43 protein-coding genes and 1 riboswitch (1 of these 44 cut by a window edge) are annotated in these 57671 nt (G+C 63.3%); of the genes, 27 read left to right on the top strand and 16 right to left on the bottom strand.

The features are described from left to right. Positions 1-67 precede the first annotated feature (67 nt). Complete coding sequence (locus tag C266_RS15740; RefSeq protein ID WP_010807071.1) at positions 68-469, bottom strand: 4-oxalocrotonate tautomerase; 402 nt, start codon at positions 467-469, stop codon at positions 68-70. Between the two features lie 133 nt (positions 470-602). Between C266_RS15740 and C266_RS15735 the strand changes: the two genes are divergently transcribed. After that, on the top strand, positions 603-1490 hold the full coding sequence (locus C266_RS15735; RefSeq protein WP_036663303.1) for a LysR family transcriptional regulator: 888 nt from the start codon (positions 603-605) through the stop codon (positions 1488-1490). Positions 1491-1517: 27 nt separating this feature from the next. On the opposite strand, the gene C266_RS15730 is transcribed toward C266_RS15735, so the two are convergent. Beyond that, positions 1518-2387, bottom strand: a complete 870-nt coding sequence (locus tag C266_RS15730) for an MBL fold metallo-hydrolase (protein WP_010807069.1) — start codon at positions 2385-2387, stop codon at positions 1518-1520. A 111-nt stretch (positions 2388-2498) separates the two neighbouring features. On the opposite strand from C266_RS15730, the gene C266_RS15725 reads away from it, so the two are divergent. The 3 genes from C266_RS15725 (at position 2499) to C266_RS15715 (ending at position 3797) form a co-directional block, all read left to right on the top strand. Further along, positions 2499-2861 carry a helix-turn-helix transcriptional regulator gene (locus tag C266_RS15725; protein ID WP_081636312.1) on the top strand — a complete coding sequence of 121 codons (363 nt, stop codon included), beginning with the start codon at positions 2499-2501 and terminating at the stop codon, positions 2859-2861. 70 nt (positions 2862-2931) lie between these two features. Then, positions 2932-3378 (top strand): YeeE/YedE family protein, encoded by a 447-nt coding sequence (locus C266_RS15720; RefSeq protein WP_010807067.1) that lies wholly within the window; start codon positions 2932-2934, stop codon positions 3376-3378. Next, on the top strand, positions 3375-3797 hold the full coding sequence (locus tag C266_RS15715; RefSeq protein WP_010807066.1) for a DUF6691 family protein: 423 nt from the start codon (positions 3375-3377) through the stop codon (positions 3795-3797). The genes C266_RS15720 and C266_RS15715 overlap by 4 nt, the downstream gene beginning before the upstream one ends. Positions 3798-3864: 67 nt before the next feature. On the opposite strand, the gene C266_RS15710 is transcribed toward C266_RS15715, so the two are convergent. Both C266_RS15710 and C266_RS15705 read right to left on the bottom strand, forming a co-directional pair. After that, positions 3865-5199 carry an MFS transporter gene (locus C266_RS15710; RefSeq protein ID WP_051126364.1) on the bottom strand — a complete coding sequence of 445 codons (1335 nt, stop codon included), beginning with the start codon at positions 5197-5199 and terminating at the stop codon, positions 3865-3867. Positions 5200-5323: 124 nt separating this feature from the next. Then, positions 5324-5932, bottom strand: coding sequence for a GNAT family N-acetyltransferase (locus tag C266_RS15705; RefSeq protein WP_010807064.1), 609 nt, complete (start codon positions 5930-5932; stop codon positions 5324-5326). On the opposite strand from C266_RS15705, the gene C266_RS27495 reads away from it, so the two are divergent. Further along, positions 5916-6152 (top strand): hypothetical protein, encoded by a 237-nt coding sequence (locus C266_RS27495; protein ID WP_144265841.1) that lies wholly within the window; start codon positions 5916-5918, stop codon positions 6150-6152. The two genes, C266_RS15705 and C266_RS27495, sit on opposite strands and share 17 nt — an antisense overlap. A gap of 677 nt (positions 6153-6829) precedes the next feature. Beyond that, positions 6830-7120, top strand: a complete 291-nt coding sequence (locus tag C266_RS15700; protein ID WP_010807063.1) for an H-NS family nucleoid-associated regulatory protein — start codon at positions 6830-6832, stop codon at positions 7118-7120. 330 nt (positions 7121-7450) lie between these two features. On the opposite strand, the gene C266_RS15695 is transcribed toward C266_RS15700, so the two are convergent. Next, on the bottom strand, positions 7451-8725 hold the full coding sequence (locus C266_RS15695) for an ATP-binding protein (protein ID WP_010807062.1): 1275 nt from the start codon (positions 8723-8725) through the stop codon (positions 7451-7453). A gap of 120 nt (positions 8726-8845) precedes the next feature. Next, positions 8846-9565 (bottom strand): response regulator, encoded by a 720-nt coding sequence (locus C266_RS15690; RefSeq protein WP_036663232.1) that lies wholly within the window; start codon positions 9563-9565, stop codon positions 8846-8848. 549 nt (positions 9566-10114) lie between these two features. On the opposite strand from C266_RS15690, the gene C266_RS15685 reads away from it, so the two are divergent. From C266_RS15685 to C266_RS15650, 8 genes are all read left to right on the top strand, one after another. Further along, the gene (locus tag C266_RS15685; protein WP_010807060.1) at positions 10115-11458 is read left to right on the top strand and encodes an MdtA/MuxA family multidrug efflux RND transporter periplasmic adaptor subunit; all 1344 of its coding nucleotides are present in this window, start codon (positions 10115-10117) and stop codon (positions 11456-11458) included. 80 nt (positions 11459-11538) lie between these two features. Further along, entirely contained in the window at positions 11539-14718 is a 3180-nt protein-coding gene (locus tag C266_RS15680) for an MdtB/MuxB family multidrug efflux RND transporter permease subunit (RefSeq protein ID WP_010807059.1), read from the top strand. Beyond that, positions 14715-17879 carry a multidrug efflux RND transporter permease subunit gene (locus C266_RS15675; protein WP_010807058.1) on the top strand — a complete coding sequence of 1055 codons (3165 nt, stop codon included), beginning with the start codon at positions 14715-14717 and terminating at the stop codon, positions 17877-17879. Before C266_RS15680 ends, C266_RS15675 begins: the two co-directional genes overlap by 4 nt. Positions 17880-17994: 115 nt before the next feature. Continuing rightward, positions 17995-19593 (top strand): efflux transporter outer membrane subunit, encoded by a 1599-nt coding sequence (locus C266_RS15670; protein WP_246831196.1) that lies wholly within the window; start codon positions 17995-17997, stop codon positions 19591-19593. Positions 19594-19954: 361 nt separating this feature from the next. After that, on the top strand, positions 19955-21385 hold the full coding sequence (locus C266_RS15665; protein ID WP_010807056.1) for an MBOAT family protein: 1431 nt from the start codon (positions 19955-19957) through the stop codon (positions 21383-21385). Between the two features lie 6 nt (positions 21386-21391). Beyond that, positions 21392-22588, top strand: coding sequence for an alginate O-acetyltransferase (locus C266_RS15660; RefSeq protein WP_010807055.1), 1197 nt, complete (start codon positions 21392-21394; stop codon positions 22586-22588). A gap of 437 nt (positions 22589-23025) precedes the next feature. After that, positions 23026-23583 (top strand): NADPH-dependent FMN reductase, encoded by a 558-nt coding sequence (locus C266_RS15655; protein ID WP_010807054.1) that lies wholly within the window; start codon positions 23026-23028, stop codon positions 23581-23583. Positions 23584-23967: 384 nt separating this feature from the next. After that, entirely contained in the window at positions 23968-24606 is a 639-nt protein-coding gene (locus C266_RS15650) for a response regulator (protein WP_010807053.1), read from the top strand. A gap of 30 nt (positions 24607-24636) precedes the next feature. On the opposite strand, the gene C266_RS15645 is transcribed toward C266_RS15650, so the two are convergent. Beyond that, positions 24637-26859: an FUSC family protein gene (locus C266_RS15645; protein WP_010807052.1), complete on the bottom strand. Its 2223-nt coding sequence runs from the start codon at positions 26857-26859 to the stop codon at positions 24637-24639. Between the two features lie 255 nt (positions 26860-27114). Between C266_RS15645 and recC the strand changes: the two genes are divergently transcribed. From recC to recD, 3 genes are read left to right on the top strand one after another with little or no spacing between them, the layout of a single operon-like run. Beyond that, a complete protein-coding gene (recC, locus tag C266_RS15640) occupies positions 27115-30540 on the top strand; it encodes an exodeoxyribonuclease V subunit gamma (RefSeq protein WP_010807051.1) in 3426 nt (1141 codons plus the stop codon). Beyond that, positions 30537-34373, top strand: coding sequence for an exodeoxyribonuclease V subunit beta (gene recB / locus C266_RS15635; RefSeq protein WP_010807050.1), 3837 nt, complete (start codon positions 30537-30539; stop codon positions 34371-34373). Before recC ends, recB begins: the two co-directional genes overlap by 4 nt. Beyond that, positions 34370-36520: an exodeoxyribonuclease V subunit alpha gene (gene recD / locus C266_RS15630; protein ID WP_010807049.1), complete on the top strand. Its 2151-nt coding sequence runs from the start codon at positions 34370-34372 to the stop codon at positions 36518-36520. The genes recB and recD overlap by 4 nt, the downstream gene beginning before the upstream one ends. Here the strand turns inward: recD and C266_RS15625 are convergent. Then, a complete protein-coding gene (locus C266_RS15625) occupies positions 36492-37829 on the bottom strand; it encodes a hemolysin family protein (RefSeq protein ID WP_010807048.1) in 1338 nt (445 codons plus the stop codon). The two genes, recD and C266_RS15625, sit on opposite strands and share 29 nt — an antisense overlap. Before the next feature lie 439 nt (positions 37830-38268). On the opposite strand from C266_RS15625, the gene C266_RS15620 reads away from it, so the two are divergent. Beyond that, positions 38269-39381, top strand: a complete 1113-nt coding sequence (locus tag C266_RS15620; protein WP_144265840.1) for a hypothetical protein — start codon at positions 38269-38271, stop codon at positions 39379-39381. Positions 39382-39533: 152 nt separating this feature from the next. On the opposite strand, the gene thiC is transcribed toward C266_RS15620, so the two are convergent. Together thiC and C266_RS15610 are read right to left on the bottom strand one after the other, a co-directional pair. Further along, on the bottom strand, positions 39534-41450 hold the full coding sequence (gene thiC / locus C266_RS15615; protein ID WP_010807046.1) for a phosphomethylpyrimidine synthase ThiC: 1917 nt from the start codon (positions 41448-41450) through the stop codon (positions 39534-39536). Positions 41451-41523: 73 nt separating this feature from the next. Continuing rightward, positions 41524-41622, bottom strand: a riboswitch (TPP riboswitch). A 125-nt stretch (positions 41623-41747) separates the two neighbouring features. Further along, entirely contained in the window at positions 41748-43304 is a 1557-nt protein-coding gene (locus tag C266_RS15610) for a PLP-dependent aminotransferase family protein (protein WP_010807045.1), read from the bottom strand. Between the two features lie 236 nt (positions 43305-43540). Here C266_RS15610 and C266_RS15605 point away from each other — a divergent pair, with 236 nt between their 5' ends. Further along, positions 43541-43996, top strand: a complete 456-nt coding sequence (locus C266_RS15605) for a carboxymuconolactone decarboxylase family protein (RefSeq protein ID WP_010807044.1) — start codon at positions 43541-43543, stop codon at positions 43994-43996. A gap of 70 nt (positions 43997-44066) precedes the next feature. On the opposite strand, the gene C266_RS15600 is transcribed toward C266_RS15605, so the two are convergent. Next, a complete protein-coding gene (locus C266_RS15600) occupies positions 44067-45737 on the bottom strand; it encodes a hypothetical protein (protein WP_010807043.1) in 1671 nt (556 codons plus the stop codon). Positions 45738-45971: 234 nt separating this feature from the next. Here C266_RS15600 and blaOXA point away from each other — a divergent pair, with 234 nt between their 5' ends. Continuing rightward, the gene (gene blaOXA, locus C266_RS15595; RefSeq protein WP_010807042.1) at positions 45972-46823 is read left to right on the top strand and encodes an OXA-62 family carbapenem-hydrolyzing class D beta-lactamase; all 852 of its coding nucleotides are present in this window, start codon (positions 45972-45974) and stop codon (positions 46821-46823) included. A 58-nt stretch (positions 46824-46881) separates the two neighbouring features. On the opposite strand, the gene wrbA is transcribed toward blaOXA, so the two are convergent. The 3 genes from wrbA to C266_RS15580 form a co-directional block, all read right to left on the bottom strand. Beyond that, positions 46882-47514 (bottom strand): NAD(P)H:quinone oxidoreductase, encoded by a 633-nt coding sequence (gene wrbA, locus C266_RS15590; RefSeq protein ID WP_010807041.1) that lies wholly within the window; start codon positions 47512-47514, stop codon positions 46882-46884. A 210-nt stretch (positions 47515-47724) separates the two neighbouring features. After that, positions 47725-48018 carry a hypothetical protein gene (locus C266_RS15585; RefSeq protein WP_010807040.1) on the bottom strand — a complete coding sequence of 98 codons (294 nt, stop codon included), beginning with the start codon at positions 48016-48018 and terminating at the stop codon, positions 47725-47727. 234 nt (positions 48019-48252) lie between these two features. Next, on the bottom strand, positions 48253-49194 hold the full coding sequence (locus tag C266_RS15580) for a LysR family transcriptional regulator (RefSeq protein WP_010807039.1): 942 nt from the start codon (positions 49192-49194) through the stop codon (positions 48253-48255). Positions 49195-49404: 210 nt separating this feature from the next. Between C266_RS15580 and C266_RS15575 the strand changes: the two genes are divergently transcribed. Together C266_RS15575 and C266_RS15570 are read left to right on the top strand one after the other, a co-directional pair. Further along, positions 49405-50478, top strand: coding sequence for a bile acid:sodium symporter family protein (locus tag C266_RS15575; protein ID WP_010807038.1), 1074 nt, complete (start codon positions 49405-49407; stop codon positions 50476-50478). 268 nt (positions 50479-50746) lie between these two features. Further along, entirely contained in the window at positions 50747-52246 is a 1500-nt protein-coding gene (locus C266_RS15570; RefSeq protein WP_010807037.1) for a DEAD/DEAH box helicase, read from the top strand. Positions 52247-52512: 266 nt separating this feature from the next. Here C266_RS15570 and C266_RS15565 read toward each other — a convergent pair whose 3' ends face one another. Beyond that, entirely contained in the window at positions 52513-53424 is a 912-nt protein-coding gene (locus tag C266_RS15565; RefSeq protein WP_010807036.1) for a LysR family transcriptional regulator, read from the bottom strand. Between the two features lie 106 nt (positions 53425-53530). On the opposite strand from C266_RS15565, the gene C266_RS15560 reads away from it, so the two are divergent. The 5 genes from C266_RS15560 (at position 53531) to C266_RS15545 (ending at position 57112) form a co-directional block, all read left to right on the top strand. Beyond that, complete coding sequence (locus tag C266_RS15560) at positions 53531-54193, top strand: DsbA family oxidoreductase (RefSeq protein ID WP_010807035.1); 663 nt, start codon at positions 53531-53533, stop codon at positions 54191-54193. Between the two features lie 25 nt (positions 54194-54218). Next, positions 54219-55409 carry an FAD binding domain-containing protein gene (locus C266_RS15555; protein ID WP_010807034.1) on the top strand — a complete coding sequence of 397 codons (1191 nt, stop codon included), beginning with the start codon at positions 54219-54221 and terminating at the stop codon, positions 55407-55409. Positions 55410-55745: 336 nt separating this feature from the next. Then, positions 55746-56063, top strand: coding sequence for a GNAT family N-acetyltransferase (locus C266_RS15550; RefSeq protein ID WP_010807033.1), 318 nt, complete (start codon positions 55746-55748; stop codon positions 56061-56063). A gap of 85 nt (positions 56064-56148) precedes the next feature. Continuing rightward, positions 56149-56457, top strand: coding sequence for a UBP-type zinc finger domain-containing protein (locus C266_RS26935; RefSeq protein WP_010807032.1), 309 nt, complete (start codon positions 56149-56151; stop codon positions 56455-56457). A gap of 19 nt (positions 56458-56476) precedes the next feature. Further along, the gene (locus C266_RS15545; RefSeq protein WP_010807031.1) at positions 56477-57112 is read left to right on the top strand and encodes an antibiotic biosynthesis monooxygenase; all 636 of its coding nucleotides are present in this window, start codon (positions 56477-56479) and stop codon (positions 57110-57112) included. Positions 57113-57244: 132 nt separating this feature from the next. Here the strand turns inward: C266_RS15545 and gluQRS are convergent, their stop codons facing one another. Next, on the bottom strand, positions 57245-57671 hold the final stretch of the coding sequence (gene gluQRS / locus C266_RS15540) for a tRNA glutamyl-Q(34) synthetase GluQRS (RefSeq protein WP_036663227.1). Its footprint extends 512 nt past the window's final position; the window shows 427 of its 939 coding nt (coding positions 513-939); its start codon lies off the right edge, out of view; its stop codon occupies positions 57245-57247.

Genomic DNA, 57671 nt, shown 5'->3' with positions numbered 1-57671 from the left:
GAACAGGACGTTCGCGCCCGCTGGCACGCGCTCGGGATGGCTTGCCGCACGGCGCGAACGCCACGCGTCACGCCTTTGACGCGTGCTGATGACGGTATTCCTGCGTGCGTCCGCCATAACCGTAAGCCGCAGCGCGAGCGTCGATGACATGAATGTACGAGCACGCGTGCACGTTGCCGAGCAGCCCTGACAGGGCTTCGAAGACTTGCGCGATGAACTGTGCCTTCTCCGCTTTCGTGTTCGTCTCGTCCGTCACGCTGATATCCAGATGGAAGGCGTTTTTCCCTTGCTCCGAGAGGGGCGCACCCCCGATGAACCAGCGCGCGTGCGCAATGTAGTCGACGGTCACGGCAATCACTTCCGGCACCTTGTGCAGCGTGTCGACCGTGAGTTGCGACACCGCACGCACGGCCTCGCGGGTGAGCGTGTCGTCAGGGGTTCCGGAGAGTTGCAGAACGATGTGCGGCATGGTGTGGTTCCCAAACGTTGAATCGTTGAATCGTTGAGTGATGTGGACAACGACTTCAGTCTAGGGAGATGATTGACATCGGAAAAGCGGGAATTTACGATTCCATCCATCGTTTTTTTCAATGGGTGAGGTCATGGCTCCCGGATTCGATTTCGATCAGTTGCGCACCTTCGTTGCCGTGGCCGAGGCGGGCAGTCTCTCGGCGGCTGCACCACGCGTGTTCCTGTCGCAGTCGTCGGTGAGCGAACAGATTCGCAAACTCGAGGAGCGTGTCGGCGTGACATTGTTCACGCGCGGCAAGCAAGGGGTCGCGACGACGCCCGCCGGCGAGCGTCTTCTGATCCATGCGCGGCAGTTGATCGCCCAGTCCGAACGCGCCTGGCATGACGTGCGCGGGTTCTCGCTCGCCGGCGAGTTGCGGTTGGCAATCACGGATTACTTCCGCCCCGGTGATGTAGCGCGCATGCTGCGGCACCTCAGCGTGGCGTATCCGGCGTTGCGCATTCACGTGACGATTCTGAAAAGCGGCGTGATCGAGTCGGGGTACGACAGCGGCGACTTCGACATTGGCTTGTCGATGCGGGTGCTTGGCAAGTCCCTCGGCCGCGACGCGGTCGCGGGCACCCGGACGCTGGGCAGAGAGCCGCTCGACTGGGTGGCGTCGCCCGATTTCGTGCTGGAGCACGGGGGGCCGCTACCGTTGCTGGTGCTGCCCGACACCTGTGCGTTGCATCGCTTCACTACGCAATGGCTCGACGAGCATCGCGTGCCATACACGATTGCGCACGTGGCGTCGGGGGTGGCGGGGTTGCAGTTGGCATTGAGCGCGGGGCTCGGGGTGGCATGTCTGAACGCGTCGGCGGCGGGGCCGTCACTCGTGCGCATCGAGACGCCGATGCCCGGACGGCGCTTGCCTTCGTTGCCGGATGCGGAGTTTCATCTGCTGCCCGCGCGCCGTGGCGAACCCGAGTGGGTCACGCAGGCGCGCGACGCGCTGGCCGAGCAACTGACCGTCCGGTAAAGCCCGCCAGTAACGCATTAGCGCGGATTACAGCGCATTCAGCGGGATTTTCAGATAGCGCGTGCCGTTGGCCTCCGGCGCCGGCATGTCGCCTGCGCGAATATTGACCTGCACGGCAGGCAGGATCAGCGTGGGCATGTCGAGTGTCCTGTCGCGCGCTTCGCGCATGGCGACGAAGGCAGTTTCATCGATGCCGTCGTGCACGTGGATGTTCGCCCTGCGCTGTTCGCCGACCGTTGTCTGCCAGTTCGCGGCACGCCCGGAAGGCGGGTAGTCGTGGCACATGAACAGACGTGTCGATTCGGGCAGGGCCAGCAGACGGCGGATCGAGCGGAACAGCGTGTGCGCGTTGCCACCGGGGAAGTCGCAGCGCGCGGTGCCCACGTCGGGCATAAAGAGCGTGTCGCCCACGAAGACGGCATCGCCCACACGATAGGCCATGTCAGCCGGCGTATGGCCCGGCACGAACATCGCCTCGGCCTGCAATGTGCCGATGGCGAACGTCTCGCCATCGTCGAACAGATGATCGAACTGCGAGCCATCGGGCGGTACGTCGGTGCCCAGATGAAACAGCTTCTTGAAGACGTGCTGAACGTCGCGGATGTGCGCGCCGATGGCAATGCGTCCGCCGACGTGTTCCTTGAGCCAGCGTGCCGCGGACAGATGATCGGCGTGCGCATGCGTCTCGAGAATCCAGTCGACCGTGAGCTTTTGCGCAGCAATGAATTCGAGAACGCGTTCGGCCGACCCCGTGTGCGTACGGCCCGCCTTGGGATCGTAGTCGAGCACCGGATCGATGATCGCCGCGTGACCGCCCGGCGCATCGAACACGACGTACGTCACTGTGGCGGTAGCCGTGTCGAAGAAGGCTTCGATGTGTGCTGGCGTAGCTGACATGACCGGCTCCTGCAAAAATTTATCGATTTATATATTATAAACTAGTAAAGTGTACGCAATTGACGTGACATGTCGTCGCGCTGCGACTTTCCGATTTGTATTGATCCTGCCATGCCCCGAGTGACTGCGCTATCCCCTGTCGACCGGGCGACCGTCTCCGCAGACGTCGCGCCGCTCGATATTGCGCGCCTGCGAAGTGCCGCGCACGACGCCTCTACGCTGCTGCGTGCGCTCGCTAACGAAGACCGTCTGCTGATCCTGTGTCAGCTCACGCAAGGAGAGATGTCCGTTGGCGAACTGGAAGCGCAACTCGACATCCGGCAGCCGACGCTTTCGCAGCAACTTGCCGTGCTGCGCAGCGAGGCGCTGGTGAGCACGCGCCGCGACGGCAAACGTATCTACTATTCGGTCGCGGATGGCGCCGTGCTTGCCGTGCTGGCTTGTCTTTACGATCAGTTTTGTCCGAAAGCCTGATTGCCGCCGATCACCTCGCTTTTTGCTGCCACATCGCTCATTGCCTAATGTTCAAGGGGAGGCTCCACCCATGACTATCGATACGCTTCATTTCACTCCGTGGACCGCATTGGCCGGTGGGGTGCTCATTGGACTGGCTGCCGTCTGGTTGATGCTGGCGGCCGGACGCATCGCGGGCATCTCCGGCATCGTCGGCGGTCTGTTGTGGCCGCGTGCCGGCGATGTGGGCTGGCGCGTCGTATTCATCGCCGGAATGATGGCGGCGCCTTGGGTGTATCGCACCGTTGCCGTCGTACCCGAAGCGCAGATCGATGCCAGCACCGCGATGCTCATCGCAGCAGGTTTGCTGGTCGGATTCGGCACCCGGCTCGGGTCGGGCTGCACAAGTGGTCATGGCGTTTGCGGTCTTTCGCGATTGTCGTGGCGCTCGCTAGTCGCCACGCTGTGCTTCATGGCGACCGGTTTCGTGACGGTATTCGTCGTGCGGCATGTCCTGAACCTGGGAGGTGCCGCATGAAAAAGCTGATCTTCGCATTCGTCGGCGGCCTCGCATTCGGGCTTGGGCTGATACTCGCGGGCATGGCGAATCCGGCAAAGGTGTTGGGCTTTCTCGACCTGGCCGGCAAATGGGATCCATCGCTGGCGTTCGTGATGGGCGGGGCCATTGCCGTGGGCCTCGTCGGGTTCCGCTTGGCGCATTCACGGGCGCTCGCCTGGACGGGCGAGCCACGTGTGTGGCCCGCCTTGCGCGGCATCGACAAACGGCTGGTGCTCGGCGCGTTGCTGTTTGGCGTGGGTTGGGGGATTGCAGGCATTTGCCCGGGCCCTGCGCTGGTGCTGCTTGGCGCGGGGTATGGCAAGGGGTTGTTGTTCGTTGTCGCGATGATCGCCGGTATGGTGCTGCACACGATGTTCTCTCGCGTGAGCACGAAGTAAGGCGCGAAATGAAGCGAGAAACGAAGCGTGAAAGCGCGTGAAACGACGCGTGAAGCAGCGCCTCGGTTCAGTGTTTTCTCGCGAGTTCCGTGCCCGCATCGGCGGGCAGTTGGCGGGTGACGGGGATCGATAGCCACGAGAACAGCCCGATCACGAGGAATGCCGGGAGGAAGTCGCCGGCTGTCAGGTGTTCGTGGCCGGCGAGCCGGCTGCTCGCCTGTAGCACCATCCCCGAAATCGTCACCCCCAACCCGAGCGATAACTGCTGCACCACGCTTGCGAGGCTCGTCGCGCGGCTCGCGTCGGCACTCGCAATGTCGGCGTACACGATCGAGTTCAGGCAGGTGAATTGCAGCGACGGGAAGAAACCGCCGAACGCCACCACGCCCAGCATCACGAGCACCGGCGTGTCGTGCGTGAACAGCCCGTAGGACGAGAGCGCCAATCCGGCCAGCGCCGCGTTGACGATCAGCACCCGGCGGAAGCCGAATTTCGCCAGCACCCGCTGCGCAATCGCCTTCATGAAAATCGCACCGAACGCCGACGCGCAGGTAATCATGCCCGATTCGAATGGGTCCATATGCAGCCCTTCCTGCAAGGCCAGCGGTAGCAGAAACGGCACGGCCCCCAAGCCGATACGGAAGAGCGAGCCACCGGCGACACTGGCGTGGAACGTCGGAATGCGCAGCAGACGAAAGTCGAGCAGCGGCGCTTCCACACGATTCGCGTGCCGCCAGTAGGCGTAGACGAACAGCGCGCCCAGCACGCACATGGCAATCACGACGCTATCGGCGACCTGATGTTCGCCGATCATGGCCAGCCCCAGCATGAGCAGGCCGCTACCGAGTGCGGAGAGGATGAAACCGAGTGTGTCGAGGCGTCCGGCGTCGCCGCCGCGCTCGTTGTCAATGTATTTGCCCGCGAGGTAGATGCCGAGCAGGCTGACCGGAATGTTGATGAAGAAGATCCATCGCCAGTGCAGATAGGCCGTGATGGCACCACCGAGCGGCGGGCCGATCACCGGCCCCAGCAGGGCGGGCATCGTCAGATAGCCGATGGCCTTGACCAGATCATGCTTGGGCACCGCGCGGAAGATCACGAGACGGCCGACCGGCACCATCATCGCGCCGCCGACGCCTTGCAGAAAGCGAGCGAACACGAACGTCGGCAACGAAAACGATAGCGCACACAGGATCGATCCGGCCATGAAGATGCCGATCGCGGTACGAAAGACGTTACGCGCGCCGAAGCGGTCGGACACCCAGCCGCAAATCGGAATGAAGATGCCGAGCCCGACCACGTAGGCGGTGAGCGCCATCTTCAGTGAAATCGGGTCCTGATGGAGATCGCGTGCCATGGCGGGCAGCGAAGTTGTGATCACCGTGGCGTCGATGTTCTCCATGAACAGGGCGCAAGCGATGATGAGCGGGATGATGACGGCGCGCGACACGATGGGGGAGACGGCTGGCGCAAAGACTCGGATTCTCCCACGATTGAAGCGTACGCTTCAATCGCGAAGGCGACGCTTACCGCTTGCCGGCCGCCAATTCGTGAGCGTCGAGCCGATACAGTACGTGGCGGCGCAGCCGGTGACCCGGCGGAATCAAGGGGTGCAGAAAGTCTTCGTCGGGGCAGTGCCGCATACCGATGCGCTGCATCACCGCTCTCGATCGGACGTTGGCGGGTACGGTGAACGAGACCAACCCGTCGAGGCCCAGTGTGCCAAAGGCGAACTGCGCCGCGGCGCTCGCCGCTTCCGTTGCATATCCCTTCGACCACCACGCCGACGCCAGCCGCCAGCCGATTTCCACGGCGGGCACGAAAGGGGCATCGAAGCCGACGCGCATCAGACCGACGAAACCGGCGAACGGCGTCACGCCTGGAATCTCCAGCGCCCATGGGCCATAGCCATGCATCTCGATGTGTTGCGCCAGCCGGTGGGCGATGGCGTCGCTCTGGGCCCGATCGAGCGTTGTCGGAAAGTGGCGCATGACTTCCCGATCGGCGTTGAGTGCGGCAAAAAGCGGCAGATCTTCCGTGCGCCACTGACGCAAGATCGTACGCTCGGTGGTGAGCGTCGGCGCGGGCGTGCCGAAAGGGGAGTGCGAGTCCACGGCAATGGTCGAAGTCGTCATGCGTTCAAAATCCCTGTTGAATCAGTGCGAATTCCGTTGGCAATTGCCGATCGAGATAAATCAGGATTTGCTTAATTGCATTCGTGAAAATGCGGTTTTCCCGGCGGTAAGCCTTGCCGAATGGGGCTCTGCGGGCAATCGCATGCAGACGGATTGTCCAATCTCACGAGGCCTATCTTACGAAAACTCTTTCGATTCGGGAAATGACATCGGCGCATGAGACTGACGTATACGTCAATAAATCGAAAGGCGCGCCGGTTTGTCCCGATTTATCGGTGTCTCGACGCTCGGAGGGCCATCGGGGCATATTGCCGCCGATATCGCGAAAAGGTGTATTGCGAGCAACCATGGGCATGGCATCCGCAGACACCAATGGGACGTCGGACGAAAGCTGCCTAATTCCTATGAAAAATTCTCATCCCCGGGATATCCGCAAATCGCGGCGTCGGACGCGAATAGTCCGAATGAGCACAGTGCTTCGGATAACGGAATGATCGGATTGCGCTTAAATATTTAGGATCGTATATCTTGTGGCGATCAAATGATCGAAATGCCGATGTCGTGGATCTGAGAGCGCTTGGCCGGCGAATGCCCGCCAAATCATGCAGGATAGCGCGTGGACCCATGAGGCCGCGTGGAGTACTGATCACTATCTGACGAATTTGTTCCCTATTGCGACGTAATTGACACCGCTTATCGAGAAATATCGGCAACGCGGGGGTGGTAGTAATCCTGGATTCATGCCCCGATCCCGTGCATTTTCTGAACCGCCGATCAGACAATTCAATGAAATTTTCGCGTTCGCAGGCTCACTTGATGGAAATGCCGTTTTCAAATTATTAAAACTCGTGCTATTTTAAGTGGCGATCCATTTTTAACAACGTAAGGACACGCCAGATGGCAAGCTATAAGGAACTCGTCGCGCAACGCGAAAAGATCGAAAAGCAAATCGAAGAGGCCCGGACCCGCGAGGTGGCTCAGGTCATCGCCGAAGTCAAACAGAAGATCCAGGAATACGAACTGACTGCTAAGGATCTGGGTCTTGCCACGATGGATGGCCGCCGCCGCGCCGTTCGTGCACAGATTGCGCCGAAGTATATGAATCCGGCCACCGGCGAAACGTGGTCGGGCCGTGGCCGTGCGCCGAAGTGGGTCGGAAAGAACAAAGAGAAATTCCTGATCAAGTAATTCGCCGGTAAACGCCGGACTGGCATTGCCGGTCACATGCCAGGGAGGTCGGGGAGCCGATAGTCGCGATGACACCTTAATGTCATCGCGTCTTGCCATCTCCATCGTGTCCCTGAGAGCAGTAAAGCAGCAGCCCAGTAGTCGCATTACCCCCCAACCTTGGATCGCCTGGCTGTGGCTTGATGTGATGCATTGCCTGAAAAGTCAAAACCCGCCGTTCGTTTATCGACGGCGGGTTTTTTCATTGCGCGGGAATCGGCGCGTAGGACGTGCGGCAAGTGAAGCAGTCAGCGCCCGATTCGACGCCGCTGTCCATCCCGCATCGGGAGCTTACTCCGCACCCGGATCGTCCGGCGGGAACATCAACGTGACCTGCAAGCCGCCCGAGGAACGGTTGCTGAACGATACGCGTCCGCCCAGTTGCTGGGTGAGCTTGTCGACGATGGCGAGGCCCAGTCCGCAATGAGCGTTGCCGCCGCGTGCCGGGTCGAGGCGCACGAAGGGGCGCACGATCCGGTTGATGTCTTCATTTGGAATGCCAGGCCCGCTGTCTTCGATCACCAGACGCCAGCCGCTGGCGTCTTGCGACGTGCGGATCGCGAGCGGTGCCCGGCCGTACGTCACCGCGTTGTCCAGCAGGTTGTTCACGATTCGCTCGAGGTAGGTCTGCCGGAGCCGGAAGCCCGGCCCGGCCTGCAAATCCAGCTCGATGGTGTAGCCCTGGTCGAGGAACGGCGCAATCAGGGCGGGAATACGAGCTTCCACCGGCGACGCTGCGCTATCCATTTCGATGCCACGGGCAAACAGCAGGAACTGATCGACGATCCGGGTCATGGATTCGGCGTCGCGCGTAATGCCCTCGCTCGTTTGCACGTCGTCGATCATTTCGGCGCGCAGGCGCAATCGTGCGAGCGGCGTCTTCAGATCATGGGCGATACCGGCCAGCATCGTGTTGCGCTCGCGGTCGGTCTGCACAATGTCCTGACTCATGCGGTTGAAGCGTTCGGTGAGTTGACGCAACTCCAGCGGACCGCGCTCTTTGACCTGCGTTCGAACGCGATGGGTCGCAAGCTGTTCCGCTGCCGCTGCCATATCCCGCACCGGGCGCTGCAACTGCCAGGCGGCAAACAGCGCGAAGATCACGGTAATGCCGAGGACGACGGCCAGTCCCGGCAGGATCGTGGCGGTGCCCGGCGGGTTGCGCACGGCCAGTACCGGCGTGGCGATCCAGTAGTCGCGGCCCGGCAGGCGTGCCCAGATGCGCGGCGGCGGGGTGCGCTCCACGCGCAGTTGCGTGCCGGCCGGCAGACGCCGGGCAAGTTCGGTCGTCAGGCGGGTATGCTTGTTGGTCGGCTCGAAGACATCGCCATGCGAGAGCGAGACAGGTACGACTTGCACGAGGTCGGGCAGCGTGAGCGTCGAGTTGCCGTCATGCACTTCCGACGCGGCCTTGATGATGAACGCCATTTGCTCGGCGGCGTTCTGCACGCGCGTGTCGTCGTGATCGCTGCGCAGGATCGTGAGATACGAGAAGTGGCTGATGACCAGCGCGGCGATGATGAGCAACGCCAGCCGGCCAAACAGTGTGTCGAATCGGCCTTTCATGCAATGCTCCGCATATGGGCCGGGGTAAGCGGTATCGGCGTCATGCCGGAGTCCTTCTCAGACCGGAAGAGGTACCTTCGAACAGGACGGTGACAAACGGCCGCCTCCGGAGCCGGTCTATCAACCGGTGGCCATGTCGGCGCGTTGGCCGTCGGGAACGAAGATATAACCGCGCCCGCGCACGGTCTGGATGAAACGCGGGCTCTGCGCGTCTTCGTCGAGCAGACGGCGCAAGCGCCAGATCTGTACGTCGATGCCGCGGTCGTTGACGTCGCTGTCTGCGCCGTAGAGCAATTCGATGATGCGTTCGCGAGAGAGTACCTGCATGGCATGGTTCACCAACAGGCGCAGCAAGCCATATTCGCCGTCCGAGAGCGTGAGCAACTGCGCGTCCCGGGTCAGTGTGCGGCTGCGGAAGTCGAGCACGAATGGGCCGAACGTGTAGTTCTCGCGCTGCTCGGGCACGGCAGCGTCCGGCGTTTTGCGACGGCGCAGCACGGCGTTGATCCGGGCCAGCAACTCGCGCGGGCTGAATGGCTTGCCGAGATAATCGTCGGCGCCGATTTCCAGTCCCACGATGCGGTCGATCTCGTCGCTGCGTGCCGTGAGCAGGATCACCGGCACATCGTCGTTACGCGCACGCAGGTCACGCAACGCGGTCAGTCCGTCGACCTTGGGCATCATCAGGTCGAGCACGATCAGGGCCGGACGCTCACGCTCGAGGCGCGCGGCCAGCCCGTCGCCGTCGTGCATCACTGCCACCGAGAAGCCATGGCGGCTCAGATACTCGCGCAGCAGATCACGCAGATCGGGATCATCGTCGACAACAAGAATCTTCATATTTGTTCTGACAGGTAGTGTCGTCATGATAGAGGGCTCCCCACGCGGCTTTACACGCGTTTTGTTTCCGGGCATTACAGCCTTGGTCGCCTGTAACGATGCGTAATAATAGAGCCTGCTTTGATTACGCACGAATTTCGCCCACATCATGCAAACTTTGCGCAGCGCAATATGCCGCTGTTCGATCGGAAAATTCGGCACGCCCAATCGCACATCTCGTGCTGCGAGGGCGCTGCGACAAGGCATTGCAGGAGACAGACGCGACGCAGTAGCGGATGCAGCACGGGCGGCGACGCGAACCATCCGCCGTGCCGCCGGTCTCTTAGCCGCAACCCCAACGCTTGCCCATGGGGAAAGCTGCTGTAATCATCGGCCTCATCGGCCTTACACAACGGTCTGCTATGCTGATCAGCCAAAGCTGGCGCAAGGCGCTGGTTGGCACGATTCCGGCGCTCCCATGCCATTTGCCGCGCCGCAGCAATCAGACAAGAAAGTATCCCCGTCCTCATTGGACGACTCTGCTAACTACTCCGCTGTTACGAGGAAGTCATGACCGAGCACGGTCCCCACGGTTCGGAACAACCGAACGGTTCTGATCGGCCCACATCCCCCACGTCCGGGGCGCAACGCAACGCAGAAGCGGCCTACACGCCTTCACGCACGCGCCGCTGGCTCGTGCCGGGCGTGATCGCGCTGTTTGTCGTGCTCATCGCGGGGGGAGTCTATTACCGTCTGCACTCGCAAAGCGCGCAAAAACCCGCGCAAGCGGGCGGCCGGGCGGGTATGGCCGGGGCCGGTGCACCCGCCACGCCGGTCACGGCGGTCGAGGCGACGACGGGCGATTTGCCGGTCTTCCTCAACGGACTGGGCACCGTGACGCCAACGCGCAGCGTCACCGTGCATTCGCGGGTCGATGGTCAGCTCATGAAGGTGCACTTCAAGGAGGGCGACATGGTCAAGGAAGGTCAGGTGCTCGCCGAGATCGATCCGCGTCCGTTCCAGGTACAGGTCACGCAGATGGAGGGGCAACTCGCGCGCGATCAGGCGCTGCTCAAGAACGCCCAGCTTGACCTTGCCCGTTACGAGACCCTCCTCAAGCAGGACTCGATTGCCGGACAAACCGTCGATACCCAGCGCGCGCTCGTCAAGCAGTACGAGGGCACGGTCAAGGCCGACGAAGGCCTGCTCGGCAACGCCCGTCTGCAACTGAACTATGCGAGCGTGAGCGCGCCGGTCTCCGGGCTCGCGGGGCTGCGTCAGGTCGATCCGGGCAATATCGTTCACGCTTCGGACACTAACGGTATCGTGATCATCAACGAGGTCACGCCGATCACCGTGGTCTACACCATTCCCGAAGACAGCTTGCCGAAGGTGGTCAAGCGCGCGCGCGGCGGCGAGACGCTGCTCGTCGAGACCTTCGACCGTTCCGGCAAGATCAAGCTCGCGAGCGGCAAGCTCGCCTCCATCGACAACCAGATCGATACGACGACGGGGACCGTCAAGCTCAAGGCCGAGTTCGCCAATGGCGACGGCCTGCTGTTCCCGAACCAGTTCGTCAATGTGAAGATGCTCGTCGACACGCTCAAGGGCGCCACCCTGATTCCGAGTGCGGCCGTGCAGCGCGGCACGCAGGGCAGCTTCGTCTACACCGTGCAGCCGGATCAGACGGTCAAGCTCAAGACCGTGAAGCTCGGGCCGACCGACGGCACCCATGTGGCAGTGGAGTCGGGCATTGTGCCCGGCGAGAAACTCGTGATCGACGGTATGGACAAACTGCGGGATGGCGCCAAGGTCGAGGTGATCACGGCCGCGAGCCGCGCGGCGGCCGTCGCACCGCGCGCCCCGGACGAGAAGCGCAACGGCAGCGGCGGGCATCGCCGTCCGGCGCAATAAGACGGCGTCGCGTGAGCCCGCGCGACGCCTTGCGCACTCAAGCCCGACCACGCCCCCAGAGACGCCCTTCGACGTAGCCAATGAATCCGTCCCGCCCGTTTATTCTCCGACCGGTCGCCACATCGTTGCTGATGCTGGCGATCCTGCTCGCCGGTTTCGTCGCCTACCGGTTGCTGCCGCTCTCGGCACTGCCGGAAGTCGACTATCCGACCATTCAGGTGGTCACGCTCTATCCGGGGGCGAGTCCGGACGTCATGACCTCGTCGGTCACGGCTCCGCTGGAGCGCCAGTTCGGCCAGATGCCGGGCCTGAACCAGATGTCCTCGACCAGCTCGGGCGGCGCATCGGTGATCACGTTGCAGTTCTCGCTCGACCTCGGGCTCGACGTCGCGGAACAGGAAGTGCAGGCCGCCATCAACAGCGCCAGCAACCTGCTGCCGAGCGATCTGCCGATGCCGCCGATCTACAGCAAGGTCAACCCGGCCGACACGCCGATTCTGACGCTGGAGATCATGTCGAAGACCATGCCGTTGCCCAAGCTGGAGGATCTGGTCGACACCCGCGTCGCGCAAAAGATCTCGCAGTTGCCCGGCATCGGTCTGGTGAGCATTTCGGGCGGACAGCGCCCCGCCGTGCGTATTCAGGTCAATCCGCGTGCGATCACGTCGTATGGACTCAGTATCGAGGACGTTCGCACGTCCATCGCGGCGGCCAACGTCAATCAGGCGAAGGGGAGTTTCGACGGTCCGCTGCGGGCCTCGACCATCGACGCCAACGACCAGCTCGCTTCGGCCGACGAGTATCGCAATCTCGTGATTGCCTACAAGAACGGCGGCCCGATCCGGCTTTCCGACATTGCGGAGGTCGTCGACGGCGCCGAGAACACCAAGCTCGCCGCGTGGGCCGATGCCACGCCGGCCATCGTGCTGAACGTACAGCGCCAGCCCGGCGCGAACGTGATCGAGACGGTCAACAAGGTCAAAGCGCTGTTGCCGCAGTTGCAGGCCGCGCTGCCGGGCAGCATCGACGTCAAGCTGCTCACCGACCGCACCACGACGATCCGCGCCTCGGTCTCCGACGTGCAATTCGAACTCATTCTTGCCGTCGCCCTCGTGGTGATGGTGATCTTCCTGTTCCTGCGCAACGTCTCGGCAACCCTCATCCCGAGCGTGGCTGTGCCGCTGTCGCTGGTCGGCACGTTCGGCGTGATGTATCTGGCGGGCTTTTCGATCAACAACCTGACACTCATGGCGCTCACCATCGCGACCGGCTTCGTGGTCGACGACGCCATCGTGATGATCGAGAACATCGCGCGTTACATGGAGCAGGGGGAAAAGCCGTTGCAGGCGGCGCTCAAGGGCGCGGAGCAGATCGGCTTCACGATCATTTCGCTCACGTTCTCGCTGATCGCCGTGCTGATTCCGCTGTTGTTCATGGGCGACGTTGTCGGTCGCCTGTTCCGCGAGTTTGCGATCACGCTGGCGGTGTCGATTCTGATCTCCGCCGTGGTCTCGCTCACGTTGACACCCATGATGTGCGCGAAGCTGCTGCGTCACGTGCCGGAAGAGAAGCAGGGCAAGTTCTATCGCAAGACCGGCGAGATATTCGACCGCATCATCGCGAAGTACGGCGAATGGCTCACGTGGGTGCTCGACCGTCAGTTCGCGACGCTGCTCGTCGCGCTGGGCACGCTCGTGCTCACGGTGCTGCTGTACATGTGGGTGCCGAAGGGTTTCTTCCCGGTGCAGGACACGGGGGTCATCCAGGGCATCTCCGAAGCGCCGCAGTCGATCTCGTTTGCGGCGATGGGCGAGCGGCAGCAGGCGCTGGTCGCTGCGGTGCTGCAAGATCCGGCCGTCGAATCGGTGTCGTCGTTCATCGGTGTGGATGGGGTGAACGCCACGCTCAACAGCGGGCGTCTGCTCATCAACCTGAAGGACAAGGGCGTGCGCGGGATCGACGCCTCGGAAGTCATCCGGCGCATTCAGCCCGAAGCCGCGAAGGTGCCTGGCATCACGCTTTACATGCAGCCGGTTCAGGATCTGACGATCGAAGACCGCATCAGCCGCACGCAGTACCAGTTCACGCTGCAAGACCCCAGTCTGGATACGCTTGGCGTCTGGGTGCCGAAACTCGTCGACAAGCTGCAACACGTGCCGCAACTGGCGGACGTCACGAGCGATCTGCAAGTCAACGGCCTGCAAGCGTACGTGGAGATCGACCGCGATACGGCGAGCCGTCTGGGCGTCACGCCGTCCGCCGTCGACCAGACGCTTTACAGTGCGTTCGGCCAACGGCTGATTTCGACGATCTATACGCAGGCGTCGCAATACCGCGTGGTGCTCGAAGTGGCAGAGGACTTCCAGCGCGGGCCCGACGCGCTCAAGGGCATTTACGTCGCGTCCTTGTCGGGCGTGCAGGTGCCGCTCACGTCGTTTGCGAGGGTCGTGGAAAAGCCCACACCGCTGGCGATCAACCATCAGGCGCAGTTCCCGTCCGCGACGATCTCTTTCAACCTCGCCCGCGGCGCGTCGCTGGGCGACGCCGTGAAGGCGATCACCGCGGCCGAGCAGTCCATCGGCCTGCCGGTGAGTACACAGACGACGTTCCAGGGCGCGGCGCAAGCGTTCCAGGCGTCGCTCTCGAACACCTTGTGGCTGATTCTCGCGGCGGTCGTGACGATGTATATCGTGCTGGGCGTGCTCTATGAGAGCTACATCCACCCGATCACCATTCTGTCGACGCTGCCGTCGGCCGGCGTGGGCGCGCTGCTGGCGCTTATGGTCTCCGGCAACGACATCGGCATCATCGCGATCATCGGCATCATCTTGCTGATCGGTATCGTGAAGAAGAACGCCATCATGATGATCGACTTCGCGCTCGAGGCGGAGCGCCAGCATGGCATGGCGCCGCGCGAGGCGATCTATCAGGCGTGTCTGCTGCGTTTCCGTCCGATTCTGATGACGACGATGGCGGCCGTGCTGGGCGCGCTGCCGCTCATGCTGGGCGCCGGGGTGGGCTCCGAGTTGCGTCAGCCGCTGGGCATCACGATGGTGGGCGGGTTGATGGTCAGTCAGGTGCTGACGCTGTTCACCACGCCGGTGATCTATCTGTGGTTCGACCGTTGGGCCGCGCGGGCGCGCGCCTGGCGTGAGCGGCGCTTCGGACCGTCGGACGATCACGAGCAAGGCGATCATGGCGATCACGGCAACCCGGGCGGCGGCGCAGGCCCGGTCACGACGGACGGCCCCGCACAATGAACCTGTCGGCCGTCTTCATCCGGCGCTCGGTCGCGACCGTTCTGCTCACCATCGGGGTGACGCTCGCGGGCATCGTCGCGTTCGGGCTGCTGCCTATCTCGCCGCTGCCGCAGGTCGACTTCCCGACGATCTCCGTTTCGGCCTCGCTGCCGGGCGCCAGCCCCGAGACGATGGCCGCGAGCGTGGCCACGCCGCTGGAGCGTTCGCTTGGCCGTATTGCCGGCGTGACGGAAATGACGTCGAACAGTTCGCTGGGATCGACGCGCATCACGTTGCAGTTCGATCTCTCGCGCGACATCAACGGCGCGGCGCGCGACGTGCAGGCGGCGATCAATGCCGCACGTAGCCTGCTGCCGTCGGGGTTGCCCAGCAACCCGACCTATCGCAAGGTGAATCCGGCGAGCGCGCCGGTGATGATCATTGCATTGACCTCCGAGAGCATGACGCGCGGGCAGATGTACGACGCGGCGTCGACCATCCTTGCGCAGAAGCTCTCGCAGCTCGAAGGCGTGGGCGATGTGACGGTTGGCGGCAGCTCGTTGCCGGCGGTGCGCGTCGAACTCAACCCGACAGCCCTCAACAAGTACCAGATTCCGCTCGAGACGGTGCGTACGGCAATTCAGGCGGTCAACGCGAACCGCCCGAAGGGTGCACTCGAAGAGGGCGACCGGCGCTGGCAGATTCTCGCCAACGATCAGGCGAAGACGGCGAAGGAATACCTGCCGGTCATCGTCGCATATCGGGAGGGGCGGCCGGTGCGTCTGGCCGATATCGCCGATGTGGTCGATTCGGTTCAGGACTTGCGCAATGCGGGGTCGGCCAACGGCAAGCCGTCGGTGCTGCTCGTCATCACGACGCAGCCCGGCGCAAACATCATCGAGACGGTCGACGGCATCAACAAGATCCTGCCGAATCTGCGCGCCTCGATTCCGGCCGCGATCAATCTCGACGTCGTGATGGACCGCACGCCGACTATCCGCGCGTCGCTGAGGGAAGTCGAGCGCACGCTGCTGATTTCGATTGCGCTCGTGATCCTGGTGGTCTTCATCTTCCTGCGGAACTGGCGGGCAACGCTGATTCCGAGTGTGGCCGTGCCCGTCTCGCTGATCGGCACGTTCGGGGTGATGTACCTGTGCGGCTTCAGTCTCGATAACCTCTCGCTCATGGCGCTCACCATCGCAACGGGCTTCGTGGTCGACGACGCCATCGTGGTGCTGGAGAACATCTCGCGCCATATCGAAGAGGGGCTGAGTCCGTTCGCGGCGGCGCTCAAAGGCACGCGCGAAGTGGGCTTCACTGTGCTTTCGATGAGTATTTCGCTGATTGCGGTGTTCATTCCGCTGTTGATGATGGGCGGCATTGTCGGCCGGTTGTTCCGTGAATTCGCGGTCACGCTCTCGGCGGCCATCATGGTTTCGCTGGTCGTCTCGCTCACGACCACGCCGATGATGTGCGCACGTCTGCTCAAGGGCAAGCCGGCACCGGGTGTGCCGGCCGGCACGGCGCCCCTCGCACCGGAGCCGCCGCCGCGCCCGTCGCTCTGGACACGCCTGGGCGCCTGGACCGAGCGCGGGTTCGACGCGATGTTGCGCGAGTACGAGCGCTCGCTGTCATGGGCGCTGCGCCATGGCCCGCTGATGCTGCTGATTCTGTTCGCAACGATCTGCCTGAATGTGTGGCTGTACACCGTCGTGCCGAAGGGCTTCTTCCCGCAGCAGGACACGGGGCGGATGATCGGCTTCATTCAGGCCGATCAGGCGATCTCGTTCCAGGCGATGGAGAAGAAGCTCGCCGACTTCATCAAGATCGTGCAGGCCGACCCTGATGTGGCGACCGTCACGGGCTTTACCGGCGGCTCGAACCGCAACGGCGGCTCGATGTTCGTCACACTCAAGCCGTTGGGCGTGCGCAAGCTCTCGGCCGATCAGGTCATCGCGCGCTTGCGCAGCAAGCTGGCGAAGGAGCCGGGCGCGATGCTCTATTTGCAATCGGTGCAGGACATTCGCGTGGGCGGGCGCTCCAGCAATGCGCAGTATCAGTACACGTTGCAGGCGGACGATCTTCAGCAGTTGCGCGAGTGGGAGCCGAAAGTGCGCAACGCGATCTCGCGTCTGCCGAACCTCGTCGACGTGAATACCGACCAGCAGGACAAGGGGTTGCAGACGACGCTCGACGTGGACCGCGATCAGGCGTCGCGCCTCGGGCTCACGATGAGTCAGATCGATAACGTGCTCAACGACGCCTTCGGGCAGCGCCAGGTCTCCACCATCTACAACCCGCTCAATCAGTACAAGGTCGTGATGGAGGTGGCGCCGCAATGGTGGCAAAGCCCCGAGTCGCTCAAGGACATCTATGTGGTGACGTCGGCGGGGGCGCAAGTGCCGCTCTCGGCGTTCGCGCGTTACCACCCGACGAACACCGCGCTGGGGGTGTCGCACCAGGGGCAGTTCGCGGCGAGCACGATTTCGTTCAATCTGCCGCCGGGGGTCTCGCTGTCCGAGGCACAGGCGTCGGTCAAGGATGCCGTGGGCCGGTTGGGCATGCCCACGTCCGTACAAGGCAGCTTCCAGGGCACGGCGCAGGCCTTCCAGTCGGCCCTGTCGTCGCAGCCGATCCTGATCCTGACGGCGCTGCTCACGGTGTATATCGTGCTGGGCGTGCTCTATGAGAGCTACATCCATCCGCTCACCATCCTGTCGACATTGCCGTCGGCGGGCGTGGGGGCGTTGCTGGCCCTGCTGCTGTTCAACACGGAGTTCAGCATCATCGCGCTCATCGGCGTGATTCTGCTGATCGGTATCGTGAAGAAGAACGCGATCATGATGATCGACTTCGCGCTCGATGCCGAGCGGCGTCGGAACATGTCGCCGCGAGACGCCATTTATCATGCGTGCGTACTGCGCTTCCGGCCGATCATGATGACGACGATGGCCGCCATGCTCGGTGCGGTTCCACTGGCACTGGGCACCGGCGACGGCGCGGAGTTGCGTCAGCCGCTGGGGATCTCCATCGTGGGCGGCCTGCTTGTGAGCCAGGTGCTCACGCTCTACACGACGCCGGTGGTGTATCTGTATCTCGACCGCGTGCGCATACGCTGGGCGCGATGGCGTGCACGTGGCCAGACCGGCCATAGCGACGTTGGGGAGGTGGGCCGTGGCTGATGCCGTTCGTCGCCCGCGCTGCGGGCTTTCCTGTGCGCTTTCCGACGTGCTTCCCGACGTGCCACCCGGCGTGTTCTCCGAAACTTCCGTCCCGGCCGATGGGCCGATGTATGCCATGTCCCAACCCCTGAAACGTCAAGTCTCCACCGTTCGTTCTCGCGCGGGAACTGCCGCGCCAGCGCGGCAAGGGCGGGGCGGGGCGGCATCTGTGCATGCGCGCCGTACCGCGACATTCCTGGCCGCGAGTGCTGTGTTATGGCTCGCGGGCTGCGCCGTAGGGCCGGACTATGTACGCCCCGACGTCGAGGCGCCGGCTGCGTTCAAGGAGACCGGCGACTGGAAGCTGGCCGAGCCCGGCGACGCGATGTCGAAGGGCGAGTGGTGGGCGATCTATCAGGACCCCGTGCTCTCCGAATTGATGGCGCAGGTCGACGTCAACAACCAGAACATCAAGGTTGCCGAGGCCAACTACCGCCAGGCACTGGCCGTGGCTTCGCAAGCCCGTTCTGCCTTCTTCCCGACGATTGGCGCCGATGCGGGCCTCACGCGCGCCAGCTCGCGTGTGAGCAACACGGCGGTGAGCGGATCGGGCGTGGGCGGCATCTCGAACAGCTATAGCCTGTCGGGTACGGCGAGTTGGGAGCCGGACATCTGGGGCAGCGTGCGTCGCTCGGTCGAGGCCGGTAACGCCAGCGCCGAGGCGAGCGCGGCCGATCTGGCCAATGCACGTCTGTCGGCGCAGGCGTTGCTCGCGCAGAATTACTTCGACCTGCGGGTGACGGATGCGCAGAAGGCGTTGCTGGATCGCACGGTCGCTACCTATGAGCAAACGCTCAAGCTGACGCAGAACCAGTACGCTGTCGGCGTGGCGCAGCGCTCGGACGTGATTCAGGCGCAAACGCAATTGCAATCGGCACAGGCGTCTGCGATCGATATCGAGGTGACGCGGGCGCAACTGGAGCACGCGATTGCGCTACTCGTCGGCAAGGCCCCGGCGGCGTTCGCGCTGACGGTCGCGCCATTGCGCGCCGCATTGCCGCCGGTGCCGGTCAGCCTGCCGTCGACATTGCTGGAACGCCGGCCTGACATCGCGGCGGCAGAGCGGTCGGTGGCGGCGGCCAACGCGAAGATCGGTGTGGCCAAGGCGGCCTTCTTCCCGGCGCTCACGCTCGCGGCGACGGGGGGGTTCCAGAGCAGCAGCTTCGCCAACTGGCTGACGCTGCCGAGCCGCTTCTGGTCGGTTGGTCCCGCGCTGGCGGCTACGCTCTTCGACGGCGGTTTGCGCCGTGCGCAGACCGACGCGGCCATTGCTGCCTACGACGCGCAGGTCGCGACCTACCGTCAGACCGTACTGAGTGCGTTCCAGTCGGTCGAGGATAATCTCGCCGCGCTGAACTATCTCGGGCGAGAGTCCGTCGTGCAAAATCAGGCCGTGCAGTCGTCACGCGACGCGCTGCAACTGATCCTCAATCAGTACAAGGCGGGTACGGTCAGTTTTCAGAACGTGTTGACCGCGCAGGCGACTGCGTACACCACGGAGCGTACGGCGTTGACGATCCTCGGCCGTCAATTCACGGCAAACGTACTGCTCGTGACGGCACTTGGTGGTGGTTGGCATGGACTGCCGGCCGAGGGAGCGAACCGTGGTGCTCCGGAGGTTGGGGCGATGTCCGACGTCGCGAGCCCGGCCAAAAGCGGTGACGCACAAGAATGATGCGCAGGCAGGGCGCCCTCGCTACCGGCCGGCTGCGTTCGCCTTCAACCGGCAAGCGCTGCGCACCTCATATCGTCCGGCGGCGCATTTTCCGACGCATGTGAGAGCGGCCGCGAGCGCGCACAGGCAGCCTCCAACGGGCACAGCATCTGTGCCCGACCGCCTGGACGACGAGGAGGCCGCCCAGCTCGACATGATGTTGCTCCCCCCTCCCTAGCTGACAACCGACTATCGTTCGGGTTCCGGCGTCGCAGTGGCTCGCATTACAATACGGCCCGAACGCGTACGGCATTAGTAGAAGATCACGTTCACATTTGGCACGCGTTTTTGGACAAGACCAATAAATCCAGAGGATTTTCCCGTGGTTTTCAGCAGCATCGCCTTTTTGGGATTGTTTCTCCCAATCACTTTGGCCGCGTACTTCCTGACGCCCCGTCCGTGGCGCAATTTCACGCTCGCGCTGGCTAGCATCGTCTTCTATGCCTGGGGCGAACCTCGCTTCTTGATTTTGATGATCGTCTCCATCGGAATCAACTTCCGTTTGGCCATCGGCATCGATCGGGCAAAGAATCGGCGAAGAATGGTTGGTTGGGGCGTGGCCATCAACCTCTTTGTATTGGGCGTGTTCAAGTATGCGGCTTTCATCGTTGATAATCTGAACGCGGTTTTGTCCCCGCTTGGTGTGGCCCCACTTGTGTTGCGACCGCTGCCCTTGCCAATTGGCATTTCGTTCTACACCTTCCACGCGATCTCATACCTGGTCGACATCTATCGGAGAAACGCACAGCCGAATCGAAGCATCGTCGACTACTGCCTGTACATCACGCTGTTTCCCCAACTGGTCGCGGGCCCGATCATCCGATACAAAGACATCCAGTCGCAACTTCGGGCACGAGTCGCCCGCCTCGACGACGTGTCTGCCGGGGCGCTGCGCTTCACGATGGGTCTCGCGAAAAAGGTGCTTATCGCCAATCAGCTCGCGATAGTGGCCGACGCAGGCTTTAACGTGCCGCCCGGCGAATTGTCCGCGTCCGTCGCCTGGTTTTCCCTCCTGTGCTACACGCTGCAGATCTACTTTGATTTCTCTGGGTATTCCGACATGGCGATTGGACTGGCGCGCATGTTTGGTTTCCGGTTTCCCGAGAACTTCAATTACCCGTATGCAGCCAAGTCGATGCAAGATTTCTGGCGCAGATGGCACATCTCCCTGTCGACCTGGTTCCGCGACTACGTGTACATCCCACTTGGTGGTAATAAGGACGGCGCCCGCAGAACGCTGTGCAACCTCTGGATCGTCTTCCTTCTCACTGGATTCTGGCACGGCGCAACTTGGAATTTCCTGCTTTGGGGGGCCGCGCACGGTACCTTGCTGACACTGGAAAAGATCGTGCCATCGAACGTCGTTTCGAGATCCGGCGTCTGGCGATGGGCTCGCCACGGCTATGTCGTTCTGGCTGTCATGTTGACGTGGGTGCTATTCAGAAGCGACACCACCACGCACGCCCTCAACTACTTCGGCGCGCTCGTCGGCATGCCAACGGCTACCGAACCTTCAGTGACCGTGTCGATGCTCTTTTCCACCCACCTTGGTTGGCTTATACCGACCGCCGTCATGTTGGCGGCTGGCTTCTACCCTTGGGCACTTGAACGCTTCGCGCCGGTCCGTGATTGGCTCGTCGCGCGCAGCGTTGACGGTTTCGTGGCGGCAGCATTTGTTGCGCCAGCGCTAATCTTTGCAGCTATGTCGATCGCACTCGGGCAGTACAACCCGTTCATTTACTTCCGCTTCTGATCCGACATGCTTGAAAACGCAGAACTCCGCCAACGGGCACAACGGTCCTACACCTGGCTCAGGAAGCTGAACCGGGCGGCCGTGCCGCTCGTATTCTTTGCGCTTATCGCGCTCCCCATTGTTTGGTTTGGCCGGGCCAGTTTCACCCCGGCCCCACTTCACGAAAACCGAGTACTGGAACCGTTCCCAGACTTGTCGCTTCATTCGCTGCAGCGGCTCGAGCGCTGGTTCAGCGATCGCTTCGGAATGCGTGACGCACTCGTGTATTACGGGTCGCGGCTCCAGATGGCACGCACTGGATCTCCGACGAACCAGGATGTCGTCGTTGGCCCTAACCAGTGGCTCTTCTACGATCAATACTACGTGCCCGGCCAGCCTCATTTTGCCGATCTGCAGGGCAAGGATCCACTCTCGCAGGGGCAGCTACGCGAAATTACCGAGAATCTGCGAGTTACGCAAAATGCCTTGGCGGCATGCCGCATTCCGTTCTATCTCATCGTGGCGCCAGATAAGCAGTATGTCTATCCAGAACAACTTGGCGTTCACGTACGCGCCGGCGTCACCATGCAGTTGGACCAGCTAATCGACTATCTCAAGGTCGAACTCCCGGAACTCCGTCTTGCGGATCTCAGACCCGCCCTGGTAGACGCAAAGCGGACTTCGCCATACGAAATGTACAAGCGTACGGATACGCACTGGAATTCCCTGGGGGCGTTCTATGGCTATCGGGCGTTGGCCGATCGGTTCGTCCGGGACGGCATCATTCCGTCAGCCCCGGCGGCAACGTTGGACGCCTGGACAGTCACGCAATCGCCGTTCGACCAGGGGGACATCGCCATTTCTCTGCTGTCTCTTCCTGGGTACTTCAAAGACTTCAACACCCACTTTGAGAAGCGCACGCCGAGACTTTCCCAATGGGTGGGCGCTCCAGCAGACGCGCCTCAACGCAACGACTCGATATTCAGCGAGAACCGCTCTGGACACGGGGGACTTCTGCTCTACAAAGACTCATTCAGTGGCGAGCTCATGCCGTTCATCGCCGAAGACTTTGCCAACACGTGGGCGTATCTTGGACGAGATATGGACGGCGATGAAGTTCGCCGACGCAAGCCCACTGTGGTTGCCTTGCAGATTGTCCAACGAAATATCAAAACGCTTAGCAACAGCCCACCGAAGAACATGGTGGACCTTTGCAGAAATTGAAAAATCCTACAGCGCCCCAGGCGTTTCACGCCGTTGCAGGACGCTGAGGCATCAACACGCTGGAGGACCACAGAATGCCGTTCAACAATCCGACGGTTGACGCAGCAGCACGCTTCCGTATGGAGGCGATCGAAGCAATCGTCTCGCGTAACCCCCGCGGCAGACCATGGTGATGGCGGAGAAGTTTGTGCGCACCCAGTGCTATCGCAAATGAGTCGCTGAGTGGGAAACAACGCTCGGGTCAATGACAATTCGACGAATATCGCGCATAACAACACCGCCTCGGCCCTGCAGAGCATCGAAGCGCTTCGAACCGCTATCATGGGGCTAGACTTCAAAACTCCGGCCGCATCGACGGCGAGGCCATTGCTCGAGCACTCTGTCCATCCTTCGAGGTTGGCCGGCAGGGGGCGGCCCCCAATCAAAATTTCATTGACATGAAACTCTTGGCTATTTCCGGTAGCGCACGCCGGAACTCCACCAATACTGCGTTGCTGATGGCGATGAAGGACTTCGTCCCGGCCGACGTCAAGCTGTCTGTTTTTCATCGCCTGGACACCTTGCCCGTCTTCTCACCTGACTCAGAGGGAAACAATACACCGCAGCAAGTCATCGAGTTTCTGGAACTCGTATCAGCTTCCGACGGCATCATTATCTCGAGTCCCGAGTATGTAAGAGCGATTCCAGGTGGCCTGAAAAACGCAATCGACTGGATGGTTTCTCGATTTGAAACCGTTGGAAAACCCATCGCTCTTGCACACGCATCTCATCGAGGCGATGAGATGCTTGCATCTCTGCGGCTTGTGCTTTCGACCGTTAGTGACGGCTTCCTTGAGCCCTTGTTCCTACGGGTCCCTCTTATCGGTAAATCTCCAGAGGAGATTGCCGATGTGCTGTCTCTACGCGGGTATGGGGCACAAATATCGGCGTTCTTGTCTGACTTCGTGGAAGCCATCCGTCCAACCTGTGGCGAACAGGCTGGTTCGTTCTCTTGATCCGATCTCGGTGTTTAAGGTAATTCCGAACTTCACAATCGGAATGCCGGAAACGCCCGTGGTAAATCCTTCTGATGCCGGTGACGCGAGTAGCACGAACTGCCGTGCCATGCGGCCAAGCAATTTCACCTCCGGGCGAGTGCCGTCAAGCCGTTAGGCTGCAGTGCCCGCTCTATCGGGCAGCATGCGGGCGTCTCGCCCGTTGACCACACCGCGTGGCAGGAATGCCCGTCCGAATCGACTATGTGACGTTTCCCATCCGGTCGGCACGATCCCTTTTTGCCAGAATGAACGCGCTTCGATGCGATGACAGGCGCGAAGCACCGTGCGCGCGTTGCGGCGGTGACGGTGCTGTCAGATGACGAAAAAAGAGAGGGGGCAACGATGACGATCAATGTCGTGGTCGCAGATGACCATCCGATTGTGCGTTATGGAATACGACGTCTGCTCGAAGAGCGGGAAATGATTCATCTGGTCGGCGAGGCGGGCAATTCGTCGGAACTCGTGAATTTGCTGGCCAAGGCGCCCTGCGACATTCTGGTGACCGATTTCTCGATGCCGGGGGGGAACTTCAAGGACGGGCTTTTTCTTATCGGTTACGTGCGCCGGTATTTTCCCAACATCAAGATCATCGTCGTCACGATGCTCGAAAACCTGGCGATTCTTCGCGGCATGCTCAAGCTTGGCGTGCATTCGATTCTCTCGAAGCTCGACGAGCAGAGTTCGATTGCCGACATCGTTTGTGTGGTGGCGGACGGCAGCCGATACATTCCGGCGGGGCTGGCGACAAGGCTGCACGACTCGGTGGTTGACGACGCCGAGATCGATGCGTCGAAACTCTCGGGCCGCGAGGTAGAGGTGGTGCGGCTGTTCGTCTCCGGCCTCACGATCAGCGAAATCGCGTTCCAGCTCAGCCGTAGCGTGAAGACGGTCAGTTCGCAGAAGACCAACGCCATGCGCAAGCTCGGGCTGGACCGTGACGTCGATCTCTATCACTACGCCATGCGCACTGGCATTACCTGAGGGACGGCTGCCGGCCAGATGCCCCAAATATCAGGCCGGCAACCGAATTCCCCGCATATCGCGCAGGATCAACTCGCCCGCCCGAAGCATCTGCTTGAGCTGATGCACCACCTGTTTGATTTCCTGAACGTGGGTCTCGGAGGCGTCCGGTTGCTGCTCTTGCGCGACGACCAGCGCGTCCAGACGCCGCGTGTAATCGCGCATCGCATCGCTCGCAGCCTGCGTGTCGGTCGGCACCGACGCCGCCGGTGCCGCGACCGCCTGCGAGAGCAGATCGCTGATGGCGGACACGACCTGCCCCAGCTCACCGCTCTTGTCGGCGGCAATCTGGCGCGGCAGCACGTCGGCCATGCCGGTGATGTACGACGCCATCACATGGTTCTGCACCAATAGATCGTTGAGTTCACCGACTGAAACCTGTTTGGACTTCGGCTCAAGCATCATGCGTTTGAAGGCCGCGCCGAAATTCCCGAAGGCGATATGCATGTCCTTGCGCGCCATGCGATAGGCGAAGTCGTCACGCTTGCCCTCGCGACCGGCACACGATTCGAGATAGGCGCGCGTCGACTGCACGGCTTGCCGGATGAGCGGCCCCATCAGCCGGTATTCCCAGTAGGGGAACAGATACGAGCAGACCAGCGCCACGGCCGAGCCGATCAGCGTATCGATGGCGCGCTCGCCGATCACGGACAGCGACCCGGGCAACAGGAAGTGGAACAGCAGCAGCACGTAGGACGACATGAATACGACCGACAGGCCGTAGTTGAACAGCGACAAGCTGTTACCCATGACCATGCAGAAGAACATGAGCGCGAGCAGCATCCAGGGCTTGTGCACGAAGGACAGAATCAGCAGCACGCTGACGCAGCCCAGAAGCGTGCCGGTCAGACGCTGGGCGTTCTTCTGCTTGGTCAGGCTGAAGCCGGGCTTCAGAATCACGATGATCGTGAGCAGCACCCAATAGCTGTGCGCCTGTCCGGCGAGCAGTGACCAGTTCTCGCAAATCATGAGTCCGGCCGAAATGGCGATCGTCACTCGTAACGCGTGGCGAAAGCTCGGCGACGAAAATGTCAGATTCTTCCAGAGCAATTTCGGCGAGAAGCTCTGCCGTGACGTGAAACGCAGAAGTGCCTGATCGATCTGCACTTCGGTAGCCGCGCCCGCCGTCGCGAGGTTCGTGTTGCGGTGCATGCGCTCCACGATCCGCGTGCTGCTCCACACGCGGCGGAACGTGCTGGTGAGCGCCTGGTAGGCCTCGGGCGCACGCTGCGGCAGCGACTGCTTGCGCATCAGCTCGATCTCATACTCGATGGCGCGGAATTCCGCGCGCCAACTGCGTTGGGCTCGCGACGGTTCGTTGGTGGCGATGGCGTAACCGATGGCGTCCACTTCATTCGCGATCTTGCGGATCATGTCGCGGAAGAACAGAAGTACGTCGTTGTTGGCGAACTCCCGGCGCAGCATCGGATAGTCGGTGTGCACCGACACCACCACCTCATGCAGATCGACGATGTTGATGAACAGGTTGAACAGCATCGTGCGGCGCGGTTCGAGCGTGCCGCTGCGCAGGCGTGGAAGATTGCGAAGAATGATTTCGCGCGCAGCCTGCTGTTTTTCCACGACATTGACCTGCGACGCGATCAGGCGCCGGTAGCAGTCGTCGATATCGGTCGATGTATCGTAGAACGCCGCCTTGGCTTCCAGATACTCCGCCGTGACGAAGAAACACTCGGCGAGCGTTTGCTGTTCGATGCGAAACCACCAGACGCGGCAGACGATGAGACTGAAATAGGTGTACCAGAGACCGCCTGCCAGAACGGCGCCGGCGTCGAGCACCGCCTGATGTCGCGTCAGATCGGCTTCGACATTGAGCACCATCATCATCAGGCAGGCAAAGCTCACCATCGACGCGCGATAGCCGTAGACCACGAGCATCGACAGGCCGAAGGTCAGAATCAGCGAGGTGATCCAAAGCTGCCACGGCTGCGCCGCCGTGGCCATGCCGGTGATCAGGACGGTGAGCGCGCCGAGCAGCGTGCAACTGAGCAGTTCCGTGTGCTTGTGACGCAGTGGCCCGTTGATGTCGACCACACTCGCGCACAGGGCTCCCGAGGCGACTTCGATGCCGAGCAGGTGCTGGTCCATCCCCCAGAAGAGGACGAGGGCGGGCAGCACGACCCCCACTGCCTGACGAGTGCCGCTGAAAAAGTAATGGCTATATAGGAACTTCTTGATATCGGTCTGGTAGTCCATGCGTCGGGTGCGAGAGTTCCGCAGCAAAGGCGGCTACGCCAAGGGGTAGGGCGCGGCGCAGTGAGAGTCTAGCCGAAGCCCCGGGCGCCGCGAAGAGGGGATACCGCCGGTTACATGCGGCGCGGGGACATGCTTGCGACGAGATGCAACGCCCGTGTGACTCATGAAGGGGCAGGTTTTCGGATCTGCCCGATCGGCTTCGCTACGGGGCATTTGCTATGCTTGCGAACAGACCCGCCAACCCGCCACGCCCGCATGCTCCACCTATTCTTTTCCAACCGGTTCACCACGCTCGAAGCCGCGCTGCTGCGCGATCTTGCCCAAGTGCCCGGCGGCAGTGCCGGCGACGCTGGCAATCCGTTCGAGACGGAAACCATCGTCGTGCCAAGTGTGGCGGTGCGGCGCCGGCTTGAATTGGACTATGCGGATGTCTTCGGCGTGTGTGCCAACGTCCGTCTGGCCTATCTGGCCCAATGGCTGTGGGACATGGCGGGCAAGCTGCTCACGGTGCCGGAGAGTTCGCCGTTCGCGCCGGACCGCCTCGTCTGGCCGCTGTATCAATGTCTGGCGCAACCGTGGGTGGAAGCCTCGCCGCGTCTGGCGGGCTATCTGTCGGGGGCGGACGATGTCATGCGCTTCGAACTGGCCGATCGTCTGGCGCATATCTACGATCAATACCTGACATACCGGCCGAACTGGCTCGAACGGTGGCAATCGGGCGACACCATCGAGCCAGGGGTGGCAACGGGCTGGGGCGAGGTGCAGCGCGACGACGAAGCGTGGCAGAGTGCGTTGTGGCGGCAGGTGCTGGCGCATCTGGAGATTCGCGAGCGTCACCCGACGCTGCGCGCCATCGACCGGATCGAGCAACTCACACCTGAGACGGTGCCCGTCGGATGGCCCTCGCGTGTCTCGGTGTTCGCGCTGTCGTCGATGCCGCCTCTGTCGATGGCGCTGCTCAAGGCGATGTCTCGCCTGATCGACGTCCACCTGTATGTCCTCAATCCGTGCGAAAGCTATTGGTTCGACATCGTGCCGCCGTCGCGTCTGTCGTACCTGACGCGCCGTGACGGCGTCGCACATCGGGAAGTGGGACACCCCCTGCTCGCCGAGTGGGGACGGCAGACGCAGTCGCATATCGACGCACTGTATGCCGATTTGGCGCCGCAAGCCGTGGAGGACAGGGCGCTGTTCCAACCGAATCCTGCGCCGACGTTGCTCGCCGCGTTGCAGAACGGCATTCTCACGCTGGACGACGGCCGTCATGGCCCGCCCGACGGCGTCGGCGCCGACGGATCGGTTCAGGTGCATGTGTGCCATAGCCTGGCGCGCCAGATCGAAGTGCTGCACGACCGATTGCTGGCGTGCTTCGACGAAATTCCGGACTTGCGTCCCGATGACGTGCTGATCACTGTGCCGGATCTGGGCCGGGCGGCGCCGCTCATCGATGCCGTGTTCGGTACGGCGACGCCTCGCATTCCCTATCTGGTGACCGGTCTGCCGCCAACGCGCACCAATCCCGTCGCCCGCGCCTTTGCCTCGATTCTGGCGTTGCCGCAGCAACGCGTGGCGGCATCGAGTCTGGTGGAACTGGCGCGCACGGAGGCCGTCGCGCAACGCTATGACCTCGGTGGCAACGTGCTCGACGCCATTCAGAACTGGCTGCACGCCGCGGGCGCCCGGCGCGGCTGGCGCGGCGATGCGCTGTTGCGACTCGACGCCCAGCGTCCGGCGACGCTACCGGCAGCCGAAGCGAACGTCGCGCCCGCGCTGGAGCGGCACACGCTGGGTGACGCCATGATGCGATTGTTCCTCGGCTACGCGTTGCCGGACGATGCGCTGCCGGTCGACGATTGGCTTCCTGTCGGGGGGATCGAAGGTGGGCGCGCCGAACTTCTGGGGCAACTGGCGCGGCTGATCGACGATCTCGACGCGACAGCCGTGACGTTGCAAACCGAGCGCACAGGGCTCGCGTGGCGCGATCAGTTGCTGGCCATGCTGGAGCAATTCTTCTCCGACGAACCCCGCTTTGCCGACGATGTTGCCGAAGTGCGCATGGCCATCGAGCAGATCGGTTCTGCCATTGCCGACGGTGCGCCCGAGGTGCGGGTGCCGGTCGAAGTGGTGTCGCGTGTGCTGGCCGATGCGCTCGACGACCCGACTCGCGGCGGTGTGCCGTCGGGCCGGGTGACGTTCGCGGCAATTCCGAGCCTGCGACTGCTGCCGTACCGCGTGGTGTGCATGCTCGGGATGGACGACGGGGTGCTGCCGGGGCGCGTACGTGCCGACGAATTCGATTTGATGCGTGCGCTGCCGCAGCGCGGCGATCGCCAGCGCCGCGACGACGAGCGCAATCTCTTTCTCGATCTGATGTTGAGTGTGCAGGATCGGTTTCTGATGACATATACCGGGCGAAGCGTGCGCGATAACGCGCCGTTGCCGCCATCGACTGCTGTGGACGAACTGCTCGACTTCACCGGGCAGTTTCTGGCGCCGGTGTCACAGGGATACTCCCTCGACGATCAGCGCGAAGCGCGCGAGCGTCTGGTGGTGCTGCATCCGTTGCAGCCATTTTCTCCGGCATATTTCGACGGGCGCGATGCGTCCCTCTTTAGCTATGACGTGTCCAACGGCGAAGCGGCGCAGCAATTGGCGGAGCAACTGGCTTCTCCTGCGCCGGAGGCTCCCGCTGCGCTTTTTGTGCGCGAGTCGTTACCTGCGATTGCACAAACGCATCTGACACTCGATGATCTGTTGCGCTTCTGGCGTCACCCGGGCCGAGCCTGGGCGCGCGACAGGCTGGGCCTGTCGCTTGGCGAGATGCTGACGGAGGTTGAAGACGAAGAGCCCTTCGTGCTCGATTGGGCCGGACGCGATGCGCTGGCGGCGCGGCTGTTGCCGCGGCTTTTGCGTCACGATGGACGGGATATGCGCACGCACGTCGACGCCATTGAGCGTATTGCGAATGTGAGCCATGAGCTGCCGGGCGGTGCGACCGGTGCCGTCTGGCGCCGACGAGAGCTGGGCGGCCTGCGTGCGCTGGCGGCGCAGGTGAGGGAAGCGCAGGCCGAGGGCACGCAAGAGCTACTGGTAACGCTGCCCTTGAAACCCGCGTTGCCGCCGTCATGGCGCGAGTCGACGGATGCGGCATGGCACGGTGACGCTACCCTGTCTGCGGATTGCCTGTTGCAGGGGCGTCTGGCGCCCGTGTCGCGTTACGGGTTGGTGATGTATCGATACGGCAGCATGCGTCCGAGCGATCTGCTGGCGGCATGGCTGGCGCATCTCGCGCTTTGTGCGCATCTTCAGCAGCCTGAGCATGCCGGGCTGGATGTGGCGGCCAGAACCCTTTGGTACGGTGAAGACGAGACGTTTGCCTTGCGTCCGGTCGACGACGCGGCGACGCTGCTGGGGCAGTGGGTGGCGTTGTACCGGCTGGGGCAGACCCGGCCGTTGCCGTTCTTTGCTCGCAGCGCCTGGAAGCTGGCGAGCACAGGGAAGCCGGGCGAGGCGGAGAACGCGTGGCTTGGTTCGGCCTTCGCGCGCGGCGACTCGGACGACCCCTACACGCGATTGATCTGGCGTGGGGTCGAGAACCCGCTGGCGTCGCCGTTCGACTTGCTCGCCAACACGGTATTCGGTCCGGTGGTGCAGCACCTTGACGTCGTGGAGGGCGCATGACTCAGCTCATCGACCTCGACGTCTTCAGTTGCGATCTCGATGGCGTTTGCCTCATCGAGGCGTCGGCCGGTACCGGCAAGACCTGGAACATCTGCGCGCTGTACGTGCGCTTGCTGCTGGAAAAACAACTGACGGTCGAGCAGATTCTCGTCGTCACCTTCACCAATGCCGCGACGGCCGAGTTGCGTGAGCGTATCCGCGGGCGGCTGGCCGGGCTGGTCGCCGCGATGGCGCCGGTTTTCGGGGAGGAGGACGGCACGGCGAACGAAGCCGCGGAAGACGAATTTCCCGACTTCGACCCCGATGCCAGCGACGACCCCTTGTTCAACGTGATGATCGCCGGGTTGATCGAGCGCGGTGAGATGACGCCGAAGGCGATTCGCGACTGTCTTCAAACGGCGTTGCGAGCCTTCGATCAGGCATCCATTCATACGATTCACGGTTTCTGCCAGCGTGCGCTCGCGGAGGTGCCGTTCGCCGCCGGGCTGCCGTTCGCCTACGAACTGGTGCCGGACGACAATGGTGTGCGGCACGACCTGGCGGTCGAATTCTGGCGTCGCGTGGTCGAACCGCTGGCGGCACAGGACGATGGTTTCGCTGCATGGCTGGTAGATCGCAAGCGCTCGCCGGGCACGCTTACGGACCAACTGGCGCGCCGGCTGAAGAAGCCGATGTCGGCGCTGCGCTGGCCTGCGGCAGTGGAGGGGCAAGCGCAAGCGTCGGCCGATGCTGCGTTGCTCGCGACCTACGCAGCGGCGTCGGACTGTTGGGAAGCCGAGGCATCGGCGATTGCCGATCTGATGCGCGCCGCATTGCCGTCGTACAAGAAGAACATCTATCACGAGACCTCGCTCGCGCAAGCCGTTTCGGCATGGCAGCGCTATCTCGGGGCGCGCGACGCCGCTGCGCTGCTGAGTCCCAAGGCGGAGTTGCTCACGACGACGCGCCTGGCCAAGGACATCAAGAAGGGCGAGACGCCGCCCGATCACCGGTTCTTCGAGATGGCGGACGTTCTCGTACGCGCGCGCGCCGATGCCGACGAACGTTACGCAATGCAATGGCTGAGGATTTTGCGCGAGTGGTTGACCCAGGCCCCCGACCAACTGGCACTTCGCAAACGCGAGTTGCGCGTGGTGTCGTTCGACGATCTGCTTGGCAATATCGCGCGCGCGCTGACCCAGCACCCCGATCTCGCCGACGCCTTGCGCTCGCGCTACCCCTGCGCGTTGATCGACGAGTTTCAGGATACCGACCCGCTGCAGTTCGCCATCTTCAGCGCGGTGTATGGACAGCGGGCGATGTCTGCGCCGGATGAGACGCCGGGACCGATGTTCATGGTCGGCGATCCGAAGCAGGCGATCTATAGCTTCCGCGCGGCGGACCTCCATACCTATCTGGCTGCGCGCGAGAACGCCGACGCGGCGTACACGCTCGCCGTCAATCAGCGCTCGACACCGGCCATCATCGAGGCGGGCAATCGTTTGTTCGGTGCCAACGACCGGGCGTTCGTGCTCGACGGACTCGAGTATCCGCCGGTGCGTCCGGGGGCTCGCCGGCGTCCACCGCTGTCGGACGTTCGCGAGGTGGCCGACTTCACTGTCTGGTGGTTGCCGGACGATGACGAACCGCTGTCCAAAGATGACGCGCAACAGGCCTGTGCGCGCGCCACCGCTGCGGAGGTGGCGCGCTTGCTGGCGCGTGCGTCGCGTGGCGAAGTCCTCGTCGGCGAGCGGCCACTGGCGCCTGCCGACATTGCGGTGATTGTGCAGACGCACCGGCAGGGCGCCTTGATGAAAGCGATGCTCGCGGAACATGCCGTGGGCAGTGTGGAACTGACGCAGGACTCCGTGTTTGCGAGTGAAGAAGCCGAAACACTGCTGCGGGTGCTACGCGCGGTGGAATCGCCCGGCGATGTGCGCGCATTGCGCGCGGCGCTCGCCACCGAACTGTTCGGGCTCGATGCAACGGCGTTGTATCGCATGCAGACCAGCGAAGCCTCCGATGCGGAAGCGATCGCGTGGATCGAGCGGTTGCAGCGGTATCGTCAGTTGTGGATCGATCGTGGTTTCTCGGCCATGTGGCGCACACTCATGCGCGAACTGGGGCTGGCGGCACGGCTCGTCGCGCAATCGGGCGGCGAGCGGCGCCTGACGAACTTCATGCATCTGGCTGAGCTTGCGCAGGCACGCTGGGCCGAGCAGCCGGGCATGCCGGCGCTGCTGCGCTGGCTGGCGTCGCAACGCAATGCGAGTGGCGGTGAAGAAGCGCAGTTGCGTCTCGAGTCGGACCAGAATCTGGTGCAGATCGTGACCGTTCACAAGTCGAAGGGGCTCGAGTACGGCGTGGTTTTCTGTCCGTTCCTTTGGGATGGTGCGGTGCGCGACGGCGGCAGCCTCGATGGACTTGAATACCACGACGGCCCTACGGCGGTGATCGATTTTACCGATGCTGCGGGCAAGGGCTCACCGGCGGCGGCCGCGCTCCGGCAGGAGCAGTCGGCGGAGCAGGCGCGGCTGCTGTATGTTGCGCTCACACGTGCGGTCTATCGCTGCTATCTGGCGGCAGGTATTTACGCGTCGCGCCGGAGCGTGAAAGAGGCGTGCGGCGGCATGCTGAATTGGTTGGCCGCCGGGCAGGGCGTGCCGTTCGACGCGTGGATTACGTCGACGGTCGATACCGACGAACGGGTTGCCGCTATCCGATCGGCGTGGAAGGCGCTTGTCGGCGGACCGCTGGCTGTCGTGCCGTTACCGACAGGCGATGCGCTCGATGCCGGCACGCGCGTCGCACATGATGCAGCCCCCGAAATCACCACGCGTGCCAGTACGCGGGCGTTGCGAGAAATCTGGCGCATCGGCAGCTTCTCCGGATTGTTAGCCGGAATGCACGCGGGCCCTCAACTGGGAGGCGGTCAGCTCAGCGCGCCGGAGCGCACGCGCCCCGACTACGATGCGCAAGCGAATGCGGGGCCGACGTTCGCCTTGCCGCCCGAGGGTGACGACGCCTGGCCACCGGCCGACGATATTCTTCGTTTCCCACGCGGCCCAGCCGCAGGCGAGAGCTTGCACCGCGTGTTCGAGTTGGCCGATTTCCAGTCGCGTGCGCAGTGGCCGCATGCTGTCTCGCGGGCCCTGCGTGAACGTCCGCCGGGGCGAGGTGCCGAACACAACGATACGTGGCGGGCCATGATGATGAACATGCTGGCCGACACCCTGGCGACACCGCTGCGTCCCGGTCTGCATTTGGCCGATGTGGCGCTGGCGGAGCGGCTCACCGAAATGGAGTTCACCTATCCGGCCGATGCCGTGTCGCTCGACGCGTTGCGCGGCTTGTTGCGCCAGTTCGGATACCCGGATCTGCCGCTCGATGCCACCGTGTTGCGTGGCTACCTGAAGGGCTTCATCGATCTGGTGTTCCGTCACGGTGGTCAATGGTGGATTCTTGACTGGAAGTCGAACTATCTCGGCACGGCACCCGAGAACTACGGTGCCGACGGCCTGCGCGAAGCGATGGCCGAGCATGGCTATCACCTTCAATATCTGCTTTACACCCTGGCGTTGCACCGCTATTTGCAACGGCGTATGACACATTACGATTACGACCGCGACATGGGGGGCAGCCTCTACCTCTTTGTCCGGGGCGTTCGGCCCGACTGGGCCAGTGCGCATCTGGCCGGTGACGATGTGCCAGGCGTTTTCTTCGACAAGCCGTCGCGTGAGATGGTCGACGCGCTCGACCGTTTGTTCTCCGCGGGCGAAAACCCAGCGCTGGTGCAAGCGCTGGCGCTTGACTCGCGCAGTGGCGACGCGGTGCTCGACGGGGAGGGCGTATGAGCGATCACCGTCATACCGGCGATGTCTCGGGTGCACCGATAGCCGATAGCGGCGTGGTGCGACTGGCGCAAGGGTTCGCACGTCGGATGGCGCTGCTCGCACGAGGGCATGGTGCGGACGATGTGGCGTGCCGCTACGTCTGGCGTGCCGCGCTCGCGGTAAGTCTCGCCACGGCCGAAGGTCACGTCTGCGTGCCGCTCGATAATCTGCTCGACGCGCAGGCCAGCGGTGAGCTGTTCCCTGGCGACGCACCGGCCTTGTCCGTTTGGCGGGATGCGCTCTTCGCCAGCGGCTTGTGCGCCCGCGCCAGTCTCGCGCTGGCCCTGACGGACGACGCGCAGGCCGATGCCTTTCCGTTGCTGATCGACGATCAGGATCGGCTCTATCTGGCGCGTTATTACGGTTATGAGGCGCGTCTGGCGGCGGCGCTCGGACGCAAGTTGTGGTCGACTGTCCGCACGCCGGTAACGTCCGACGATCGCGCGCGTCTGCGGCGCTATTTCGGCGAGGGCGTGCTCGCTTCCCCCGACGGGCAACGCGAACCCAATTGGCAGATGGCGGCGGCAGCGCTTGCGCTGCAACGTTCGCTGGTGGTGCTTAGTGGCGGCCCCGGCACGGGCAAGACGACCACTGTGGTGGGCTTGCTCGCATGTTTGCTCGAGCGCGACGCCAACCTGCGGGTGGCGCTCGCCGCGCCCACAGGCAAGGCGGCACAGCGTATGCAGGAGGCGTTGACGGCACGGCAGGACCTTCCTGAGACGGTGCGTCAGGCGCTGCCCGAAGCCGCAGTGACGCTGCACCGGCTGCTTGGCGTCTTGCCCGAGTCTGCGGAGCAGGTCGGCCGGCGCTTTCGCCACCACGCGGGCAACCCGCTGCCCTACGACCTGATCGTCGTGGATGAGGCGTCGATGATCGATTTGTCGATGGCCACGCAATTGCTCGAAGCCGTGCCCGAAGGTGCGCGTCTGATCCTGTTGGGGGACAAAGATCAATTGGCGGCAGTCGAGGCGGGGGCCGTATTCGGGGAGTTGAGTGCGCAACGGACATTTTCCCCGGACATGCGTTCGCGCTTGTTATCCGCGCTGGAATGGCCCGCTGAAGCGCCGCCCCGGTCGGGACCGCTGGCCGCCATCGCCATTGCGGATGGCAATCAAGGGGGGGGCGGAGGAAATGCGCACGTATCGCAGGGCCTGGAAGACACTGTTGTGTGGCTGGAGCGTACCTATCGCTTCGGGGCGCACTCCGCCATCGGCCGGCTGGCTACCGCGATCAAGGCAGGCAAGGTGATCGAGGCGCGAAAGGAGTTCACTATCCCCGACGATGAGCGCGACGCGCGCTCGCATGCCGCCGCATCGCAGGCGCTTGGTACGGAGGCGGAGGGTGACACGGAGGGGGCAGACCGGGTAATGCTTAGCGAGGACGGCGGCATTCAATTGTCGCCCGCCCACCTGAACGCGCTGGCCGACGGGTATTCGGCGTACCTCGATGCGCTGGCCGAAGCGGTGACGACGATCGGGCAACTCGGCGACCCTGCGGCGGTCACCACGGCCGATATCGCCATGGTCGCGCAGCCGGTCTTCGCAGCGTTCGGCCAGTTCCGCGTGTTGTGCGCGACACGCGGCGGGCGGCGCGGTGTCGAGTTTCTCGGCGCACAACTGACGGCGCTGCTGGCGCGTCGCGCCGGCGTGGCGCTCGGTACCGGCGGCGGCGCATGGTTTGCAGGACGCCCGGTGCTGGTCACGCAGAACGAGTATGCGCTGAACCTGTTCAACGGCGACATCGGCATCGCACTGCCTCTTGGTCCGTCCGGCACGCTGCGTGTGGCGTTCGCCACACCGGACGGCGGGTATCGCCTCTACTCGCCCGCCAGTCTGCCTGCGCACGAGACAGCGTTCGCCATGACGATTCACAAGTCGCAGGGCTCGGAGTTCGAGCGCGTGGCGATGGTGCTGCCGGAGCAGGCGAGCCGGGTATTGTCGCGCGAACTGGTCTACACGGGGGTGACACGGGCACGCCGTCAGGCGTGGCTGTATGCGCCTTGGCCGGTGATCGCGTCGGCCATCGCGCGGCCGACGCAGCGCGATGGCGGATTGACCGACCGGTTGCGGGAAGTGCTGGCTACGATGCCGGATTCGACGCCGAGATAGCCGTCTCGGACGTCGAGCCCAAACGTGTGACGAGCAACTGATCGATCTTGTAGTTGTCGATGTCGACCACTTCGAACTTGTAGCCCGCGGCTTCCGTCGCTTCGGATTTTTTCGGAATGCGCTTGAGCTGATAGATCATGAACCCGGCGATGGTTTCAAATTCGCCTTCGCCGGGGAGTTCGTCGATGTCGAGGGCTTTTTTCACGTCTTCGACCGACGTCACACCGTCGACGAGCCACGAGTGGTCGTCGCGCTGCACGATCTGATCTTCGTCGGCGGGGTGAATGACGTCGCCCATGAGGGCACCGACGATGTCGTTGAGTGTCACCACGCCAACGACCAGACCGTATTCGTTGATGATGACGGCAAAGCCTTCGCGGGTTTCCTTGAAGCGCGCCAGCGCTTCGGACAGATTGAGCGTGTCGGGAATGACCAGCAGCTTCTTCGCGTAGAGGCGATCCAGATTGCGGATCACGCTCGACAGGTCTTCGCTGGCAATGCGCTGGAGTAGATCCTTCGAGTCGACGTAGCCCAGCACGTTGTCGATCTCGTCGCGGCACACGAGATATTTCGAGTGCGGGCTTTCGATCATCTTCTGGCGAATGCTGCGCTCTTCTTCCGCGATGGTGAAGTACACCACGTCGTCGCGAAACGTCATGACCGAGCCGACCGTGCGCGATTCCAGCTCGAACACGTTTTCAATCAGATGAAGTTCCTGTTTGCGGACCACACCGGCCTGCGCACCGGCACCGACCATGGCGGCAATGTCTTCCGAGGTGATGTTCTCGATGGCGTGCGTGGGCAACTTGAAGAGACGCAGGAATAGGTTCGCCACCCCGTTGAACAGATAGACGAGCGGGCGCAGGAGCTTCAGGCAAAGCAGCATCGGATCGATGATGCCCGTGGCGACACGCTCGGGATTCACCATTGCGAGGCGCTTGGGAATCAGATCGGCGAACTGGATGAAGGCGATCGTGATGAACAGGAACGAGCCGATGCCTGCGAGGCGCAAGGCGAGCGCCTGATCGATAAACGCCGAGAGCCACCCGAACAGGTAACTGGTCAGGAAGCTCTCGCCGAGCACCCCGCCAAGCACGGCGACCGCATTGACGCCGATCTGCACGACGGTGAAGAAGCTGCCGGGCTGCTCCTTGAGCGCGAGCACTTTGCCGGCCTGCAGATCGCCCTTTTCCACGAGCACTTGCAGCTTGGTGCGCTTGGCGGCAGTCAGAGAGATTTCGGCGGCGGAAAAGAAAGCGCTCACCAGAACCAGCAAGAAGATACTGAAAAGAAAACCGTAACCACTCATATTGTTATCCCTGTAAGTGCGAGAGCGGGTACATTGCCGCGACGCAGGCCGGACCCGTTTGCACGATGAAGGATCCGGTAGCAGGGAAACATTTCAAAACAAGGCCTGTGGGCCATCATTTTGAGATGCCTTCGGGCTGGAGCGCGGGAAACGCGTCCCCGGTCCGGCGCCAACGGCGAGTGAAATAAGCCGTGTGCCCCGTCTGGCGGGCCGCGTCAGCCGCGTCGGCTGTACCGCTGTCCGATAGCATGCCATAACTTCGGGGCAAGCCGACAGCGGATCCTGCCGGGGCGGGCGGGGACTCACTGCCGTTGTCTACGTCAGGGCGGTGCCTTACCCGAGCTGCGAGACCTCGTGTACAGAACCGACAATGGGCGTTCGCCCCCTCGGGCATCGTGAAAGCCGCATCGACGCAGTGTCGGGGCCGTGGCAACAGGCCATGCTTCTCTTTCCTGAGGAACGTACGACGATGAACGGTATACAGGCATCTCACTACCCGCCCGGCATGGGCAATATTGCGGCACCGGCGCCTATCGCCCTCGATCCAGCGGCGGGACTTGCCAACCCTGAAGGTATTCCGCTGGTGAGGGTTGCCAACGCCCGCGTTGGCAGTTTGATACATCCTTCGGTGATTCGTGACCCGCAAGTCGTGCCGATGCGACAACACTTGGACAAGCAATTCGTCAACGATTTCCTCGGCACGTCGCCGGAAACATCCTTCGGCCCGTACCTGCCGGGGCATGTCGACGCGGATAGCGTCAATGTGCTGCTGGCACCCTTGGCTGCCCCCACGAGCGGCGCAGGGCGAGGCGGGCAACCGGTGCTGAGCGCGTCCGCCGTGGAAACCCTTCATGTTTGCGCCAGTGCGGAAAACGTCAATCCGCGAATCGTGTCAGTCGACAGCAGCAGTCATCCGGTCCGTATGCCCTACGGTCGCAGCGAGCGCGCGCAGATTTGCCGGGGCATCGTGTGCGGATCGTTACTCGGTACGGGCGGGCGCAACGGCACGGTGCCGTTCGACAGTGGCCGTGACGACGTGACGACCATCGTCGCGGATACCGCGCGGCGGTGGACGGGCCACCCGGCGCTGGCTGGCAAGAAAGAGTGGTCGAGAGCGTGTGACGAACTGGAGTCGCCCGCGACGTTCATCGAGAAGGTGTGCGACCGTCTGCATCAGGGGTCTCGTGTTCTGCCCACGCGTGCGAGCACGGAATGGATGCTTCGCGTGGGATACGCCGACGGCCTGCCGATGCATCAGGCAATGGTGCGATCCGATTTGCCGCCCGCCGTCGCGTTAGGGTCGGACGACTGGGTCAAGCTTACCCTCGGCATCGAGCAACTCGGCGAGCGTCACTGGGAGATGCGCCACTCGGAAGTGATGGACGCGGCGGCGCTGCCCGCATCAAACACGAAGTCCTTTACGGCACTGGCAACGTCGATGTCGTCGAAGCCGCCGCACATTGCGACACAGCGGCTGCGCAATCAACTCACCCTGCGCGGTTTGCCCACGGCGCCGGCCGAGGGCACCACCGATGCGTCGGTACAGCGGTAAGCGCAGCCGGCCGGGCAAACGCCCGATCGTCAGGCGTCATTCGTAAAAAAACGCGCCCGGTGTTACCCGGGCGCGTTGGCATTTCGCATTGATGATCGGCTCAGGCGCGGCACAAACGAGTCATCGGGCACACCGAGCGCAGAGGCGTCGCGTCAGGTGCGGCGATAGATTTCGGCGCCGCTCTTGACGAACTCGACGGCCTTGACTTCCATGCCCTGCTTGAGCGCCGCTTCGTCGGTAATGCCTTGCTTGGCGGCGTAATCGCGCACGTCCTGCGTAATCTTCATCGAGCAGAAGTGCGGTCCGCACATCGAGCAGAAGTGGGCGACCTTCGCGGAGTCCTTCGGCAGCGTTTCGTCGTGGAACTCGCGTGCCTTGTCCGGATCGAGGCCCAGATTGAACTGGTCTTCCCAACGGAATTCGAAGCGTGCCTTCGACAGGGCGTTGTCGCGAATCTGCGAGCCGGGATGGCCCTTCGCCAGATCGGCGGCGTGCGCGGCAAGCTTGTACGTGATGATGCCTTCCTTCACGTCGTCCTTGTTCGGCAAGCCAAGGTGTTCCTTCGGCGTGACGTAGCACAGCATGGCGGTGCCATACCAGCCGATGGTCGCGGCACCGATGCCCGACGTGATGTGGTCGTAACCGGGGGCGATGTCCGTCGTCAGCGGTCCGAGCGTGTAGAACGGGGCTTCGTCGCAGTACTCGAGCTGGAGATCCATGTTCTCCTTGATGAGCTGCATCGGCACGTGGCCCGGGCCTTCGATCATGACCTGCACGTCGTGCTTCCAGGCGACCTGCGTGAGTTCGCCCAGCGTCTTCAGTTCGGAGAGTTGCGCTTCGTCGTTGGCGTCGTAGATCGAGCCCGGACGCAGACCGTCGCCGAGCGAGAATGCGACGTCATACGCCTTCATGATTTCACAGATCTCTTCGAAGTGCGTGTACAGGAAGCTCTCTTTGTGATGGGCGAGGCACCACTTGGCCATGATCGAGCCGCCGCGGCTCACGATGCCGGTCATGCGGTTGGCGGTCATCGGCACATACGCGAGGCGCACACCGGCGTGAATCGTGAAGTAGTCCACGCCTTGTTCGGCCTGTTCGATGAGCGTGTCGCGGAACATTTCCCACGTCAGTTCTTCGGCCTTGCCGTTTACCTTCTCGAGCGCCTGATAGATCGGCACCGTGCCGATCGGCACCGGGCTGTTGCGCAGAATCCATTCGCGCGTCTCGTGAATGTGCTTGCCGGTCGACAGATCCATTACCGTGTCGCCGCCCCAGCGGATCGCCCACGTCATCTTGTCGACTTCTTCGCCGATCGACGACGTCACGGCCGAGTTGCCGATGTTCGCGTTGATCTTCACGAGGAAGTTGCGGCCGATGATCATCGGCTCGGATTCCGGGTGGTTGATGTTGTTCGGGATGATGGCGCGGCCGCGGGCGATTTCGCTGCGCACGAACTCCGGCGTGATCTCTGCGGGAATGCTGGCGCCGAAATGCTGCCCCGGATGCTGGCGCGAGAGCAGCTTGGCCAGACGCTCGCCTTGCGGGCCGGCGTTGCGCACGCTTTCGATGTATTCCTGGCGGCGCAGGTTTTCGCGAATGGCGATGTATTCCATCTCGGGCGTGATGATGCCCTGACGCGCGTAGTGCATTTGCGTCACGTTCTTGCCGGCCTTGGCGCGGCGCGGCGTGCGATGCAGGCCGGGGAAGCGCAGATCGGCGGTCGCGGCGTCGGCGGCGCGCTCACGGCCGAAGGTGGACGTGAGGCCCGGCAGCGCTTCGGTGTCGCCGCGCTCGTCGATCCAGGTGGCGCGCAGGGCAGGCAGGCCGGAGCGGATATCGATTTTGGCGTCGGGATCGGTGTACGGACCGGATGTGTCGTAGACGAAGATCGGCGGGTTCTTCTCGCCGCCAAAGCTCGTCGGCGTGTCGGATTGCGAGATTTCACGCATCGGAACACGGATGTCGGGGCGCGAGCCGGTGACGTAGATCTTTCGGGAATTCGGCAGCGGTGCGATCGCGGCTTCGTCCACGCGCGCGTTGGCTGAGAGGAATTTCGGATTGGCGTTCATGCAATGTCTCCTGGCGGGGCACGTGTTGACGCCGACAAATTCGGCGCAAAGCGGCTCAGGAGCATGAACGGGGGCGAGGAACTTCTACGCTCCCTGCGCTGGCATTATCCAGATCAGGTTCTAAGGGTATTTCTCACCCACAACTCACGTTGCAGGACCCCTGCGCTAGCTTTGCGGCAACGATACACCGACATGCCGGGCAAACACAAGCGCGGTGTGTCCCGAAAAGCGTGAACCACCGATGGTGCAATGCGACATGAGAATTGCCGACACCCACCGTGGGGTGCGCTGCCTGCGTCAGGTGAGGGCGGGTGTCTTGTCGTCTTCGTCGAACGCGCGTGCGAGCCGTTGGGCGACATCCCCGGCCAGGGCTTCGGGCACGTTGGTAAAGCTCATCACGAGCGCGGGCGGCAACTGGCGGGTGAGGCTGAAGAACGACAGCGCGCCCGGTGCAATGCCGTGCCGGAACGCGGTGCGGCACAGGGCGCGATCATGGCGGTGCGGCGCCAGCCAGCCGAGCAGATGCATGCCGCCGGCTTGCTGCGCGAGTTCGATGCGTCCCGGCAGGTGTTCACGCAGCGCCTGCGCGAGCGCGGCACGGCGTTCTCCGTAGAGCTGGCGCATGCGCTTGATGTGGCGGCTGAAATGTCCTTGTGTGATGAAGTCGGTGACGGTGGCCTGTTCGATCCATCCCTGCGCTGGGGACGAGAGCGACGCGCTGGCGATGAACGCGTCGCACAGCGCGGGCGGCACGACCAGATAGCCCAGGCGCAAGCCGGGAAACAGCACTTTGCTGAACGACCCGGCGTAGAGCACGCGCTCCCCGCCGTCCAGACTCTTGAGCGCCGGCAACGGTGCGCCGGTGTAGCGGAATTCGCTGTCGTAGTCGTCCTCGACGATCCAGGCGTCATGCGCCTGAGCCCACGCCAGCAGCGCGAGGCGGCGCGCGAGCGGCAGCGTGACCGATAAGGGTGACTGATGCGAGGGCGTGACGACCGCGAGCCGGGCGTCGGGGGCGGCCCGCTCGCCCGCAGCGACGTCGAGTCCGTCATGATCGACGGCCACCGGCACCAGCGCGGCGCGGCTCATCCGAAGCGCCTCCTGCGCGCGGAAATAGCCCGGATCTTCACACCATACGGCATCGCCCGGACGCAGTAGCACGCGTGCGATCAATGCGAGGGCACCCTGATAGCCGGCGGTGACGATGATCTGACCAGGTTCGCAATGAATGCCCCGTGCGATCGCCAGATAACCGGCAATGGCCTCGCGCAGCGGTGCCCAGCCGATGGCGCTCTGATAGTGCAGCCCTTCGGGGGAAAGATGTCGTGCATGACGCGCCGCGAGCCGGGCCCACAATTTGCGCGGGAATTCGTCGAGGGCAGGCAGGCCGTTCTGCAACGGCAACGGCATACCGAAGGCGTTTAGCGCAATGCTGCTGGGGTTCTCTGGCTGCGCGTGGCCGGGCAACGTTGGCGAGTCGGACTTTTCGCCGGTGGCCGCTTCGGGACGGTGCGACCGGGTGGCGTTGGCTTGCGGCGGTATGGCTTTCGCCGCGGCACCGAGACGCGTGCCATCCAACTGCGGGTTGACGCGGCTGCCTGCGGCGCCGCGCCCCACGACGAAGCCCTCCGCGACCAGCCGTTCATACGCGGCTTCGACCGTTCCGCGTGCCACGCCGAGTTCACTCGCGAGCGCCCGCGTCGAGGGCAGCCGGCTCGATGGCGCGAGCTTGCCCGAGAGAATGCCGTCGCGGATGCGCTCGTAAAGCGCGCGGTAGGTGGGAACGCCGGCGGCCTGCGCGGCATCGGCCAGATGCAGGGCCGCGAGTGCGGCAGGGCTGGATTTTTCGGACATCGCGCAATGCCTCGCGTGGCTTGGGGGCTGGGTAGGGGCTCGATGGATAAGCCCTCCGCGCTTTGTCGGCGCCGGTTTCCGGTCGGGCTTATCTTGGCCTACCGATTCTATTAGGTTTTGGCTCTTCTGGATGAGACAAGGCGTGCGTATCGTTTGGGGTGTGAATGCATCGTATGCGTGACGACGACATACACCTGTTACCTCGGCATTATCTGACCTGAAGGGAGAATCGACTTATGCAACGCCTGAACTTCATCAACGCGGCGCCGCGCCCGTACGAACATCTGGGCACGTTGAGCCACTATTTCCATGACTGCGGCTTACCGGACGGGCTGGTCGAACTGGTCTGGCTCCGCGCGTCGCAACTCAATGGCTGCGCGTTCTGCATCGACATGCACGTGGCCGACGCCCTGAAAATCGGCATCGACCCGCGTCGCTTGCATTTGCTCGTCGCCTGGCGCGAGACCGAGTTGTATTCGCCGGCCGAGCGTGCCGCGCTGGCCTGGACGGAAGCCGTCACCAACGTCCAGGATGGCCACGTGCCGGACGATGTTTTCGACGAGTTGCGCGCCCACTACGACAACAAGCAGATCGCCGATCTGACGTTCGCCGTCGCCACGATCAACGCGTGGAACCGGGTGGCGATTTCGTTCCGGTCGGCGCTGCCGAAAACCCCGCAGGGCGTGCGCTGAGGCTGCATGACGGCGCGATTCTTGACGCGATGCGAAGCGAAGCGCCGTCTGACGCCAACCGACGCCAACGTCACTGCGCCAGACGCACTTCGCGCTGAAACTCGCGCGGCATGAGCCGTAGCGCGTCGCGGAAGAACCGCCGGTCGGGCGGCGGCAGCATCGGCAGCACGCGGCCCAGCGATCGCGCGGCGTGCAACGCCTGCGGCGAATCGCCGTCCTGATGCAGCGCAAACCACAGCATCTCGAACCACAGGTTGGCGAGCTGCAGCGGCTCGAAGCGAATGCGTCCCTCTTCGTGATCGGCGAGCGTCGTGGCCACCACATCCGTCCATTGCGTGAAACCCTTGGCCCGGGAGAAGGGCGCACCGAACGGCTGCACGGCGTCGAGGAACGCGTCGACGGCAAGGGGTGTGCTCGCGCGCAAGGTCGTCAGATCGGGGTCGCGCCGCACCGGTACGGCGCCCCGCGCGATACGCAACAGGAAGACGGTATTCCAGACGGAGTTGCCGCCTACACCGAAGCGGTCGCAGATCCATTCCGACAGACCGATCCAGCGCAGCGCCTGACGCTGCACGTCGGCGGCAGCGAGGCGTCTGCCGGGATCGATGAGTGCGCCCTGCCAGAACAGCCACAACGACAGCCCGATGTTCGCCGCGACGTGCTGTGCGAGTTCGATGGAGTCGGCTTCGAATGCTGCCTGCAAGGCGTCGGAGAACGCGGCCAGCGCATTGGCGGCCGACTGTGCCCGTGCGGGCATCGGACCGGGACGCGCGGCGTGCGACTTGTACAGCAACGCTTGCAGATTCCGGCTTTCGAAGCGGATGCGCGGGTTGTAGACGAGGCAAGGGGCGAGCGAGGCGTCGTCTCCGATGCGTTGCAGATGTGCAAACGCGCCTGCCTCGTCGCGCAAGGCGTAAGCCTGCCACGCCTGCACGATCCAATGCATGGCGCGTAACGTGGGCGAGCCCGGCGGGGCCGCGCCGAAGGTCGCGGCGAGTGTGGCGAGCGTCTGTTTCGTGCGCGCCGCGTCGCCCATGCGGCGCCACACGATTGTTTCGGCGAGCAGGGCGATGCCGCGTTGCACGTCGTCGACGGCACACACCTGCGCCGCATGGAACGACGGGATCGCGCCCGTGCGCTGGCGCCGCGCCGCGGCTCCCTGCGAGGACGCTTGCGGCGGTGCGAAGAACACCCCGTCCTGCATATCGCGCTTGCCAAGCGTCAGGTGATGCCAGAACGCGATGTCTTGCATGACGTAATCGAGCGCAGGCGATTGCGTATCCGGTGCGGCGTCTTGCGGCAATCCGAGGAATGCGGCAATGGCGCGACGCGGATCGTCGGGCGTCGTGTCTCCGATCGCCACAACGATGCGCGACATCTCATGCCGGGCTAGCCAGAACGGCCCTTTGCCCCGGCCGCGCGTCGGCAGCAGACACACGTCGGCGAGCCTGTCGTCGCCCCAGCCCACAGCGATGCCCCAGCGGGTGAAGTCGGAGAACGCGCGGCTGATCAGCATGCGCAAATCACCTGCCACACCCGACTGACCGAAACGGATTTTCAGCGACGCCAGGGAGACGGGCGACGTCTCGTAACGCGCCGCGTAATAGACCCGCATCAACAGCCACAGACTCTGGTAGCGCACGGGTTGCGCATTGATCTTCTGAGGGGCGTCGAGGCGCACGACGAGCGCAGGCGCGTCGGCGGTAGCGCGGGCGAGGTTTGGGGCAGGTGTGTCGGGCATGGCGTCGAGAGGTATCGAATCGCACCGGGCAGCGGACGGCATCCGCAGCATTGACGGACGCTTCCGAAGGGGCGCACCGATGATACGGCGGTTACGTCGGTTACGGTAGCTTTGCTTTGCACCTGTTGAAACACGCACTATCCTGCAAGCGCTTCCGGGAAGCCGGCGCCAGGCCAGCGCCACTGCCAACGTTCCCGCCATTCCCATGGCATCCCAAGAATTAAGGATAACGAAATGAAAAAGCTGATCTCTCGCTGGCGGCGTGGTGTATCCGGGCTGCGGCTCGTGCTCGCGGTTGTGTCTCCCATGGTGTTCGCTGTCCCGGCGCATGCGGCGGAACCGGCGAAGGCCGCAACGGTGCACATGACGGAGCGTGCCGACTGGGGCAAGCTTTTCGACGCGGAAGGTGTGAAGGGAACGATCGTGGTGCTCGACGGGCGCACGCAGACGTATCAGGCGTTCGACACGGCACGCGCCGAGCGGCGGATGTCGCCTGCGTCGACGTACAAGATATTCAACAGCTTGCTTGCGCTAGAGTCGGGCGCGCTCGACAACGAGCGCGAGATCATTCCCTGGGATGGCAAGCCTCGCCGGATGAAAAACTGGAATGCGGCGATGGATTTGCGCACGGCGTTTCGCGTGTCGTGCCTGCCGTGCTATCAGATTGTCTCGCACAAGATTGCGCGTCAGTTCGCGCAGGCCAAGCTCAACGAGGCCGGTTACGGGAACCACACCATCGGACGCGCTGCCGACGCCTATTGGATCGACGACAGCCTACAGATCTCGGCGCGCGAGCAAGTCGATTTCCTACAACGTCTTGCGCGCGGAACGCTGCCGTTCTCGGCGCGCTCGCAGGACATCGTGCGTCAGATGTCGATTGTCGAAGCCAATCCCGACTACGTGTTGCACGGCAAGACGGGCTGGTTTGTCGACAAGAAGCCGGATATCGGCTGGTGGGTGGGCTGGATCGAGCGCGACGGCAACATCACGAGCGTGGCGCTGAACATCGATCTGAAGGACGACGCCGATGCGCCCAAGCGCGCGCGTATTGTGCGAGCCGTGCTGAAGCGTCTGCAGTTGATCTGAGCGGGAAATCGCGCGGCGCGCACGCCGGCAGGCGCCGCGTCCGCGCGATGGATGCGATTTACAGCGCGCGTCCGTGTTTGAGAGCGGCAGCGATTTCCGCCACATGACGGCCTTGCGTCTTCGCAATCTTCAGTTCGTTCTGGCTGGGCTGTCGCGAACCGTCGCCTGCGGCGAGCGTGGTCGCGCCGTAGGGCGTGCCGCCGGTAATTTCCGTCATATTAGTGAGGCCCGGCTCGGTGTACGGCACGCCGACGATGACCATGCCGTGGTGCAGCAGTGTGGAGTGAAAACTCGTGATCGTTGTTTCCTGGCCCCCGTGCTGCGTTGCCGTGCTGGCAAATACACTGCCGACCTTGCCCACGAGCGAGCCCTTGGCCCAGAGGCCGCCGGTCTGATCGAGGAAGTTGCGCATCTGCGCGGTCATGTTGCCGAAGCGGGTCGGGGTGCCGAAGATGATGGCGTCGTAATCGGCAAGTTGATCGACGCGGGCGACGGGCACGCTTGCGAACGCGGCACGCGCGGCTTTCGCGCCGCTCTTCTCGAGAACGTCGTCAGGCACCAGTTCAGGGACTTGCATCACGGTGACATCGGCGCCGGCGACGCTGCGTGCGCCTTCGGCGACCGCCTCGGCCATCTTGTAGATGTGCCCGTACATGCTATAGAACACCACCAGGATTTTGGCGTTGGCCATGAGAATCTCCTTTGGGGTCGAAGGATGCCGGCGGCGCGGGCGGTTTGCCACGCGAGGCAAGCTTTTCCATCATAGCCGACACGCATGACGAAACGTCGAGTCCGTCGGTCGCCGGGCAAGTAACGAGACGATTTGCCGCAGTGAGGATGTCGCAGTGTTCACCCGGAGATGGCCGGGACCTTGGTGGGGGCTGGCGTCGGCGCGCGCCGCTTAACGCAGACGCGAGCCGATGAGGCAGCCCAGGGCAAGTGCCGCCATCAGTACCGTGACGCTCGCCGACACGCCGCCCGCCAGCGCGAGTCCGATGGCGGCAAGGCCATGCGCCAGTACCGCAGCAGGTACGATCAGCACGGCGCTCACGACACACCAGCGCATGACATAGCGCCACATGAAGCGGCTCACGATACGCATCCGTGCGTCGAGTTGATGCCGCTGCCAGAAGGACAGATCGGCGGCCGCGTGAAAGAGCCACAGCGGGCTGAAGTATTTGATGAACAAGTCCATGACGCCACACAGGAAACACAATGCCCGCAGGGCGCGGGCATGTCGTCGAGGCACGATGGCAAGGCAGATGCCGGATAGCACTGTCGTGCACTTTGGGGGGAAGTCGACGCATAAGAATTGTAGCAGGCACTCACTCACTTCGTGCGCCGTCAGCGAATCGCACGTCCGTTTATTGTGCTGAATTTCGCGCAATGCTCACGAAAACTTTGGCATCGCGCGGTATCTCCCATCTTGTCAGGGTTTGCCTGCCGTTTGGCTGGCAAGTGCGTGTGGCGTGTTGGCGGTGAATTGCTGGATCAACTCCCAGACGGACTGTGCTGCGGGGGAGAGCGTGCGGTTCTTGCGGCGCACGAGCATGATGGTGCGGTCGAGTTGCGGTACCAGCGGCAGGGCGACCAGGCTTCCGCCGTTTTCCGGTCGCCCTGGCATGGCAGGGAGCGCCAGAGCCGGCATGATGCTGATGCCGATACCGGCTTCGACCATGCGGAAGACGGTGATGGCATGGCCGACTTCCTGCGCCACCTGACAATAGGCGCCATGTTCGGCCAGCGCCCGGTCGATCAGTGGCCGGCTGCCCGACGCGTAGTCGAGCAGCACCAGCTTCTCGCCATTGAGTTCCTTCCACGTCACTTGCGCCTGCTTCGCGAAGCGATGTGAGCGGTCGCATACCACGAGGAACGGCTCGACCATGATGGGCTCGCCAACGAGATCGTCCGTGCCTTCCGACGCCACGATGACGCCGAAATCGACCTCGCCGTGCCGCACGCTGTCGGTCGCGAGCGTCTGGACCTGATCGCGCAGCATGAGCGTGATGTCCGGGTAGCGGGCTGCGCAGGCCGAAATGCACTCGGGCATCAGATTGGCCGAGATCGTGGGCGCGCTGGCCACGCGTACCCGTCCGCGACGCTCTTCGGCCAGACCGTGCGTATCGCGCAGGGCGCTCTCCAGCTCGTCCAGCACCCGGGCGAGCGTTGCCGAGAGGCTAGCGCCCACTTCGGTCAGCGTGACTTCCCGCGTGGTGCGGTCCACAAGCTTGAGTCCGAGTTCTTGTTCCAATTCGCGGATACAACGGCTCACGGCCGGCTGGGTGAGGCCGATGTCCTCGCCGGCCCGGCTGAAACTGCCGTGTTCGGCCACTGCGAGGAACACCTTGAGCTGGCGCAGTGAGATATTCATGCGTCTTTGGTATGAATGAATTTTTTAAATGAATTTGTATTTTAACTGCCCTTGCGTTCTAATACGTGAAAACCCGTATCGCGAGCGCACACTTCCGGTCACTTTCGATCGCCCGCCGATCGACTGACGATCTCGCTGGCGGCCGACATGCCGCCGCGTCCCGTGTCCTGCGAACGGGCTTTGTCTTTTTTGACGTATCCGAGATTGACGATGGCCAGACCGCGTTTTCTTCCCGACAATTTCACGTTGATGCTTGTGGCGACCGTTGGGCTCGCCAGCCTCCTGCCGGCGCACGGCGAGGGCAAAGTTGCGTTCAACCTGCTCACCAACGTGGCAATTGCCGCATTGTTTTTTCTGCACGGCGCGAAACTCTCGCGTGAGGCGGTGCTCGCCGGTGCGACGCACTGGCGTCTGCATCTGCTGGTGTTCGCCAGCACGTTCGTGATTTTCCCGATCGTCGGCGTGGCGCTCAAGCCACTGCTTTCGTGGATGGTCACGCCGGAGCTATATCTCGGCATTCTCTTCCTGTGCACGCTGCCGGCCACGGTGCAGTCGGCCATTGCGTTCACCTCGATTGCCCGTGGCAACGTGCCCGCTGCGGTATGCAGTGCGTCGGCGTCGAGCCTGTTCGGCATCTTCATCACGCCGGTGCTCGTCGGCCTGATCGTCATCCATCACGATGGCAATGCCGGCACATCGCCGTTCGACTCGATCGGCAACATCATGCTGCAACTGCTGGTGCCGTTCATTGCGGGTCAACTCTCGCGCAGGGCGATCGGCAAATGGGTCGAGCGCAATCGCGCGCTGCTCAAGATCGTCGATCAAGGCTCGATTCTGCTGGTGGTCTACACGGCGTTCAGCGAGGCGGTGAACACGGGGTTGTGGCATCAGATTCCGCCGCTGGCGCTGCTCGGCCTGCTGGGTTGCTGCGCGGTGATTCTCGCCATCATGCTGGCCGTGACCACGTATTCCGCCCGCTGGCTCGGTTTTTCGCGTGAAGACGAGATCACCATTGTCTTCTGCGGCTCGAAGAAGAGCCTCGCGAGCGGTATTCCGATGGCCAAGGTGCTGTTCGCGACCGGCCCGCTTGGCGCGATCGTGTTGCCGCTCATGTTGTTCCATCAGATGCAATTGATGGTTTGCGCAGTGCTCGCGCAACGTTACGCCGATCGTCAGCGTGCGGCGCAGGCGGGCAAGAGCGCGAAGGCCGGGGCGGCCAAGCCGGCTGTTCCCGTTCCCGATGGCAAGCCCGACAGCAGCGCCAAGGCAGGGGCGGGCCATTGAGAGAGAACTCGCGGCAAAACACGGCCCCGCATGCTGCCGAGGGCCGCTGTCACACGTTGGTCGTGCGCAAGTGCTAGAATTGCGGTTGTTTCGCTTCTTGACGACCACCCTGGTCCGGCGGCGCCCGACGCATCTGTCCCTCGACAGGCCCCTCTCGCGCCAGCCCCGAGCATGGCGCACAGCGCCCCTTGAATCTTCGCGAGTGAGCTTTGATGCGGAATCCTTCCGCGTGGCGGCCCCCGTTTTTTAAAAGAGATGTCCCTTCATCATGGCTGATGTAAATGCTGTTCCGACCCCCGGCTTCGATAGCTTCGGGCTACATGCGGACATCTTGCGGGCCATCGCCGAGCAGGGCTACACCCAACCGACACCGATTCAGGCACAAGCCATTCCGGTCGTGCTGTCCGGGCGCGACGTCATGGGTGCCGCGCAAACGGGGACGGGCAAGACTGCCAGCTTCTCGCTACCGATCATCCAGCGCCTGCTGCCCGAGGCCAACACGAGTGCATCGCCCGCGCGGCATCCGGTGCGTGCGCTGATTCTCACGCCGACACGCGAACTCGCCGATCAGGTCGCCGATAATGTGCGTGCCTACGCAATGCATACACCGTTGCGCAATACGGTGGTGTTCGGTGGCGTCGACATGAATCCGCAAAAGGATGCGCTGCGACGCGGCGTCGAAATTCTGATCGCGACGCCGGGCCGCTTGCTCGATCACGTCGAACAGAAGACGGTGAATCTGAGCCAGGTCAGGATGCTCGTGCTCGACGAAGCCGACCGCATGCTGGACATGGGCTTCCTGCCGGATTTGCAGCGCATTCTGAATTTGCTTCCGAAACAGCGCCAGACGCTGCTGTTCTCGGCCACGTTCTCGAACGACATCAAGAAGCTCGCATCGAGCTATCTCTCGAATCCGGTCACCATCGAAGTCGCACGTCGTAATGCAACGGCCGATAAGGTCGAGCAGGTCGTCTACGAGGTGGACGAAGACGACAAGCGCGCCGCCGTGGTGCAGATTCTGAACGAACGCGACCTCAAGCAGGTCATCGTGTTCGTCAACAGCAAGGTCGGTGCGAGCCGTCTGGCGCGCCAGTTGGAGCGAGAGGGTATCGTGACGGCCGCCATTCACGGCGACAAGTCGCAGAACGAGCGCATGCAAGCCCTCGAAGCGTTCAAGCAAGGCGGTATCCGCGCACTGGTGGCGACCGATGTCGCCGCGCGTGGGCTGGACATCACCGATCTGCCGGGCGTGATCAACTACGACCTGCCGTATAACCCGGAAGACTACGTGCACCGTATTGGCCGTACGGGCCGCGCGGGCGCGTCGGGCGAGGCGATCTCGCTGTGCGCACCGGACGAGCGCAAGCAACTCGTGGAAATCGAGAAGCTGATCAAGCGCGAACTCAAGCGCGGTGAACTGGTGATGGAGCGTCGCAGCCGTTCGCGTGACGACCGTAATGGCGATCGCTACGATCGTAGTGAGCGTACGGATCGCTCGGAACGCAGCGACCGGAGCGAGCGTCATGGCCGTCACGATGGCCTGCGCGCCAGCCGTGGTGGCAATTCCGCGCCGCGTCGTGTTCGCCCGGAAGACGAATTTTTCTACAAGCCGTACGAACCGTCGCCGTCGGCGATTGACTCGCAACGCGACAGCCGCTCGTTGCAGGAATCGGCGGCACCGACTGCTTTTGGTGCGCTGCCTGAAAAGGCCCCGAAGCGCCAGGTGGCTGCCCTGCTCGCGGGCTTCCCCCGCAAGGCCGGCACCTGAAACCGACCTGCCGCGGCATGGTTGTGGCGCGTTGAAAGCGAAAAGCCAGCGTAATTACGCTGGCTTTTTTCATATTGGCGCTTGCCGGATTGACGGTGCGACGCCCGAGATGAGACATGCCAACATCATGGGCGCGCACCGCATGGGAAGGCTGTCTGCTCGATGATGTCCTCACTCTTGTTTGAGGCCGAAAAAGCCCAGTGTCGCTTTCGCGCTCATCCATTCATCTCATGGCGCCAAGGGCGATGTGCCCCGCCCGGGGAGCATTAGCCTGCTGAGACCTTCGCCAGATGCCCGGCGAGGAAATCCAGGAATGCATGCACCTTCCTGGAATGGCGCCGGTTCGGCAGATAGGCCGCATGCACGCTGATGGACTGGTCCTGCGGATTGATCTCGTAGTCTTCGAACAGTCGCCGCAGGCGCCCTGCGCGCACCTCTTCCTGCACCAGCCATTCGGCCAGCAGTGCAACGCCCAGATCGTCCAGCACGGCCTCGCGCAGCATATCCGCGCTGTTGGCCGCCAAGCGCCCCTGAATTTCCACATGCTGCACGGTGCTGCCCTGCCGGAATGACCAACGCTGCGGCCCGGCCTGATAGGCGAAGCGCAGGCACTCGTGCGCGCTCAATTCTGCGGGCGAAGCCGGCATCCCACGCTGCTCCAGATACCCGTGACTGGCGACAACGTAGCGGCGATGCTCGGCCAGATGGCGCACGATGAGCTGGGGCTGATTGGCCGGAGCGCCGATGCGTACTGCTACGTCGATGCGCTCGGCGGCGAGATCGGCGTAGGCATCGGAAAGCACCAGATCCAGCGACACGCGCGGGTGTTCGCGCAGGAAGCCCGGAATGTGCGGCGCCAGACACACGCGCGCGAACGTGACCGGCAGCGATACTCGCAGCGGGCCGACCGCTTCCCCTCCCGCATCCGACACGCTGCCGTCGGCCTCGTCAAGATCGGACAGCACCTGTGAAACTTGCTCCAGGTAGGCCGCGCCTGCATCGGTGAGCGTCACGCGACGTGTGGAGCGGGTCAGCAGCGCCGCGCCCAGCGACGCCTCCAGGCCATCGATCAACCGGGTCACCGACGACGTGGCCACACCCAGCCGCCGCGCAGCTTTGGAGAAGCCGCCCGATTCCGCCACGTCCACGAAGGCGCGCAGAGCTTGCAATTTGTTCATCTTCTATCTTTGCGTTTTTTGCAATTTCACGTTGCAAATTCAAAGAATTCTCATTAGCCAGCGCAAAGCCTAATCTCACGACAACACCAACGCAAGGATTTTCACCATGCCGTCCGTCGAGATTCAAATCACCTACGACTTCATCTGCCCCTGGTGCTGGATCGGCCGCCGGCATCTGCAAGCGGCCCTGGCGCAGATGCCGGACACAGCGGTCTCTATCCGCTACGTGCCCTATGAACTCAACCCTGGGATGCCGAAGGAAGGCGCAGACCGGAAGGCCTACCGCAGCGCCAAGTTCGGCAGTTGGGCACGCTCGCAGGCGATGGATGCCGACGTGACCCTGGCCGGCCAGCACGCGGGCGTCGCATTTCACTACGACCGCGTAACCATGACGCCAAACACGCGCCTGGCCCATCGGCTAATGGTCTACGCCACCCGTCGGGGCGACGCCGCCAGGACTGAGGCGCTTTTCGAATCCGTGTTCCACGCCTACTTCTCCGAGGGGCGGGACATTGGCAAGGCCGACGTATTGGCCACGTTGGCGGGGCAGGCTGGCTTCGATGCGAAGGAGGCTCGCGACTTCCTGGACTCACCGGCCGGGGAGCGCGAGGTCGTGGCAGCGGAACGCCAGGCGCAAGCCAACGGTGTGCGCTCAGTGCCCACCTTGCGTATCGGCAACACGTCCATCAGCGGCGCACAGCCTTCCTCGACCCTAATACAAGCGCTTCGGCAAGCCGCTGCGCAATGCGCCGTAGTGCCTGCCGTTTGAGACGCCCACCTGAGGAGACCCCCCCATGCCAGTCATACATTCCGATCGCAACTCACCCCGCGCCATCATCATCGGCGGCTCCGTCGGCGGCCTGTTCACCGCCACGGCCTTGCAAGCCATCGGCTGGCAGGTCGATATCTTCGAGCGCTCCCCTCACGAGCTTGACAGTCGTGGCGGCGGCATCGTGCTGCAGGGCGACGTGGTGCGCGCGTTCCAGTTCGCGGGCGTTAAGACGCAGAGACAACTGGGCGTGCGCTCGGGTGACCGAATCTTCCTGGACCGTAGCGGTGAGGTGGTGCAGCGCACCTGGATGCCGCAGACGCAGACCTCGTGGAGCATGCTGTATGCCGCGATGAAGCGCCACTTGCCCGCCTCGGCCTATCACCATGGCGAGCAGTTCATGCGATTCGAGCAGGACGGCGAGCGCATTCATGCCCACTTCGCCAACGGGCGCGTGGAAACGGGCGACCTGCTCATCGGTGCGGACGGCGCGCGCTCGGCTGTGCGGCAGCAAATGCTGCCCGGTCTCGCACCCCGTTATGCGGGCTACGTAGCATGGCGCGGTCTGCTCGAAGAGGGCGCCCTGACCGGAGAAGCCGCGGACGTGCTGCGCGGCAACTTCGCCTTCCAGCAAGGCCCGGATCACCTGCTGCTCGCTTACCTGGTGCCCGGCGAGGACGAGGCGACGGCGCCTGGCCGACGCCGCTGGAACTGGGTTTGGTACGTGAAGGTGCCGCAGGACGATGCACTGTCGCGCCTGCTGACCGACCGCCACGGCGTGCGCCACGCGTTTTCCCTGCCGCCCGGCACCGTGAAGGATGCTGATGCAGCCTGGCTGCATCAGCAATCGCGTGAACAGCTCGCGCCACAGTTCCAGCAACTCGTCGCGGCCACGCTGGATCCTTTCCTGCAGGCAATTCTTGATTTGCAGGCTCCGCGCATGGTGTCGGGCCGGGCGGTCCTGCTGGGCGACGCGGCTTTCGTGCCCCGTCCGCACACTGCCGGCGGCACCGCGAAAGCCGCCGCCAATGCGGTGGCGCTGGCGACGGCGCTGCGTGACAGCACGAGCACGGACATCGATGCCGCACTGGCGGCCTGGCAGGCGGGACAACTGAGTGAAGGCATTGCCATGACCGACTGGGGTGTGCGCTTGGGCAACCAGATCATGCGCATTGCTGCGTCGGACACCGCCTCCACTGCAACTTTCCCGGCGTGAACGCCATGTCTTGTCTTGAGCGCGGTCCTGGCGGTGGCGTCGTCTGCTGCAATGGGCTTGGCACTGTTCCAATGTTCATTTCGCCGGGCACACAGCAGTGGCTGCTGGTCGTCGGCGGCATCGAGTTCGGGTTGGGCTTCCAGGCCGTTCTGCCGAACTGGGTGCGTGGGCGAGGCCGACTGTGTACCTCACGGTATTCAACGGCACGATGACCGCTGGCAGCATGGACTGGCGCCTCATGGCGCAGAAAATCGGTGTACCGTAGACGCTGGTGATCGGTGCCGTTGGCCTCGTGGTCGGTACCTGAACTGCCGCACCCCACATCAAGGACTTACCATGACCACTTCCTCCACGCCCCCTTCGGTTCAGGACAACCCTGCGAAGCATCGCTTCGAGTACGTGTCGCAAGGCGAGCGTGCGGTTGCCATCTACTCGCTGGAGGGCAATGTCATCACCTTCGTCCACACCCTGGTGCCCGAGGCGCTGCAGGGGCAGGGCATTGCGCGCCAACTGGTGCTGGCGGGGCTGGCCTCCGCGCGCGAGCGTGGTCTGCGCGTCGTTCCGCAATGCCCTGTATTCGCGGCCTACATGCGCGCGCACCCCGAGACGCATGATTTACTGGCCGACGAAGGCCGTGCCTTGCTCGGTCTCTGAAGCGCGCCGCATCGGCCGTCGGTGAAGGCGCTATGGCCGTGGCTTTCATCCACCAGCACCTTGCAACCTTTTGAGGAGAGTCGCCATGCCCCGTCGCTGCACTCATACCGCCAGCATCCACCGCGTCACGCCCAGTGCACTGGGTTGTGAGGAATGCCTGAAGTCCGGCAGTCCCTGGGTGCATTTGCGGCTGTGCCGCACCTGCGGCCACGTGGGGTGTTGCGACGACTCGCCCAACCGCCACGCCAGTGCGCACTACCACGAGACCCGCCACCCTATCATCGAGGGCTATGACCCACCCGAGGGGTGGGGCTGGTGCTACGTTGACCGCGTCATGCTGGATCTGGGCGACGACACGACGCCACAGAATGGACCTATCCCGCGTTTCGTCTGAACGACCCGAAGAGATTTTCATGCACCCTGAAGAAGCCCCCCCGTCCGTCGAGCCGCGCGACCCCTCGCTGCGCAAGGCCTCGCTCGACGACCTGTCGGCCCGCAGCCTGCCGCACCCGGAGAGCGTGACGGCAGTCATCCGGCACCATGTGCGCCCCGAGGCCGTCGCAGCCTACGAGCAGTGGCTCAAGCGCGTCGTGCCCATCGCAGAGCGCTTCCCGGGGCACCGCGGCGTGCTCATCATCCGTCCCGCGCCCGGCGCTACGCTCTACACTGTGACCCTGCGCTTCGACTCGCTGCCGCATGCGGAGGACTGGTTCCAGTCGGCTGCGCGGCAGACGTTGCTGGGCGAGGTGATGCCCTTGCTGTCGCGCGACGAGCAGCGCCAGACAGTCACGGGGCTGGAGTTCTGGTTCCACCCGGAGCCGGGACAGAAGCCAGCCAAGCGCTACAAGCAGTTCCTGCTGACGCTGTCAGTGATCTTCCCGCTCACGATGCTGGTGCCGATTCCGGTTCGCTGGCTGGCGCAATGGTGGCCCTGGCTCGGCAATACCTTCCTGGAACACTTGGCGGTGGCCGCCGCTGTGGTGGGACTGATGACCTATGTCCTTATGCCGCGCATCACTCGGAGGGTGGCGCGCTGGCTGTATGAATGAGCGGGACGCATCGTTGCGCCAACGACCTGGCACGATGAGCCTGCGTGCATCGCTCATGAACGCGAGCATCGGCTTCTGCGAGCGCGAGCTTGCGAGTTTCATTGGGAGAGCGCAATGGCGAGGGGTGGGGTTTCAGCGCCCGCGCTGCTCGCGCCATGCCTGCGTTGCAGCGGCGTAGAAGTCCTCGCGGTGAGAGACGTTGGCGAGCGACGCCGGTAAGCCGAGATGCGTGGCGGCGTCCTTGAGGGCGGCAAGCACGGCGTCAGGCGTATCCAGAACGAGCGGCGCCGCGCCGTTCTGCTTGCTCAGCTTCTCGCCGTCGTCGGCCATGACCAGCGGTACGTGCAGATAGCGCGGCGTCGGCGCACCGAGGCAGGCTTGCAGATAGATTTGACGTGCCGTCGAGTCCAGCAAATCTTCGCCACGCACGATATCGGTGATGCCTTGCGCCTGATCGTCGACGACCACGGCCAACTGGTACGCCCACTGACCATCGGCGCGCTTGAGCACGAAGTCGCCGACCTCCGTTGCCAGATCCTGCGTTTGCGTGCCCATCCAG

The sequence above is a fragment of the Pandoraea sp. SD6-2 genome (genome assembly GCF_000389825.1).
Lineage (GTDB): Bacteria > Pseudomonadota > Gammaproteobacteria > Burkholderiales > Burkholderiaceae > Pandoraea > Pandoraea communis.
The sequence above is the reverse complement of the archived record's forward strand: the minus strand, read 5'-3'. Positions and strand labels throughout refer to the sequence as shown.

Excerpts from the sequence above, each read along its gene's own strand:
- C266_RS15740 (WP_010807071.1), bottom strand. The coding sequence starts at position 469 with ATGCCGCACATCGTTCTGCAACTCTCCGGAACCCCTGACGACACGCTC.
- C266_RS15735 (WP_036663303.1), top strand. The coding sequence starts at position 603 with ATGGCTCCCGGATTCGATTTCGATCAGTTGCGCACCTTCGTTGCCGTG.
- C266_RS15730 (WP_010807069.1), bottom strand. The coding sequence starts at position 2,387 with ATGTCAGCTACGCCAGCACACATCGAAGCCTTCTTCGACACGGCTACC.
- C266_RS15725 (WP_081636312.1), top strand. The coding sequence starts at position 2,499 with ATGCCCCGAGTGACTGCGCTATCCCCTGTCGACCGGGCGACCGTCTCC.
- C266_RS15720 (WP_010807067.1), top strand. The coding sequence starts at position 2,932 with ATGACTATCGATACGCTTCATTTCACTCCGTGGACCGCATTGGCCGGT.
- C266_RS15715 (WP_010807066.1), top strand. The coding sequence starts at position 3,375 with ATGAAAAAGCTGATCTTCGCATTCGTCGGCGGCCTCGCATTCGGGCTT.
- C266_RS15710 (WP_051126364.1), bottom strand. The coding sequence starts at position 5,199 with ATGGAGAACATCGACGCCACGGTGATCACAACTTCGCTGCCCGCCATG.
- C266_RS27495 (WP_144265841.1), top strand. The coding sequence starts at position 5,916 with ATGGTCGAAGTCGTCATGCGTTCAAAATCCCTGTTGAATCAGTGCGAA.
- C266_RS15705 (WP_010807064.1), bottom strand. The coding sequence starts at position 5,932 with ATGACGACTTCGACCATTGCCGTGGACTCGCACTCCCCTTTCGGCACG.
- C266_RS15700 (WP_010807063.1), top strand. The coding sequence starts at position 6,830 with ATGGCAAGCTATAAGGAACTCGTCGCGCAACGCGAAAAGATCGAAAAG.
- C266_RS15695 (WP_010807062.1), bottom strand. The coding sequence starts at position 8,725 with ATGAAAGGCCGATTCGACACACTGTTTGGCCGGCTGGCGTTGCTCATC.
- C266_RS15690 (WP_036663232.1), bottom strand. The coding sequence starts at position 9,565 with ATGAAGATTCTTGTTGTCGACGATGATCCCGATCTGCGTGATCTGCTG.
- C266_RS15685 (WP_010807060.1), top strand. The coding sequence starts at position 10,115 with ATGACCGAGCACGGTCCCCACGGTTCGGAACAACCGAACGGTTCTGAT.
- C266_RS15680 (WP_010807059.1), top strand. The coding sequence starts at position 11,539 with ATGAATCCGTCCCGCCCGTTTATTCTCCGACCGGTCGCCACATCGTTG.
- C266_RS15675 (WP_010807058.1), top strand. The coding sequence starts at position 14,715 with ATGAACCTGTCGGCCGTCTTCATCCGGCGCTCGGTCGCGACCGTTCTG.
- C266_RS15670 (WP_246831196.1), top strand. The coding sequence starts at position 17,995 with ATGTCCCAACCCCTGAAACGTCAAGTCTCCACCGTTCGTTCTCGCGCG.
- C266_RS15660 (WP_010807055.1), top strand. The coding sequence starts at position 21,392 with ATGCTTGAAAACGCAGAACTCCGCCAACGGGCACAACGGTCCTACACC.
- C266_RS15655 (WP_010807054.1), top strand. The coding sequence starts at position 23,026 with ATGAAACTCTTGGCTATTTCCGGTAGCGCACGCCGGAACTCCACCAAT.
- C266_RS15650 (WP_010807053.1), top strand. The coding sequence starts at position 23,968 with ATGACGATCAATGTCGTGGTCGCAGATGACCATCCGATTGTGCGTTAT.
- C266_RS15645 (WP_010807052.1), bottom strand. The coding sequence starts at position 26,859 with ATGGACTACCAGACCGATATCAAGAAGTTCCTATATAGCCATTACTTT.
- recC (WP_010807051.1), top strand. The coding sequence starts at position 27,115 with ATGCTCCACCTATTCTTTTCCAACCGGTTCACCACGCTCGAAGCCGCG.
- recB (WP_010807050.1), top strand. The coding sequence starts at position 30,537 with ATGACTCAGCTCATCGACCTCGACGTCTTCAGTTGCGATCTCGATGGC.
- recD (WP_010807049.1), top strand. The coding sequence starts at position 34,370 with ATGAGCGATCACCGTCATACCGGCGATGTCTCGGGTGCACCGATAGCC.
- C266_RS15625 (WP_010807048.1), bottom strand. The coding sequence starts at position 37,829 with ATGAGTGGTTACGGTTTTCTTTTCAGTATCTTCTTGCTGGTTCTGGTG.
- C266_RS15620 (WP_144265840.1), top strand. The coding sequence starts at position 38,269 with ATGCTTCTCTTTCCTGAGGAACGTACGACGATGAACGGTATACAGGCA.
- thiC (WP_010807046.1), bottom strand. The coding sequence starts at position 41,450 with ATGAACGCCAATCCGAAATTCCTCTCAGCCAACGCGCGCGTGGACGAA.
- C266_RS15610 (WP_010807045.1), bottom strand. The coding sequence starts at position 43,304 with ATGTCCGAAAAATCCAGCCCTGCCGCACTCGCGGCCCTGCATCTGGCC.
- C266_RS15605 (WP_010807044.1), top strand. The coding sequence starts at position 43,541 with ATGCAACGCCTGAACTTCATCAACGCGGCGCCGCGCCCGTACGAACAT.
- C266_RS15600 (WP_010807043.1), bottom strand. The coding sequence starts at position 45,737 with ATGCCCGACACACCTGCCCCAAACCTCGCCCGCGCTACCGCCGACGCG.
- blaOXA (WP_010807042.1), top strand. The coding sequence starts at position 45,972 with ATGAAAAAGCTGATCTCTCGCTGGCGGCGTGGTGTATCCGGGCTGCGG.
- wrbA (WP_010807041.1), bottom strand. The coding sequence starts at position 47,514 with ATGGCCAACGCCAAAATCCTGGTGGTGTTCTATAGCATGTACGGGCAC.
- C266_RS15585 (WP_010807040.1), bottom strand. The coding sequence starts at position 48,018 with ATGGACTTGTTCATCAAATACTTCAGCCCGCTGTGGCTCTTTCACGCG.
- C266_RS15580 (WP_010807039.1), bottom strand. The coding sequence starts at position 49,194 with ATGAATATCTCACTGCGCCAGCTCAAGGTGTTCCTCGCAGTGGCCGAA.
- C266_RS15575 (WP_010807038.1), top strand. The coding sequence starts at position 49,405 with ATGGCCAGACCGCGTTTTCTTCCCGACAATTTCACGTTGATGCTTGTG.
- C266_RS15570 (WP_010807037.1), top strand. The coding sequence starts at position 50,747 with ATGGCTGATGTAAATGCTGTTCCGACCCCCGGCTTCGATAGCTTCGGG.
- C266_RS15565 (WP_010807036.1), bottom strand. The coding sequence starts at position 53,424 with ATGAACAAATTGCAAGCTCTGCGCGCCTTCGTGGACGTGGCGGAATCG.
- C266_RS15560 (WP_010807035.1), top strand. The coding sequence starts at position 53,531 with ATGCCGTCCGTCGAGATTCAAATCACCTACGACTTCATCTGCCCCTGG.
- C266_RS15555 (WP_010807034.1), top strand. The coding sequence starts at position 54,219 with ATGCCAGTCATACATTCCGATCGCAACTCACCCCGCGCCATCATCATC.
- C266_RS15550 (WP_010807033.1), top strand. The coding sequence starts at position 55,746 with ATGACCACTTCCTCCACGCCCCCTTCGGTTCAGGACAACCCTGCGAAG.
- C266_RS26935 (WP_010807032.1), top strand. The coding sequence starts at position 56,149 with ATGCCCCGTCGCTGCACTCATACCGCCAGCATCCACCGCGTCACGCCC.
- C266_RS15545 (WP_010807031.1), top strand. The coding sequence starts at position 56,477 with ATGCACCCTGAAGAAGCCCCCCCGTCCGTCGAGCCGCGCGACCCCTCG.